This is a genomic window from Microcystis sp. CS-574 (assembly GCF_028329095.1).
GTDB lineage: Bacteria > Cyanobacteriota > Cyanobacteriia > Cyanobacteriales > Microcystaceae > Microcystis > Microcystis ichthyoblabe_A.
Map to the genome: position 1 here is coordinate 1 of NZ_JAQMSY010000196.1, position 51,229 is coordinate 51,229.

A 51,229-nucleotide genomic window follows, 5' to 3' on the forward strand; every position below is an offset into this window, starting at 1 on the left:
GAACAATCGAACATAAATCGATGTTAACGCTTTTTCCCGTCACAGCAGTTCCGGCAAAGTAATTACAAGTTTGAGCCAAAACTATATTCGGTTTTGCCCAGGAAGTACCGACTACCATTGTCAAAGATAGACTAGAAATCAGGCGTTGTCGAATTGAAAGATGATCCGAATCAGATTGGAACTGAAATTACTTTGATAGCAAGGATTGCATTGCATCTTTTCTATTCTGATCTGACAACGTCTGAATTGCTATAGTCTCCCGATGCTAACATTAGCTCGATCGCTTGTTGGTGATCGCTGTTGATCATTATCTTGACTCTCGCTGCTCTCATTCCACAATACCCTCGATCGAGCTTGAGGTAACATCTTAAGCTTATTGAACTTAACTAGCGATAGATTCGAGGATTTATTAGCCCTATCAAAGCAAAAAACCCTGATTTTGCCTTGATTTTGCCCCATCTACCGCCCTAGCCCGACAAGTAATTTCTCATATAGATAAGAATTATTCTCAATAGCTGTACAATAGGAAAAGACAACTTTGCCAAGAATCGAGCAATGAACGATAAAATAACTCGGAGAGTCTTTCTAGGCGCGGGAACAGCCACCTTAGCAGTAGCAGTGGGTCAATTAGGGAAAATAAACGAAGTTTCCGCCCAAACTAAACAATTAAACCTCTATTCCTCCCGTCACTACAACACCGACCGACGATTGTATGACAACTTCACCCGACAAACGGGAATAAAAATTAACCTGGTCGAAGGGGAAGCAGACCCATTAATCGAACGAATCAAAAGCGAAGGCCGCAATAGTCCTGCTGATATACTCCTGACAGTAGATGCCGGGAGATTATGGCGGGCCGACCAACAGGGAATTTTTGCCCCAGTCAATTCCCCCATTCTCACCCAAAGAATTCCCGCTCATTTGCGTCACCCCAAAGGTCACTGGTTCGGGTTTAGTAAACGCTTGCGGGTAATCATGTACAACAAAGACAGAGTTAACCCCAGAGAAATCGATTCCTATGCAGATTTAACCAATCCCAAATGGAAAGGAAAAGTCGTCACTCGGTCGTCTAGTAACATCTATAGTCAATCTTTTACCGCTTGGTTAATCGACATCCAAGGAGAAGCAGCCACAGAAAAATGGTGTCGGGGATTAGTGGCTAATTTTGCCCGTTCACCCCAGGGCAATGATAAGGCACAAATCGAAGCTGTAGCCGCAGGAATTGCCGATTTAGCCCTAGCTAACACCTATTACTTAGCGGGGTATGCCGAAGAAAAAGACCCCGCTAAACGGGCAATTTATGACCAAGTAGGCGTAATTTTCCCCGACCAAACAGGCCGCGGCGCTCACGTTAATATTAGTGGTGGTGGTTTAATTAAAACCGCTCCCAATCGAGAATCGGCCATTAAATTTTTAGAGTATCTTTCTAGCAATGAAGCACAGAACTTTTTTGCTAAGGGTAATCAAGAATATCCCGTGGTTCGAGGGGTTGCTTTAGACCCTTTCCTAGCAAAACTCGGACGCGGTAAAGAAGATACCGTTAGCGTGGCTAATTATGGTCCTAATTTAGCCAAAGCAGTACAGGTAATGAATCGCGCTGGTTGGAAATAAGTTATCAGTTATCAGTTATCAGTTATCAGTTATCAGTTATCAGTGGGAAGTGGGAAGTGGGAAGTGGGAAGTGGGGAGCTTTTTTCAGTGATCAGAACGTAGGTTGGGTTGAAGCATGAAACCCAACGCCCGATTATGTTACGCTACCGCTAACCCATCCTACAAATAATTGTGCCTCCCTACTTAATTGGTTAAGCTAAAAGCTTGGATGTACTTAGTTTATAACCTTCTTTTTAGGTAGGAGAATTGCCAGATTCTTTTTTTTGCCTTTTGCCTTTTGCCTTTTGCCTTTTGCCTTTAGAAGCTAATTACCGATTACTGTTCACTGATAATTGCTATGTTAAGGCAAATAAAACCGAGAGATTATTAGCGGGCATAGGAATTACTTCTAACAATTGTAAACCTCGATCGCTCGCTGCTTGCACCACATCTTCTAAATTCCTAACTCCCCAAGCAGAATTTTGAGAACGGAGAGAAAAATCAAAGCTTTCATTACTAGGAGAAGTATGTTTTCCCTGTCGTTTATAGGGACCATAAAGATAGAGAATTTCCCCCGAACTAAGAATGCGACTCGCTCCTGCCATTAAACCTAAACAAGCGGACCAAGGGGCGATATGAATCATATTAATATTAACAATGGCATTAATAACGATATTTTCCGTCTCTACCGCCCAAACTGACTGATGAACATCGATAAATAGGGGGCGATCTAGATTAGAACTAGGATAATAATCGCACCAACTGCGAATACTATCTAGAGCCAGAGGGTTACAATCCGAGGGAATCCAACGACAAGGAGCAAGACGAGGGGCAAAAAAAACAGCGTGTTCACCCGTGCCGCTAGATATTTCTAGAATATTCCCAGTCTTCGGTAAAAATTGGCTGAGAACTTCCAAAATCGGCTGACGATTGCGTTCTGTTGCCGGGGCATATTGACGTAAATCAGACATAACTAGGGTTTGCGGCAAAAAGTTGGTTGGTGGGGTTAGGCGTCGGTCGTCAGGCGTCAGTCCTGATGAAAAAATTTTCACCACCACAGATGAAAGAGGTTTCCTTCCCTACACCCCACACCCCACACCCTACACCCTCTTTCCAGTCAGGAGGATTATTTTTATTTATTCTCCCTTCTCCCCAACTCCCACTCTGCAATAACTACTGGCAGCCAGAAATACGTTGGGTGCATATCATACTTTGTGCTTTTTGTCAAAAAAACTTTTTTTTTGCAATAAAACTACACACAAAAAAGATCATCGTTGTTGGTGAAATTGACTAATTTATCCGTCCTAATTAGAATAACCTTCTAGGTGTGGCAAGGGTTTCAACCATTGCTGCCTAAAAAAGCACGGAATGTGCCATTATGAAATTCAGTAAAATCGCTGTAACCATTGTAACATCGTTGTTAAATAAAAATCTTTCTCAATTAATTCTTAAGAATTTATAAATATTGCGGAATGTTAATTTAAATATTCTCAAGTTTTTGGCATCAATAAATAAATTTTGCTTATCTTTGGCGAACATTGGGTTAGGAGTCAGTATTCTCCGAGTCAGCTTTTTTCTCCCTTCTCCCCATTACCCCATCTCCCTGCTCCCCTCTTCCTGCTCCAGAAAAATATTAAGTTTTATTAAGAAGTTAGTGACAAAAGACCAGCTTTAATCTCTATTATCGTAGTAAGTGGATTTTGACCCGAATCAAGCCGGTCAAGATAAATAGTAACTTTTGCCCATCATCAAACAAAGATGGTCAGTCTAACTAAAACAGTCGCTGTGGCCATGCCCTCGTGATCAATTCCTATGTCAACCCTGGTTATTGTCGAATCCCCCACCAAAGCTCGGACGATCAGTAATTATCTGCCTAGCGGCTATCGAGTCCAAGCCTCCATGGGCCACATCCGCGATCTGCCCGCCTCTGCCGAAGAAATTCCCCCCGCCCACAAAGACAAATCCTGGGCTAACTTAGGCGTGGATGTGGAGAACGATTTCGATCCTCTCTACGTCGTCCCCAAAACCAAAAGTAAAATCGTCAAAGAATTAAAAGAAGCCCTCAAAGGCGCGAGCGAACTGATCCTCGCCACTGACGAAGATCGGGAAGGAGAAAGCATCAGTTGGCATCTCTTACAGGTACTCAACCCGAAAATACCCACCAAAAGGATGGTATTTCACGAAATCACCAAAGAAGCGATCCAAACCGCCCTGAAAAATTGTCGCTCCATCGACGAAAATTTAGTTCACGCCCAAGAAACCCGCCGCATACTCGATCGCCTCTACGGCTATACCCTCTCCCCCCTACTCTGGAAAAAAATCTCCAAAGGTTTATCCGCCGGCCGGGTACAATCGGTGGCGGTACGTCTGCTCGTACAACGGGAACGGGAACGACGGGCTTTTAAAACCGCCAATTATTGGGATCTGAAGGCGACTTTAGAAAAGGACAAAAATCAATTCGACTCGAAATTAGTCACCTTAAACGGTCAAAAAGTGGCAAATGGGAGCGATTTCGATGCCGACACCGGCAGACTGCTCCCCGGTCGCCAGGTGACACTCTTAGATCAAGCCACCGCCACCGCCTTAAAAGAACAGATCCAAGACAAAATCTGGCGCGTTAGCCACACCGAAGAAAAACCCACCACTCGCAAACCATCCCCCCCCTTCACCACCTCCACCCTACAGCAAGAAGCTAACCGGAAACTAGGCATATCCGCCAGGGACACCATGCGAATCGCCCAAAATCTCTACGAACAGGGCTACATCACCTATATGCGGACCGATTCCGTCCATCTTTCCGATCAGGCCATCAGCGCCGCCCGTCATTGTGTAGAACAAATGTACGGAAAAAACTATCTCAGTCCCCAACCCCGGCAATACACCACCAAAAGCAAAGGCGCGCAGGAAGCCCACGAAGCCATCCGACCTGCCGGCAGTAGCTTTCGCTTGCCCCGGGAAACCGGCCTGAGCGGACTAGAATTCGCCCTCTACGACCTAATCTGGAAACGTACCGTCGCCTCACAGATGGCCGATGCCCGTATTACCCAGATCGCCGTTAATATTCAGGTGGAAAATGCCGGATTTCGCTCCTCCGGCAAAAGAATCGACTTCCCCGGCTTTTTCCGCGCCTATGTGGAAGGTTCCGACGATCCCGAAGCCGCCATCGACGACCAAGAAATAATCCTACCCCCCCTCAGCGTCGGTGATACCCCCAATTGTCGCCAACTAGAAGCCATTAGCCACGATACCCAACCCCCCGCCCGTTATAGCGAAGCCTCTCTCGTAAAAACCCTCGAAAGTGAAGGAATCGGGCGACCCAGCACCTACGCCACTATTCTCGGCACCATTATCGATCGCGGTTATGCCCAAATGCGGAATAAAACCCTCATTCCCACCTTCACCGCCTTCGCCGTCGTCGGTTTATTAGAAAATCATTTCCCCGACCTGGTAGATCCCAAATTTACCTCGAAGATGGAGGAAACCCTCGACGATATCGCCACCGGTTCCGCTCAGTGGTTGCCCTATCTCGATCGCTTCTATCGCGGCGAAAAGGGGCTAGAAAGCCAAGTAAAAGAGCGCGAGGGTCAAATTAACTCTAGCACCGCTAAATCGGTGATTTTAGAGGATTTGCAGGCAACCATCAAGATCGGCAAGTACGGTCCCTATCTAGAAGTCTCCCGAGGCGATGAAATCCTCACCGCTTCCATCCCCGCCGATTTAACCCCCGCCGACCTCAACCCCGAACAGGTAGAAACCCTGCTGCGACAAAAAACCGAAGGTCCGGACAAAATCGGTCTTCATCCCGACACCGGAGAGCCAATTTATCTGCTCGTGGGTAGTTACGGTCCCTACGTCCAGTTAGGAGATATCAGCGATGACAACCCCAAACCGAAACGCGCCTCCCTACCCAAAGGAGTCAAACCAGAGGATGTCACCCTCGAACAAGCGGTGGGTTTATTGGCACTGCCACGACTACTGGGAACCCATCCCCTCACCGGAGGCAAAATTAAAGCCAGTTTAGGGCGTTTTGGTCCCTATGTAGTTCAGGAAGAGGGCAAGGAAAAAGAATATCGTTCCTTGAAAGCTGGCGATGATGTCTTAACTATAACCCTCGATCGAGCCTTAACCTTATTAGCCGAACCCAAAAAAACTCGCGGCACTCGCGGTTCCACCAAACCACCCCTAAAAGAATTGGGTAAACATCCCGACGACGGGGAATTGGTGGGATTGTACGAGGGTCCCTACGGAGTTTATATCAAACACGGCAAAACTAACGCCAAGATTCCTGAAGGAGAAACCGCCGAAACCCTAACTCTAGAACAAGCTTTAGTCGCCCTAGCAGCCAAGACAACCACTGCCAAGAAAACCACTACCAAGAAAACTACTTCTAGCACCACTAAAAAAACTACTTCCCCGGGTAGTAAAACCGGCAAAAGTAAGACGGTTTAGCGGTTAGTGGTGAGGCAATTTTCTACCTGGTCAATTCCTCACCCTGATGCGAGGACAAATCTGGCTGGCTTTTTTGTCCTTGGCACCACTTTGACTAGGCTGATCCTAAGTAGGTAGGCGTTAAAAATTATCAGACACCCCCCTTATCAAGGGGGGCAGGGGGGATCAAACCCCCCTTATCAAGGGGGGCAGGGGGGCAGGGGGGATCAAACCCCCCTTATCAAGGGGGGCAGGGGGGATCAAACCTAAAATCCATTTTTAATTTAATTACAACCAGCTACTTATACCCCAAATTCCCCTACTGTAAAGCAATCGCCATCGCTTCTTGGGGAATTTGCCGGTAAATTGGTTTTAAAAATTGTTCTATGGCATCGGATTCGGGGGCAGCCAGGGGAAAATTGCCTAAAATGTCGAGAATGGTTTGATTTTCATTCCCCGGCGTAATGACAACGAGGGAGGGATCTAGCTCCTCATCGTACTGCCAAAAGCGATCGATAGCACTTTCGGGGGCAGTTTTTTCGACTGCTGCGGGGGGTTCACTGACTGCTAAAGGTTGATTATCAGAGGAATAGGAGCGTTTTTCGCGTAAAGCTTCCAGAATTTGGCTTTTGCTTCGGCCACGCAGTTGCAAAAGCAGGAAGGGATCGACACTAAAACGATCGCCCAATTGATAATATACTGCTCCTATATGTTTGCAGGGGTTGGCTTGATCGGGACAGGTGCAACGGGAGCGAATATCAGCTAGGGAAAAGGGAAATAAATTTACCCCACTATCGATAAAAACACGCTCGATATGATCGGGCATTTGTCCGGTGAGTAATTGAGCGGAATAAATGGCTTTTTTGGAGAGAAGCTTAATAATATAATCCCATTCTTCATCACTAAAAGCCGCTAGGGATAAATCCACTATATAAGGTTCGGATTCACTGCCTTGTACTCTAGCAATAACTTGCGAGTCTTCAAAGTCAATACTTAAAACATTGCCCTCTCTAGCGTAGAGTCTAGCTCGTTCCAAGCGTTTTTTAAAGCGATAGGAATCGAGTAGTTCTAACCATTTTTGTACCCACCAAGTTTGTTCTGTCATTTTTTATTTACCCTACCGCTTATCAGCTTCGTTACTAACAAAAACACCAATTCAAAAAGGAAACACATCAGCCTCGAGGCCTGATTAAGAAAGGCTCATCAGGTATAGTCTGATCAATATAACAACAAATCAGACCCAAAAACAAAGCCCTCAACATTTTAACATAATACCATTTTTCTTTATTCGTGACAGGTATCCTACTCCCCTCTCCCAGAAAGGGGTTGGGGATGAGGGCAATTAACCATCTCTGCCATTACTTGAGAAAAATGGTATTAGTATTAAGATAAAATTATTGTAGTATCAACGGAAAGTGCGTAAAAAAACTTACTCCCAGGGATGTTACCAAAATGTCTAACGAAACCGTTACTTATAGTCTTGAATCTGTCCTCAAGGAAATCAAAGACAGCATCAAGGAAGTTAACCAAAAAATCGATACCTTGCAACAAGATATTAACCAGAAATTTGACAAAATCGACGAACGGTTAACTAAGCTAGAGGTAGGACAGACAAAACTAACTGAGAAAGTCGATGGGATGGATAGAAGACTAGAAAAGGTGGAAGGAACCCAAAAAAATCAAGTTTGGACGTTAATTATCCTTTTAGGAGGAGCGATCGGCACGGCAGCGTGGCGCTCTTTCTTTTCTGGTAATCCTTAGAAATATTGCCATAATACTAAATTCTAGGCAATAGGTAATCAGTTTTTAATAACCAGATTTAGGATTATAATAAAATTATTATACTATCATTACTCCCAAGGATGTTACCAAAATGTCTAACGAAACCGTTACTTATAGTCTTGAATCCGTCCTCAAGGAAATTAAAGACAGCATCAAGGAGGTTAACCAAAAAATCGATACCTTGCAAAGAGATGTCACCCAAAAAATCGATACCTTGCAACAGGATGTTAACCAGAAATTTGACAGCCTACAGAAGGATTTTAACCAGAAATTTGACGGACTACAGAAAGATTTTAACCAAAAAATCGATACCTTGCAACAGGATTTCAACCAGAAATTTGACGGACTACAGAAAGATTTTAACCAGAAATTTGACGGACTACAGAAGGATCTTAACCAGAAATTTGAGAAAATTGACGAACGGCTAACTAAGCTAGAGGTAGGACAAGCAAAACTAACTGAGAAAGTCGATGGGATGGATAGAAGACTAGAAAAGCTGGAAGGAACCCAAAAAAATCAAGTTTGGACGTTAATTATCCTTTTAGGAGGAGCGATCGGAACAGCAGCATGGCGCTCTTTCTTTTCTGGTAATCCTTAGAAATATTACTATAATTTCTCACTTTATGGTAGTTATGAGGGGAAATCAGCAGATGTGAAACTCAGGTTAAAAATAAGGGATATTTAACCCATCCTACCGATAATTATGCTTTCCTCAACCATCTTTTTAACAATCGCCACAATGCCACTATTATCCCCCCAATTAAAACTAAAGGAAACATAACCACCCCCAGAAAGAAAGCAACGATTAAGGGATATTTTCGGGTTTCTAATTGCCGAATTGCCTGATCGCACTTTTGAACATCCGCTGCTAACCCCAATGCTTGAAATAATTCCCGCGCTTGAAGAATTGCTTCTTTCGCTTCCGATATACGTTTGAGTTTATAGTAGGTAAGTCCCAGATTAAACCAAGCATTCGCTTCAACCCCCCGATCACCGATTTCGCGTGTGATTGCTAAGGACTGTTGATAAAACTCGATCGCTTTTTGGTATTCTCCTAGGGAATCGTAAACAATGCCTAAATTAATGTAGGAATCCGCTTCACCCCCCCGATGACCGATTTCCCGTTTGATTGCTAAAGACTGTTGATAAAACTCGATCGCTTTTTGGTATTCTCCTAGGGAACAGTAAACATTGCCTAAACCGATGTAGGAATTCGCTTCACCCCCCCGATCACCGATTTCCCGATCGATTGCTAAGGACTGTTGATAAAACTCGATCGCTTTTTGGTATTCTCCTAGAGAATAGTAAACATTGCCTAAATTATTGTAGTATGCCGCTTCACCCCTCCGATCACCGATTTCCCGAAAGATTGCTAAAGACTGTTGACAAAACTCGATCGCTTTTTGGTATTCTCCTAGGGAATAGTAAACATTGCCTAAATTATTGTAGGATTTCGCTTCACCCTCCCGATCACCGATTTCCCGATCGATTGCTAAGCATTGTTGATGAAACTCGATCGCTTTTTCGTATTCTCCTAGGGAATAGTAAACACTGCCTAAATTATTGTAGGATTTCGCTTCACCCCCCCGATCACCGATTTCCCGTGTGATTGCTAAGGACTGTTGATGAAACTCGATCGCTTTTTGGTATTCTCCTAGGGAATCGTAAACACTGCCTAAATTATTGTAGGAATACGCTTCACCCTCCCGATCACCGATTTCCCGATCGATTGCTAAGCATTGTTGATGAAACTCGATCGCTTTTTGGTATTCTCCTAGAAAATAGTAAGCATTGCCTAAACTGCTGAGGGATGCGGCATAATTCCGGTTGGTTTGCTCCTGCTGTTGTTGGTAAACAGTGACTAATTCAAGGTAATAATCCGCTAGGGTTTGATAATACCCCCGTCGGGTGAGAAAATCATCGATAGCACGGAGAATATCAAAAGCATAGTCGTACTCGGTTAACTGATAGCAATGATAGAAAATTTCTAGGTAAGGTTGCACATCGTTGAGGATTTCCCAGGAGTCGGGTTGAGCAATAGAAAGATAATAGGCGATCGCTTTTTGGTGTAATTCCCTTTGATCGCCGGCTTTGTATTGTGCATATTCCCAAACTAAAGGCTGAAAACTAAAAATTCGCTGGCGATTTTCCTCTTTTTCTTCTAATAATGATCGTCGCTGCAATTCTCGCAGAGCTGCCGTGATCTCGGATAGTGCGATCTCCGGGTAATTATCCATCACCGCTTTGGCTGCCAGAGAATCAAATTCTCGGCGATAAATGCTGGTTTTAGTGAATAATTCTTGCTGTCTTTGGCTAAGTCGCTGAAAACTAGCATCTAAAACCAAAGCAATTCCCACTGTCTCTTGACGATGACTCCCCACCACCTGCGAATCGCTCAAAAGTTGCGATAAATTTCCTAATCCTAAATCCGCTAACCTTTCTAAACTGGGGTTTTGCGGAAATTCTGCTAAGATTAAATCCGCCACCAATCGCAGGAGTAATGGATGACCATCCACCCGTCGAGAAAAGTTCTCTAGATCCCCTGTTATTTGCGATTCTGCTAACAATTTCGCCCCTTCAGGAGGTTTCAAACCTTTTAGCTCAATCCAACGGTTAAAACCCCTAGTTTTTGGCTTTTCTCTGGTGGTGACTATAATTTTGCTGGTGTCACCTTTTTCTATCCAAGCAGTGAAAAACTGCTGATAAAATTCATTATTCCAAGAACCATCTTCCCCTAATAAACTCTCTAGATTATCGATAATAATTAGGTGGCGATGGCGTTGCAATTGTCTGATTAAAGCTTCCTGTAAATCTATTTCTTTTTCGGGGACGGGATAACCAAATTCCGTCAGGAATTGGCGAGCTAAACCACTAAATCCGCCCAGATTTCCCGCTTCCCACCAAAAGCGTTTTGGGAATAAATCTTCATCGTCCCCTAGGTAAGGATCGAGGGTAATTTTCTCCTCAAAAATTTTGCTGGCTAGGGTAGATTTTCCAATTCCTCCAACTCCTTTGATGCCAATCATCGCAACATTTTGATCATTAAACCACTGCTTAATTTGGGTGATTTCCTCCTCCCTTCCCTGCCAATGGACGAGACTTTTTCGAGCATCTCCTCCCTTGAAAATACCCCCCGATGGAGTTTCCAATCGGTTTAAAAGTTCCTCGGAAAGTATTAGATTTTTAGTCTCGATTTTGCCAATTAAATTTACTTTAGATTGAGCCTGGGCCGTTGCCGATAGATTAATCTCGTTGGAATTAGTTTCTGAAGTCATGAGAAAAATTGGGGGTTTTCTTGAGATAAAAATTAGGATGGCTCTCTTGTCTTTCCTGTGATAAGTTTGATTAATCGATCGCTAGTTACTCTTTGTGTCCTTTGTGCCTTTGTGGTTCATCCTTCTCTTCTGGCAAATAGGGAATAATAAAATGTATTCAGTGATACATTTTACCCAACTAACCCAAGAGAGCCATTAGGATTTAGAAACTAACTTTACCTGCCTCGATTTTTCCTACTATTTTAACGGTACTATTATCATAAGCTGTGGCATTCATGGCGATATTTTCTTGATTGCCACTGTTGATAACTTGTTTAATTTGTTGTGCTAGGGTTTGGATTTCTTGGGCAAAATTGGGGTCTTTGAGCATTTCTACCTGTAAAAAAGGAACCACTTGCTGTTCAATCATCGCCTCGGATTTGGTTTGTTCTGCTGCCGCTAAAACCTGAGCGGCGGCGGGTTCCTTTTGTAACTTTTGCTTAATTTTTTGCCACAATTCTACACCTTTATCCATTGCTCCTTCCGTTAATTTACCGATAACAGCTTCAAAGGCGATTTTAGCGATTTCGGCGGCGGCTAACTCTGCTAACATAATTATCAATCGCGAGAATTTTTCGCCATTCTAGCACAACTATTTTGGGATGAAAGCAGGAAAGTCAATCACTCATCTTGTCGGGAATCAGCGTTCCTTTGATCCCCCCTTGATAAGGGGGTGTCGATCCCCCCTGTTCCTAGGTTTGGTTCATAGTAGGGTTGATTCATGAATCAACCCTACCCTTGATAAGGGGGGTGCCGATACCCCCTTATCTTAGAGCCAAAAAAGACAGGCAGAGAGCCTGTCTAGAAAACCAAACAAATCACCTATCAGTTGGCCACAAATAGGGAGTTTTTTGCGTCAAATTTCCAAGCAATACCATCGGGATCTCTGATGCGACTCCAATCGGCGAATTCTGTTTCGGATTTATTTTTCTTGTTTCTACCCAAAACGGCCGGAGTAACTCCTAAACGTTTAGCCAAATCCGCCAAACTCATCGATGAGATGGCTTCAGATACAGAGGTTAGTGATTCTTCCCTAACTTCTGATTCTGACTGGAACAAAGAACTGGCAGAACTGTTTAAACTAGGATTAATTATCTCCTCCGGTTCTTGAATTACCGTTTCTTGAACAGAGATTGCTGCGATATTTTCTTCCTCTTTTTCCTCAAATAATTTACCTAAATTAGTCAGGGGTTGGGAGGAGGAAATAACAGGAACCTCCGGGACAGAATTTTCGCTTTTCTCGGCGACAATCAGGGGGGATTTAGCCTCCTGCGATGGCTCTAAATTGGTCAGGGGAGATCTCGAGGCAGTAATCGCAGGAACTTGTTTTTCCCCTATTTCTTCTAAAGAGGGGTCACTCTCATCAAAAATACTACCCAGGGTACTGGCGGTGATAAAGTAATAGGCCATACCTTTATCGCCTACAGCTTTTTTTTGCGCCCCAAATTCCTCAGCTTTTCTGTCTAAAAATTGTCTGGCTAATTTGGCCGTGAGATTGGCTTTTGCCGATAGGTCAATCGGGGTGAGACAACCTTGATTGTCCTGTAAAAGTTGATTGAAATAGGGGTTAATCACCGTCGATAATTTTGACCAGCGATAGTCTTGCCACACCTTGACTGCCAGAGTTAAGAGGAAGACAAGTAGGATCAATGGCCAAGCGGTAAAAAGAAGGATGATTAACACCGCTAGGGGGATGATGAGGACGAGAAACCCCGCCGTTTGACGATCGATAATTTTTCCAGTCATAATTTCATAAGCTGCCAGAATTAAAATTTTTAATGGCTAGTTTGACTATCTCCTGCCATAAGTGTATATGACCAGTTTAGGCTTTATTGGTCACGCCGGTTAGTTCTAGTCGTTCAAACATGGCAAATCGTGCTTTCAGGGCCAGAGAATCATCAAGTTTTGTTAAAAAAATCGGTTTTTGATACTTTTGTTCTAAAGCTTTTTGGATTAACCAATCGGCTAAAAAGGGATTTTTGGGTAGTAGGGGACCGTGGGCATAGGTAGCGATCGCATTGTGGTAAAATGCTCCTTCATAACCGTCCTCTCCGTTATTTCCGTAACCAGTAATCACCTTTCCCAAGGGAGAAACGGTTTGTAAATAGGTACGACCCCCGTGATTTTCAAAGCCAATTACTAGCGGTTTTTCCCCAGTCATAGCTTTAATTTCCTCCGCTAAGGGAGAGGCCGTAATTTCAAAAACCACGTTACCGATACAGCGTTTTGCATTGGGGCCAGGATGTTTACTTACTAGGTCTAATAATCCTAATCCTTCGATTCTTTGACCGAAAGCTGGTTCGTAATAATGCCCTAATAATTGTGGGGAACCACAGGTAAAAACCCCGGGTATTCCTGCCGATAATTGTTCTTTCATCGCCGCTGCTTTTTTCCCCTGTAAATCGCGCATAACGATCTCCTGTTGCCGATCCTGCGCTCCACCCCCAACAATTATATCTACTTGGTAAAATGTCTCGGCTTCTGTTTGAGCATCTAGGGGAATAATTGTCACAGGAATATCACGCCATTGACATCTTCTTTGAATAGTAATAACATTACCTCGATCGCCGTAGGTACTCATTAAGGTCGGATATAACCAGCCGATTTTTAGTTCTAGTTCTTGCATAATTTTTTAGGGGATTAGGGAATGGGGAAATGGGGAAATGGGGGAATGGGCAAATGGGGAAATGGGGGAATTCAACTAACACCCTAACACCCCAACACCTAACACTAATCTTCACTCTTTTCTAATTTCTACAAAATCTTTCGACCCGTGAGAATCTCTCGTACTTCTAACATAGCAGAATAGGTGGGTAAAATATGTAAAGTTTCCTCATTTTTGGTGTTATTAAGGGCAATTTGGATCGCTTTTTTTAGATCGGATTCAACAATTAAATTAACCGGATAAGCGAGACTATCCTGACTATATTGTAAGCGCAAAGCCATGTCATAAAGTCGATCGCCTGTTACCACTAAAGTTGTTCCCAAACGGGTTAATTTTTCCGTATCCACATCCCAAATCCAAGAAACATCCGTCCCGTCGGGGATGCGATCATTGAGAACTAAGAGAGTAGTAGAAGACTTTTCTTTCTGTAAAATATCAGCCACTGCGCGAATTGTTTCATTCATACCCACGGGATTTTTAGACAGTAAAATCCTAACTTTTTTACCCTCAATTTCTAATTCTTCCGCTCGACCAAAAGCCGCTTTAAAACCCTGAACTGTCTCAAAAATTTCTCGATCTTTAATCCCTAATTCCTGGGCTACTAAACCCGCCGCCAAAGTATTATATTTATTATAAACACCGATTAAAATCTGCGGCCAATCGTGACTATGAAAAGCAGGATTACTCTTTTTAAAGCCACAACTAGGACAACTAAAATCCCCTAAATGGGAGAGATAAACCCCGCGATAATCCAAAGAAGCACCACATTTAGGACAGTAAATAGAATCGACAGCGTGGGGAATTTCTTCTAGATATAATTCTGGCTCACTTAAGCCAAAATATACAACTCTTTGGGGCAGTTGTTGACCCAAATGGGAAAGAGTCGGATCATCAGCATTGAGAATCACTAAAGTATCGGTGGGTAGGGGAGATATGGCCCCTTGCCAACGGCGACTAATTGTATCCACTTCCCCATAGCGATCGAGTTGATCGCGAAACAAATTAAGAGCTAGAATAGCGCGAGGACGACAATCTTTTAAAACCAAAGGGAGAATATTTTCATCCACTTCTAAAATGGCATAATCAGCCTTTAAAGTGCCGAATAAATTAGCATCGGCTAATAAAGCAGTGATTAAACCATTAATTAAATTTGCCCCAGTGGTATTATGGGTGACTTTTGCCCCCTGACGCTCTAGAATAGTTCTTAGCAGTAGGGAAGTGGTAGTTTTTCCATTCGTGCCAACCACCAAAATTACCCCCCGTCGGACTTGCCCACAAAGTAGCGGCAACAAACGGGGATGGAGACGACGGGCAATTTCCCCCGGCAAGACGCTGGCGGCCCCTAAACGGAGTCCTTTAACCACAGCAGTAACGGTTTTAGCCACCGCTACGGCTATCCCTAAACGGATGCGATCAAACAATTGCATGAAGTGAGATTCTTATAGCTGTTTCGTGATTTTACCCCTAAAAGAAGACCAGTAAACGGGGTAAGTTCCCTAATTAGTCTCCCAGTGGGGGTAAATCTCAGTTTATTCTGGCTTTTTTTCTCCCCTAACAAGTTTTTTAATTGTAGTTCTGATCGGAAATTTTCTGCGTAATTCACTATAAGTAATTGTTGATTTTTCCTCAATCATAAACAGGAAAGCTTCTTGTGTAGAATTGTATTTTTGAGGATAGCGAGGACTGCTAGGGTGAATGGCGATTAAATTATAAAAATAAGAACCTTGGTTAAGAGAATGGAGGCGACGTAGATCGCTAGTGAGAAAAGGCGCAGGAGCGAAATAACGAAAGAAATGGTAGCCAATTTCTGCTAAAAATTCTTGCAATTGCTCAATTTTAAATCCATATTTTTCGTAATGGGGTGAACAAACTTCAATATATAACATGGGGTGATACTGTTTTAAAGTCTTCCTGGCTCCCTGAAGAACTTTAATCTCCATTCCTTCCACATCTATTTTAATAAAATCACACTGTTTTAGATGCAAATTATTTTCTATCCAAAAATCTAAGGTTGTGGAAGTAAATAGTTCTCCTTCCACCTCTGATGATTCAATAAAGCGGGTAGCTCCCATGTTTTTAGGGGCTTTTTTTATAGAAAATTTTTTTTGAGTATCACTAATAACATCAGTTTGTACTTGTACTAAATGTGAAACATTATTCAATCGCAGGTTTTCCAAGAGAATTTGATGAATTCCTGGACAAGGCTCAAAGGCAAATACCCGTCCTTCAGGGGATGATAAACGGGCCGCTAAAGTTGAAAAAGTGCCAATATTGGCACCAATATCAAAGCAAACATCCCCCGGATGAATCATTTTATCGTCGATTCCGGGATAAGCACTCGCCAAATCTCGCAGATTTTCCAATAAATTAGATGTCTTCGGGTCGAGACAATAAAATTTATCTTCAGGTGTATTAACCAGCTTTAAATTATCATTCATAAACTCAGGCTTGAAATATTTGAAAACATCATATTACGCTTCGAGAATTTTGTCAATATTTAAAGCCAATAGATTTCCAGAAAATGTAGCATCTGAGTTAAGTTTTAGCCACTTGATTACAGGGAAGTATTCTTACAGCAGTTATCTTAATAGTAGAATACGAAATTTTCTTTTTGGGGAGTCAGCAGACCAGAGCGCGGAGACGATGCCAAATATAGGTTACACTTCACCTTTAGGAGAAACGCTTAATCAACGTGATTGCCACTGCCATCAAATACAAAAAGCCTTTATCTGCCCCAGGGGTTCGTCTTTGAAAAAGACAGCCTATAATATAGGTAAGTTTGGGGCCGATTCTACCGCACACGACATTTTAGGGCTAGAGCTTATGGGTTTATTGACAAGATTGGGGATTTCACTGGGATTACTCGCCCTAGGTGGTACTGTGGGTGTGCTAGGAAATCAGTATTTAAGCAGAAAAGCACCCCTAGAGGTAAATAAACCGCCGGCAATCCTCCCCGCTTCCCTCTCTCTTCCTGTTATTCCCCAAACCGACGGTAATGTTAATTTTATCGCCCAGGCCGTGCAGAAAGTCGGGCCGGCGGTGGTGCGGATTGACTCGGCCCGGGAAGTGGCCGACCAAATTCCCGAAGAATTTAAACAGCCCTTTTTTCGGCGCTTTTTTGGTAATGAAGTGCCGATTCCCAGGGAGCATTTGGAACGGGGAACTGGTTCCGGGTTTATTGTTAGTACAGATGGACTACTTTTGACTAATGCCCATGTGGTGGAAGGGACAACCCAAGTAAAAGTGACTCTGAAAAACGGTCAAACCTATCAGGGTAAAGTCCTGGGAGTTGACAATATGACCGATGTGGCCCTGGTGAAAATTGAGGCGAAAAATTTACCGACGGTGACTTTTGGCAAGGCCGAAACTTTAATCCCCGGGGAGTGGGCGATCGCTATTGGCAATCCCCTAGGCTTAGATAATACTGTTACGGTGGGCATTATTAGTGCCTTGGGCCGGACTAGCAGCGAAGTGGGGGTTCCCGATAAACGGGTTCGTTTTATCCAAACCGATGCCGCTATTAACCCCGGCAATTCCGGCGGCCCGTTGCTGAACGCCAAGGGGGAAGTTATCGGCATTAATACGGCAATTCGGGCCGATGCTCAGGGTTTAGGGTTTGCCATTCCCATCGAAACCGCCCAAAAAGTGGCGGGACAGCTATCTAGCAAGGGTAAAGCGGAACATCCCTACATCGGTATCCAGATGGTGACGCTAAACCCAGAATTACGGCAGCAATTGAATGAAACTAAAGAATTAAGCTTTAATATTGACCAAAATGAAGGGGTAATCGTCCTGCGAGTGGTGGAAAATTCCCCCGCTCAAAAGGCCGGAATGCAACCGGGTGATATCATCGAAACTGTGGCAGGAAACCCCGTTAAAACCGCTTCGGATGTGCAGCAAGGTGTAGAAACCAGTGCGATCGGTGGTAATCTGGAAATCGAGATTAACCGCAGGGGTAAACAACAAACTCTCACCGTTCAACCGGGGGTTTTTCCTAGCAAAAGTAGCGAGTAAACTACTTTCAACCGGTCAAGGGGCGACCCCTTACCCTACACTGGGAGGAGAGAAAATAGCAGCGGAGCAATCGAAATTGAGGCAGCGGTTACAATTAAAACTATCAATTGGGCGCGGGGCTGCCCTTCTAATCGGTTTGCTGGGATTAACAGCCTGTCAACCTCCCGATCCGCCGACAATTTCGCCGACAGAATCGCCTAAAATCGAGGAAACTGGCCGCTTAATTCTCAATAATGCCACCTTAGAACAGGCTAACCCCTCGGGACAACCCCTCTGGAAAATTCAGGTCAAAAAAGCTACCTACACCCAAGACCAAAAAATCGCCCGTCTGGAAAATATCAAGGGTAATATCTATCAAGATGGGAAAGTAGTTTTACAGGTTAGTGCTGACCGCGGTGAAGTTTATAAGGAAGGCCAGGAAATTCTCCTCAAAGATAATATTGTGGCTGTAGATCCCCGCAATAAGGCCATTATTAACGCGCCGGAATTGCGTTGGCTACCCAAGGAAGGTATTTTAATCTCCCCCAAAGGGATCAAAGGTAGTCATCTACAACTAGAAGCCAAGGCCCGCCAAGGACGCTACGATACGCGCCAAGAAAAACTAGAATTACAAGGTCAAGTGGTGGCTACCGCCAAGGAATCTCGTGTCGTCCTGCAAACCGAGCGCCTGTACTGGGAAATTCCGCAACAGGTCATTAGTACCGATCAAAAAGTCGCTTTTGATCGCTATATTGATAAAACTATTATCGATCGCCTTACTGCTATCGGCGGTCGTTGGGAAAGAAAAAATAATCAGGTTATCCTGCAAGAAAACCTCGAATATCGCTCTTTAGAACCACCTTTACAGATTTCTGGTTCTCAGGCAATTTGGAACTATCAAAATCGTACCCTAACGTCCGATCGCCCCACGGAAATTTTTCAATATCAAGATCAAATCACTATTACTGGTAATCGTGTGGTGGTGGAATTAGGCAATCGCATCGCTTATCTCAAGGATGGGGTTAAGGGGATTAATCAGAAAACTGGGGCGCAATTGTATAGTCAGATCTTAACTTGGAAAATGTCGGAAAAAATTGTCGAGGCCGAGGGGAATATTATCTATGAACAACAGGAACCAAAATTTAATCTCACTGGCGATAAAGCGATCGGCACTTTAGAAGATAATAACATTGTTGTTACCAGTAGCTCGCCCGATCGAGTTGTCACCGAGATTTATCCCCGTTAACAGGGAAAATTGGCCAAAAAAAACTCTCCCCAGAAAAGGGAGAGAGGGGGGGTAAATATTTAAAAGCTTACCATTTGAGCAGATTAAACTGTTCCATATCGATGGTGTCGCGGTTACGATAGATAGTCAGGATAATCGCTAAACCCATGGCTGCCTCGGCTGCCGCTACGGTAATCACGAAAATAGTAAAAATTTGGCCTCGGATATTAGCGGGGTCAAGATAGTTGGAAAAACCCATTAAGTTAATGTTAACGGAATTGAGCATCAATTCGATCGACATTAAAACCCGGACAGCATTGCGACTGGTGACTAAACCATAAATTCCGATACAAAATAAAGCCGCCGCTAATAACAAATAATACTCTAACTGAATCTGCATGATACCTCTTTTTTTGGTCTTATTTAGGGGCGGTTAATTCTCTAGGTCGTTCGGGTAATGTTAAAGCTGTGGCCGTAGGTTCTTCAGCTTTCAGGGTGGGGATAAGGTCACGACGAGCTAAAATAATTGCTCCGACCATGGCCATTAATAATAGCACGGAAGCTAATTCAAAGGGTAGCAAGAAATCACTAAAGAAATGCTTACCGATTTCTACTAAAGTGTTAGTCACTACTGCGGGAGAAGTGCTAGAAATTGACCAAGGTGTGATTAAAACCATGGTCGATAACAGTACAAATAAACCCACACAAACTAAAGCAGTAGATGCCTGACGAATCCAACGTTTAGGAATAGCAGAAAAGTCCTCTTGCTTATTAACAAGCATAATAGCAAAGAGAATTAAAACGTTAATTGCACCCACATAAATTAGAATTTGTGCCGCCGCTACAAAATCAGCATTTAGTAAGAGATATAAACCCGAAATGCTGATAAAAACACCGCCCAATAAAAAGGCGGAATAAACGATATTAGATAATAGTACCACGCCTAAAGCTGTCCCGATTACTAGGGCTGCTAAAATGCCAAAAGATACTATTTGAACGCCCTCGGCTAAATTCACAGTAGTTTCATCTCCTTTTATGTTTGAGAGTTATTAATTATTAGTTATCAGCTTCTGAAGGCTGACGGCTGACGGCTGATAGCTAACTGCTAATTAATCGGTAATTTCTTCCGGACGTTTACCGGCGCGTTGACTACCGGCGGGTAAATCGTGGGGTTCGATGACACCTTTAGGCAGATAACCTAATTCCCTCAGAGGTGTTACCATCGGGTCTTGGGTGACTTTGTAGGGTAAACGGCCTAGGGCGACGTTATCATAGTTTAATTCATGACGATCATAGGTCGCTAGTTCGTATTCTTCGGTCATCGATAGGCAATTAGTCGGACAGTATTCCACACAATTACCGCAGAAAATGCAGACCCCAAAATCGATACTGTAGTGTTTGAGTTCTTTCTTTTTAATTTCCTTGTTAAAAGTCCAATCCACTACTGGTAAATTAATCGGACAAACTCGCACACAAACTTCACAAGCGATACATTTATCGAACTCAAAGTGAATTCTACCCCGATAACGTTCCGAGGGAATTAACTTTTCGTAGGGATACTGGACGGTAATCGGACGACGACGCATATGGTCGAAGGTAACGGATAAACCTTCGCCGATGTATTTCGCCGCTTGAATGCTACCTTTGGCGTAATCGCTGACTTGTTTGAGGATGTTAAACATGATGGTCAGAGGTATAGTAGGTTAACAGGGCAAAAACGGGAATTAACCGCCAAAAGCAAAGGGAAAAGCTAGTTTTAGGGCGGCGGTAAGTAGTAGGTTAACTAAAGATACCGGTAGGAGGAATTTCCAGCCTAAATCGAGTAATTGGTCAATGCGAACCCGGGGTACAGTCCAACGCAAGAGAATAGCGATGAAGATGAGAAAATAGGCTTTTAATACCGTCATCGTAATCCCTAGGGAAGCGGTGATAATTTGTAGCCAAGGATTGGTTTCACTAACTCCCAACCAGCCGGCCACAGCATTGACGGGGATAGGAAATTCCCAACCACCAAGATAGAGGACGGCGAAAACTAGGGCCGACAGCACGAGGTTAACGTAGGAACCCACATAAAAGAGAGCGAATTTCATCCCCGCGTATTCGGTTTGATAACCGGCGACTAATTCCTCCTCCGCTTCTGGTAAATCGAAAGGCAGACGTTCACACTCAGCTAAAGCGGCAATCCAGAAAATCAGAAAACCCACCGGTTGGCGCCAGATATTCCAGCCTAAAATGCCATAACCGGATTGTTGTTCGACAATATCAATGGTACTGAGACTATTAGACATCATCACAATCGCTAATACCGATAAAGCCAAGGGAATTTCATAACTAATCGATTGCGCCGCCGCCCGCAGGCCTCCCAGCAAGGAATACTTATTATTCGAGGCATAACCCGCCATTAATAAACCAATGGGGGCAATACTGGACAAGGAAATCCATAAAAAGATACCCACGTTTAGGTCAGTAATCACCAGATTTTGACCGAAGGGGACGATGAGGTAGGAGACAAACACCGGCATCACCACCAAAATCGGCCCAAAGAGGAATAACCAGGGGTCAGCCTTAGCGGGGACGACATCTTCTTTAAAGACTAATTTCAGACCGTCGGCGACCGGTTGTAAAACGCCCAAGGGGCCTGCGTATTCCGGCCCGATACGCTGTTGGACGGCGGCGGAAATTTTCCTTTCTAACCAGACGCAGACTAAAACCCCCACTGTGGCGGCAATAATCATCAGGAACATGGGTAAAGGCATCCAAATCGCTTTAGCCAGTCCTCCACTTAATCCCAAGTCTGTTAGGGATTTAATGAAACTTTCTTGTAAATCTATGCCTTGATTCATATTTGGCGATCGCTGTACTGTCAATAGTTCGGCATGGTCTGAAGATTTTTAAGCAAATCTTATAGCCTAGTATACAGTTAGTCGGTCTGAGGGTTATCAGTAAAGTGACAAAGGCTTCAACTCATTAGCAGCCAAGAGAGTCAAGCAATCTTGATTCCCCGTCCGAGAATAGGTATTAGTCAATAGTTAGACTCTGAATCTATCAATGTTCTCATCTGTTTCTTAGCGCCGACAACCTCAGTTAGTTACCAATTATTCACAGGAAAAAAATACAGCTAAGTTTTACCCACTGTTAAAACCCAGTTATCGAGCGTTTCTCGCCAATCGCGGCTATTTTTTCTGATAAGCCGCCTGTAGATCCCGAATCGAAAACAAAGCTTGAAACTGTATTCCCTGAGATTGGTAAAATTCCGCCCCTCCTTGTTCTCTATCCACCAAAGCAATGATTAAATCTACTTGATAACCCGCATTGCGTAATCTTTCTACCGCTACCATGGCACTTTTCCCCGTTGTCACCACATCTTCGAGGACAACCACCGCGGCACCGGGGTTTAAAGTCGGCCCCTCGATATAAGCCATAGTACCGTGACCTTTTGCCTCTTTACGGACGATTAAAGCTGGAATCGGGCGATTTTCGTAGGCAGATACCACAATAACGGCACTGACAATCGGATCCGCGCCTAGGGTTAATCCTGCCACCGCTTGGGTATCTGGAGGCAGTAGGGACAGCAATAAACGCCCCACGGCTAAAGCTCCCTCAGCATTGAGGGTAACTTGTTTACCGTTGATATAGTAGCTGCTTTTTTGTCCTGAAGACAGGGTGAAATCTCCCTCTCCATAGGCAAGACGGACAAGAGCATCGAGGAGAAATTGACGCAGGGAAGCAGTATCGAGATTCGCCACCGAGGAATTAGCCATATTTTCAGGATTGGGAGCCTGACTGACTCCAAAATTTCAGTTACAATTAAGCCAAAAGTCATTATATATTGACTCGATCGCTAGTATTGATTTCTTTCTCATCCCATTGAAGCAATTTTTTAATTAACCCTATCCCTGTGAGGAGATTTTTACCCATGCGCGCTAAGTTTTTACTTCCTTCCCTGTTTTGTTTAACCGGTTTAGTCTGGTTGAGTTCGCCTATTGCGATCGCCGAAAGTTCACCCGCCACCAATCCTGCACCGGTAAAAACCCAACAATTGCAACTTGTCCCCTCTCCCGATACGGCGGTAGGATTTAATAATATCCCCGGTTTGTTTAACCGCGCTGTTAATAACAATACGGGTCGTTTCTACGACTACACCAACATTTTAGGACAGTTAAACTCTCTTTTTGGTTGGCGTACTTTTCCCCAAGGTTCCTATTTCGATAATCTGATTACTAGGGATGCTAAATTGACCGAAACTTTATACTATGATGTCATGCAGCAGCAACAGTCTGGCCCTTTAATTCGCACCCAAGATTTACCTAATCCCTTCGATACTTCCCTACAGGAAAATCCCAGTTATTTAAGTCCAGGGGGATTTTAATCCCCCTGAGAAGCTAAACTCTCACCCATTTGGCAATATCAAGGGTTTTGTCATAACGATAGCTCATGCCATCATTGGCAACAATTATTTGACCTCGACTGGCTTTATTTTTGATGGTACTTAAGCTATAGTTGGTCAGTTTTTGCATTTCTTGATGGGTAAAATTGTCTTGATTGTTAATTTCAGAGACAATTTCTATCGTTTCATCAACGGTTTGGTCATTGTTAGAATGAGTTGCAATCACTGCTGATGGATGATAGTCTGCCATTCTCATTAAACGCCAAGTAGAATCCTCGGAAAGTTCCAAAACCCTTTGATGATAGTTAAACAAACTTTCTCGATGTCCGACACTAATAAAGGTCTTGCCAGTTTGTTGTAACTGTTTATATAAATGATCTTCATTTTTTAAATCTAAAGCACTGGTGGCTTCATCTAAAATCACAAAATCTGGCTGATTAACGAATAGTCGCGCAAAGGCTAGACGCTGTTGTTCTCCTAAAGATAAAATATTTTCCCAATCCACTTCCTCATCAAAATTTTTGATGCGATTAAGAACATCTTGCAGGTTAACTTCTTGTAAGATTTCTTTTAATTGGGATTCACTCATCTCCGTTGTCGTTTGAGGATAAATTAGCTGTTCGCGCAAGTTTCCTAAAATGATATAAGGACGTTGGGGTAAAAATAATAAATCGTCGAGGGGAGGTCGCATCAAATGACCTGTCCCTGTATTCCATAACCCAGAAATAGCGCGTAAAAGAGAACTTTTTCCTCGACCACTTGGCCCAACAATTAATAAACCTTTCCCTGGTTCAACGGATAGGGATAAATGTTCGACAATCACTTTAGCGGCATCGGGAGTTTGTAAGGTGACATCCTCAAAAGTTAGATTGTTATCTTCAATGACTTGAATGGTATTAACTGGGTTGGTTTGTTCGCTTACACCCTCTAAAGCTTGGGAAAAATCTTCTAAACGTTCAATATAATTAATAAACTCACCGGAGCGTCCAAATTCATCGACTAACACGGATAAGGCTGTGGAAAAGAAATAGCAACAATAGCTGGCTTGGTTAACTTGTCCAAACTCAATTCTACCACTAATATATAATGGGGAGACAATTAAGAAGGGGAAGATTTGAACAATGGATTCATAGCCGCGGTTAAAAAATTCTTGGTTTCTTTCCCAATTAATTTTTTCAATTATAATTTTAATCACCTGATTGAACTTCCTTTGAATAATATTTAACTCTTTTTCTTCCCCTCTAAAAAATGCAATTGATTCGGCGTGAGTCCGAACATGAGTAATGGCGTATTTATAGGTTCCTTCGGTTTCTAATTGTTGTTTACTGACTTTATTTAATTGTTGAGTAATATAGGTAGCAAGAATATTTCCAATAATCGTATAAACCAAAAGCACTATAGAAATGGTTCTAGAAATTGACCAAAGGATGACAATAAAAACCATCATCTCCATGAGTTTTTCGACGCAGGTTGTTAAAAAGTCCATCGTTGTTCTGGCAATGGGTTGAATTTCTTGGGATAAACGTTGATCTGGATTTTCAATATCCCCTTTAAAATTAATTTGATAATAAGCACGATTTTTAAAATATTTTTGCAAGATACTACTATTGATCCATTGATACCAATCCAGCGCAATTAGTTGTTTAAGAAACTTGGACAATCCTCCGAAAAACGTCATGCTGCCTAGGGTAATCCCATAAATAATGACAAGATGAGTTAATTTTTCTACATCCCTAGCTTCTGTGAAGGTAATTAAGTCTCTAAAAACAAAACTATTAAACGCATTAAGACCTACTAATCCCACTAATAATAAAAACAATAAAACGAGCATTCCCCAGGAACGAATAATCTGCGAAAAAGCTCTATCCTGGTGTTCTTTCGGATACCAATAAACTTGAATAAATCTTAAAAATTCTTGAAGAGATTGATTGAAAGTTCGGGTATCTTCTTTGAGATTTATACTATCTGAGGTTTTTTCTGCAACATTCATAGGATTCTCCTTGGGCTAAAATGGTGACATTATAACTTTGAATGTCTATCTCTTGAGTTAGACATTAATTCAGCATACCATAAAAATCTGCATTGTTATCAGAAATTATATTATTACTATTTTCTGGATTTTCTACAGATCAGGAATGAATATTAACCGAATTGAATCAGATTCATAATCGTTTGATAATTTTGGCAGGATTACCTGCAACGATGGTAAAAGGTTCTACATCTTGTGTCACCACAGAACCTGCTCCAATAATTGCTCCTTTCCCAATCCTAACCCTTTTAAGAATCGCAACATTAAATCCAATCCAAACATGATCTTCTATCACCACGGGTGCAGATTGTATATCAACATCCTCAGCATCCTTAATCAGATTATTCAAAATGAGTACTTCCATAAATTCTTTCTGTCTTAAAACATAATTTAATGAATGAGCATCGGTATCATAAATACTGACATCATCGGAAATTATAACTTCGTTTCCAATTTTGATAGAAGTAGCTGATCTAATTCGAGTTCCTTCACCAATATAACAATTTCTCCCTATTTCTATTTTTCCACCATAAGGAAATATAGCTAATTCTCCGATAATTACTGTATTCTCTCCAATTTGAATTAGAGTTTTATCCTCCCTATAGTTTATACACTTTCCGATAAATTTGACGGAACTGTGAAATGTAGCATTGTCGGAAAGTTTTTTATGTTTTTCGATCCGTTCTTGTTCTTCTAAAAATTTTGAAATTAATAAATATAATTTATGTTTTAAGTTAAACATAAGATTGAACTCGTGGAATTCATGATCTGGATTTTTGAATTTAGAGGTGTGATAAAATCGACATTTATTGTGTTAAAAACCCACTTTTAGTAAAATATTCAAAATATTTTTTTAACAATTTGTGATCAATCGGGGGAAAATTAAAGGCCGTACCCTTTAACCCCATTACCGTATTTTGAGCATCAAACTGGGGGGGATAACCTGCGGATAAATTTTCATCTGAAAAATTATCTAACACCGGAGATAAAGCATTATCTGTATTAATTTTACATTGTTCTGTTAAATGTGATCGCCATTTTTCAAAAGAAACCAACTGCAACGGATAACCCATTTCCCGAACACAATCAAATAAGTCACGATTTAAGGTTGGGTGAGAATTCAACAAATGAAATGCTTTCCCTAAAGAGCTTTCTTGACTGGCTAAATGTATAATTGCACCACTCACATAATCCACAGGAGTGAGGTCTTCTGTACTATCGCCAAAATCAGGAATCATTCCTAATTGAATACAGCCTTTAATCATACGACAAAACAAATCTTCTCTATTACAAATTCCAGTTTTACTATGTCCAATAATTCGAGATGCTCTGAAAATTGTCATCGGAAGTCCCCGTTTTCCAGCTTCCATGATTAATTTTTCAGCGACCCATTTACTTTGAGTATAACCGGCATTGAGTCCATGATTTATACCCAGGGGATCAGATTCTTGAATTAAGTTTCCTTGAGCATAACTGGGGGAAAAAACAGAAATCGTCGAGACAAAATGGACAGGTTTGGTTTTAATTAAGCAGGCTAATCTCAAGATTTCTGCTGTTCCTAAAACATTAGTGGGTTTCAGTATTGAATAGGGATAAATTGCATTAACCCAAGCTCCATTATGATAAATCACATCAATTTGATTGGCTAATTCCAGAAAATCAGGTTCACACATTCCTAAACGTTTTTGGGATAAATCACCAATAACAGGAATAATACGAGAGCTTTTCTGTTCATCCCATAATTGAAAGGTTTTTAATTTCTGGTAAATTTTCGCTTGAGCTTGTTCTAAACTTTTGTCTCGAATTAAACAATGAATATTAGCTTCTGTTTTGTCCAACAATTCAGCTAATAAATGAATTCCGAGAAAACCCGTAGCTCCTGTTAGCAAAATATCAGCAGGTTTCTGAGGAAAGAAAGTCAGAATATTCGGCGGTTGAATGGTGGGATCTAGGGCAATTTCGACTTGCCAATCTGGGATTTGATCACTCTCAATTGTATCAGATAAATTCAAGTCTAAATTAGAGGATAATCCTGCTACCGTCGGTTCTGAAAAAAGATAGTTTAAAGGAATATTAATAGCTAATTGTTCTCGCAGTCGAGAAATCACTTGGGCAGCTTTTAAAGAATGACCACCTAAGTCAAAGAAATTATCGAAAATACTAATTTGCTTTAACCCTAAAACATCTTGCCAAATCTCAGCAACAATTTTTTCCGTAGCTGTTCGGGGTGTAATCATCGTTTTTTGATACTGACTTTCGGTGGGTGCGGGTAAAGCGTTACGATCAATTTTCCCACTGCTCATTAAGGGCAATTCTTGAAGCTGTACAAAGAAAGCTGGAATCATATAATCTGGTAATTTCTGTTTAAGAAAACTCCGCAATTTTGCAGGATCAATGGATGGATATTTTGTCACAATATAAGCCACTAATTGTTTATTATTTGTTTGATCTTCTCGAACAATTACCGCCGTCGCTCGGACATCTGGGTATTCAGTTAATACGGCTTCAATTTCGCCAATTTCAATACGAAACCCTCGAATTTTAACTTGATTATCAATGCGTCCTAAAAACTCTATATTTCCATCGGGTAAATAACGAGCTAAATCTCCAGTTTTATAGAAACGTTGATATTCTGATGAATTAAAAGCATGAGTAATAAATTTTTCACGGGTTAAATCATCGCGATTGAGATAACCTTTGGCCAAACCTAAACCTCCAATTAACAGTTCTCCTGGTATTCCAATGGGGACTTGTTGCAAATAGCGATCACAAATATAAACCTGTGTATTTGTAATCGGTTTACCAATGGCAACAGAATGAATTTGAGCAATTTTATGAATGAAATTGGGATTAAAAACTGTGCTGGTTATCGTCGCTTCTGTCGGACCATAAGCATTCAACCAAGTGATATCTTCTCGTTGACTATTTGATAGTATTTTTTGCCATAATATTAATCGCTCTGGTAATACTTCTTCACTTCCTGTAATCACTAAGCGTAGGGTTTCAGGTAAGGTTATTAAAGTTTGAGATAAATCTAATACCCATTCATGCCAATAAGTAGCCGGAAGATTAATGACTGTTAAACACTTTTGCTGAATAAATTGAGTAAAATCAGCTAAAGAAGGGAACATTAATGCAGGACGCATAACTAAAGTTGCACCCGTTAAAAAAGTTGGATAAATTTCTTCAGCAGCTACATCAAAGGTAAAAGAAGCAAATTGTAAAATTCGATCACGACTTGTTAAATCATAGACTTTAATGATTCCTAAACTATGATTAACTAAACTTTGATGTTCAATCATAACCCCTTTAGGAGTGCCTGTTGAACCAGAGGTATAAATAATATAAGCTAAATTATTTGGCTGAATAGGGTTAACTAAATTGTTTTTGCTTTGACTAGCAATTGAGCTTTCTTCAGTATCCAGACAAACCACTTCTGCTTGATGATCACGGAATAAATTAACGAAGGTATTTTGAGTGATTAATACCGAGACTTGAGCATCATTTAAGATATAGTTTAAACGCTCTTGGGGATAATTGGGAGCTAGAACAAGATAAGTACCACCCACTTTAAGAATTGCCAAAAAACTGATAATAATAGATACAGATTGTTCTAAACAAATTCCCACTAACGATTCAACTTTAACCCCCTTAGATTGGAGATAATGAGCTAATTGATTGGCACGATAATTTAAGTCTTGATAGGTGATTTTTTCCCTGCACCATTCTATTGCGATCCCATTTGGATTTTTTAAAACTTGATGTTCAAATAATTCATGAATACAAACCTTTGGATTTTCAGCAATATTAGTCTGATTCCATTGAGCTAATAACTTTTGTTCTGATAAAGGTAAAATAGGTAATAATTCAATCGATTGTTCAGGATTAATGGCAATTCCTTCTAACAAGGTTTGAAAGTGGGTAATCATGCGTTCAATCGTGTCTTGATTAAACAACGCGCAATTATAATCAAAAGAGCCGACTAAACCCTCCGCCGTTTCTTGCATGGCTAAGGTTAAATCAAATTGAGCAATTAAAGCATTCATCGTAACGGGAGTTAATTTTAAATCCGCCATCGAAAAATGATTAATGTGCAGCATATCTTCCCAAGAAAACATCACTTGAAATAAAGGACTATAACTTATATTTCGTTCAGGATTTACCACTTCCACCACCTTTTCTAAGGGTAAATCTTGATGTTCATAAGCTTCTAAAAATGCTTGTTTAACTTGATTTAATAAAGCTTGAAATGAGAGATTTTCTTTAAACTGAGTCCGAATGGGTAAGGTATTAACAAAGCAACCAATTAAGGGTTCAATTTCAGGAAAATGTCGATTGCCACTGGGAATCCCAATCACAATATCTTCTTGACGGCTATAGCGATATAATAAAACATTAAACGCCGTTAACAGCGTCATATTCAAAGTAGCGGTTGACGTTTGGCTAATATTTTTCAGGTGTTGGCTTAATTCTGGACTTAGTTTAAATGTACAATTATTGCCTTTAAACGTTTGTATGGGAGGACGAGGATGATCAGTGGGAATTTCTAATAAGGGTGGAATTCCGGTTAATTGTTGTTGCCAATAATTAACTTCCTGGGTGAGTTTATCTCCTTGTAACTGTTGTCTTTGCCAAACGGCAAAATCACCATATTGAATAGGTAAATCGGGTAAAGGATTAGATTGTTTTTGTAAAAAAGCTTCATATAAATGAGAAAGTTCTTGTAGTAAAACTTTCATTGACCAGCCATCAAAAATAGAATGGTGTAAACTCAAAAATAAAAGATAAGAGTCAGCTTTTAATTTAACCAAAAAAGTCCGCATTAAAGGAGCTTGGGTTAAGTCAAAGGGAGTATAAATTTCTTGTTCAGTTAATCGCTCTAATTCTTGAGTTTGTTCCCTAGAAGATAAGGACTGTAAATCCACTAAAGGCAAATTTAACTGAATTTTCGGTTTAATAATTTGTCGGGGAATTTCGTCAACTTCTTGAAAACAAGTTCGCAACAATTCATGACGTTGCATAATAGTTTCTAAAGCTTTTCTAAAGATATCAATATCCAAATTCCCTTCAATTTGAAAGCGAAACGCCATATTATAGGTATAGCCTTGAGCTTCTAATTGGTACAAAAACCAAAGTCGTTCTTGGGAAAAAGAAAGCGGTACAAGTTGAGACGGATTTCTAGTCGGTATTGTATTCGTTTTTAAACCGATTCCTTTTTTTTGTAGTAATAGCTTCAGTAATTTTTGTTTGTCTTGAGAATTATCGTTCATTTTTGACATGAGTTAATAGGATTTATTTAATTTAGTGATTTTAGGTTGGTTTCATGGATACAAATCAACCTAAAAATTGTTTAATTATTGATGCTAAATAGCAGTATAACCTCCATCTACCATTAAAATTGCTCCAGTTACATAAGAGGAAGCTGCGGACGCTAAAAACACGACAGGGCCAATTAACTCTTCTAAATCTCCGGTTCGTTTCATGGGAATTCTAGTATATAATTCGTCCATTTCATCGGAAGTTGAACGTAAACCTTCTGTTCCTTCCATCATATTATTCATATACCCCGGTGCAAAAGCATTGACTCGAATTTTGTGACTAGCTAATTCGACCGCTAGGGATTTTACTAATTGATTGACACCACCTTTTGCGGCGCTATATGCTCCTGAAGATTTGGGAACAGCAACGAAAGCACAGATAGAAGAATTCATAATAATTGATCCCTTTGTTCCTTGTTTGATCATTTGTTTGGTTGCTAGTTGAGCGCAATTAAAATAACCTTTTAAGTCAACATTAATAACCTGATCCCATTCAAATTCCTCTAATTCATCAGTGTTTTTGAGAATTTCAACTCCTGCATTACAGACCATAATATCGAGTTGACCATAATGAGCAACCGCCTGGTTAATTAAATTCTGACAAGCTTGACGTTGACGAACATCGGTCTCAATTGCCATGGCTTCGCCTCCTGCTTCTTGAATCAGTTGAACCGTTTGTTCAGCACCAACTTGATTAATATCACCAATTACCACCTTAGCTCCAGCTTGTGCTAATCCTTGGGCTAATACCCGACCAATTCCTCGGGCAGCACCCGTGATAATTGCAACTTTACCTGTTAAATCAAAGAGATGATTTGTCATTTTTTTCCTTCAGTTTAAATCAATGTCCACTATAGAAAGTTTAATTCATTTAGGTTCAGCTTTGAGATAATAAAGCTTGAACTTCTTCTGGTGAAAGTCTAGAAATTTCTTGAACCGTTACGGCAATTTCATTTAGTAACCCTTCATTCCCCACTAATTCAACCATGACTTGAGTTAATTGGCTGATGGTTGAGTGATTAAAAAGTTGACGCACAGAAATTTCAATTTCTAAGGTTTGACGGATTTTACTAATCAGTTGAATCGCTTTTAAAGAATGCCCACCTAACAGAAAGAAATCGTCTTCAATCCCAACTCGTTCGACTTCTAAAATTTCTGCCCAAATTACCGCTAAAACTTCTTCAATTGCAGTTCGAGGAGCGACATAATTTTGAGTTAACGATAAGGGGTTTTTATCGGGTATTGGTAAGACTTTTCGATCAACTTTACCGTTAGGACTGAGTTGAAAAGATTCCATCACCACAAAAGCAGAGGGAATCATATAATCGGGTAGCCAGTTTTCAAGGAAATGACGTAATTCAACTTGGTTTACGGTTTCACCTGGACGGGGAATAAAATAAGCGGCTAAATATTTTTCTCTGGCGGTTTCTCCCTGAACTGTAGCAAGGGCTTGGGCAATTTGAGGATGTTGATTTAAAATAGTTTCTACTTCCCCTAATTCAATTCTATAACCTCTAACTTTCACCACATCATCAATTCTTCCTAAATATTCAATGTCTCTATTGGGTAAATAACGAGCTAAATCTCCAGTTTTATACAGCAATGAATTATCGCTAAAGGGATTAGCAATAAATTTTTCTTGGGTTAATTGGGGATTGTTGAAATAACCCCGCGCTAAACCGCCACCCGCAACATATAGCTCCCCAGTCACTCCGATAGGTACGGGTTGAAGATGGGAATTTAAAATATAAACTTGCACATTAATCGCGGGTTTACCAATGGGAATATACTTCGGCCAAAGCTCAGGATTAGGGTCAAAGGTATAACTGGTAACGATATCCGCTTCTGTCGGGCCATAAAAATTGTAAAGCGTACAATGTTCGAGTTTCTTGAATGCAGAAATCATCGCTGGAGTAATTTGTAATTGCTCTCCAGCTGAAATAATTTCACGCAAGTTAGCAAATAAGTAGGTTTCCTCACTATAGGTTTCAATTAATTGTTGTAACAAAGTAACGGGCAAAATCGCTTTATGAATGGGGTTATTTGCCAATAATTGACTTATTTTAGCAAGGTCTAAGCGGGCATCTTCTGGAACAATAAATAAGGTTCCTCCTAAACACCAGGCTGCAAACATTTCGTGATAGCTAACATCGAAATTGAAGGGAGCAAATTGTAAGAAATTTCTCTCCGGTGACATTTTCGCCTGATGATGCTCAATAATATTGGTTAAGGATTGATGCAGGATCATAATCCCTTTGGGCACACCTGTAGAACCAGAACTATAAATAATATAAACTAAATCGTTTAAACCCACTGGGATATTAATATTAGTCTTGGGTTCTAAGGCGATTTCTGACTCGTGTTCATCCAATAAAATCCGTTGAGAAATGGTTTCACTGTTTAACAGGGATTGACACTCTTTTTGAGTTAATAAGAATTTAAGTTGGGTGTCTTGCAGGATGTAAGAAAGTCTTTCTTGAGGATAGGTTGGGTCTAGGGGAACACAAACACCGCCTACTTTTAACACCGCTAAAACGGCAATCACCATATTAAGAGATCGTTCTAAACAAATCCCGACTAAGGATTGAAAACTCACCCCAATTTTTTGTAAATAATGAGCTAATTGATTAGCAGATTCATTCAGTTCTTGGTAGGTTAATTGTTGCTCTTGAAAAACAACGGCAATGGCTGAAGTAGTTTTGAGAGTTTGTTGCTCAAATAATTCATGAACGCACTGTTTTAGGAGTTTTTCGGGTGCAGTTTGATTCCATTCAATTAATAATAATTGACGTTCAGCTTCCGTTAATAAAGGTAAGTCTTGAATCCGACGATGGGGATTAATGGCGATTCCTTCTAATAAGGTTTTAAAATGACCTAATATCCGTTCAATGGTGTCATTTTCAAATCGTTCTTGAGGATAAATAATTTTAATACTTAAGGCTTCTCCTGGGGTGACAATAACCGTTAAGGGATAATCAGCATTGCCATAATCTTGCATTTCACCGACTTGTAAACCGCCTAAATTATCACTATCATTTTCGCTAAAGGGTAAATTTTCAAAGACAACAAAACTTTCAAAAACTGAATGAGGGGAGGGAATTTCACTCCATTTTTGAATATCAATTAGAGAACTATAACTATATTGCTCTCGTTCTAAATGCTCTTGTTGTAATTGTTGAAACCAAGTTAATAATTCAAGTTGAGACTCAATTTGGATGCGAACGGGTAAGGTATTTAAAAACATCCCCACCATCGATTCAATCCCAGTAAAATTGGGCGGTCGTCCCGAAACGGTTGCCCCAAATACAATATCAGATTCACTACTATAATGATGCAATAATAAAGCCCAAGCTCCTTGAATTAGGGTAGAAAGAGTAAGGCGATATTCTTGGGCGAGTAATTTCAGACGACTGGTAATTTCTGGAGAAAGTTTTGATTTTTGATCAAGATAATTTTTACTTTGAGTAACAAGAGGATTTAAGGGTTTATCAACTACTAATGGGGTCGGAGAGGTAAAACCTTGAAGATTTTTTCGCCAAAATCGTTCGGCTTCAGTTTGATCTTGCTGTTGTAGCCAATTAATATAGTCTTGATAAGGGCGGGGTGTGGGTAAATTGACGGGTCGATAGTTGATGAGTCCAGCGTAAAAATAGAAAACTTCTTTCAACAGAATTGCTGTTGACCAACCATCTAATAAAATATGATGCCCAGTATTAATAAATTCATATTTTTGATCTTCGACTTGAATTAAATGACATCGAATTAAGGGTACTTTATCTAATTCAAAATATTGCTCTTTATCAGAGATTAACAATTCCTGAAATTTAGTTTCTTGTTCGGCGGGAGAATGTGATCGCCAATCCTGATTAAACCAAGGCAAAGTGACATTTTTTCTAACCACTTGTAAAGGCTGTTTGGTTTTTTTCCAAGCAAAACAAGTCCGTAAAATACTATGTCTATCTACTACTTTTTGCCAAGCTTGTTGGAACGCACTAATATCTAAATTGCCTTGCAAGGTGATTTGAATTTGTGATAAATACGTCTTTGATTCTGGATTATATAAAGAATGAAATAGCATCCCCTGCTGCATGGGAGAAAGGGGATAAATGGATTCAATATCTTTTTTACTAACCCTAGATTGTTGAGTTGTGACCATTGTTTTTCCCAATAGATTAAATAAAAATGTGCGTGAGTTTCTTCAATCAAGCTTAGAACGAATTACCTTTAAGGCTCTTCTAGGTTCTGTGTGATAAGTTTAACTTACAATATGATTGATCGATCTTTGTGTCCTCTGTGTCTCTGTGGTTCCTTCCACCCCCTCGCTAGTAGGATTAATTTTATCCCAAATTTTGGCAACAATTTCTGGATTTAAATTATGAACATGATACACCGCTTTTTCTGGAAAAGTTTTTTTAATAGCAAGATAAGGATTAGCAGAACCAACTTTACCCATTTGATCAACTAGGATCACCGAAGGTTGTTGAAGCTCCTGTTTAAATTTGCGTTGCAGCCTGCAAATATTAAATTTATTAATAATACTGGAAAAAATGGGAAAGTTACGAGTATCTTTAGTCGGATAATAGGGAACAAATTTGTCTAACATTTGAGATTTACATTGGCTATTCATGACCCTTGTGGTTGTTGATTTTTACTTGATGGATATAAATTTAAAATGCTGATGAGGATAAACCCCCATCGAGGGGAATAGTAATTCCCGTTATATAACTCGCACATTCTGAAGCTAAAAATACAACGAGATTAGCAAATTCTTCAGTCGTACCAATTCGATTCATGGGAATTGTTCTGAGAATTCCTTCTCGGATTAAATCTGGGGTCGTTCCCTCCTTTTTGGCATAAATTTCTAAATATTCTCGATGTCTAGGGGTGTCAATAACGCCGGGGTTAACACTATTAATTAAAACATTATAGGGGGCGGTTTGTCTAGCTACTGATTTGGTAAAATTCATTAAAGCTGCATTGACAACACCCGATTTAACTAAACGAGGAGATGGCTCTTTTCCCGATGTCCCAATGATATTAACAATTCTTCCCCAATGTTGTTTTTTCATAATCGGTAACACTAAATTGGTTAAGCGAATATAACCCATTAATTTTCCTTGAAAAACGTTTAACCAATCTTCATCGGAAAGGTTTTCAATTAAATTATCAGCAAAGTTAGCTCCTTCAGAATTATTGACTAAAATGTCAATTTTGCCATATTGATTTAAAGAGTCCTGTATTAATTGTTCAGAATCTTGAGCTTGATGGACATCAGCCACTAAACGCAGAATTTCTTGGACAGGATAAGCTTGAGCCAGAGATTGATAAGCTTGTTCTAAGCGTTGGGAATTGCGACCACAAATAATTAAGTGACAGCCTTCTTCTGCTAATTTTTCAGCAATGGTAAACCCAATTCCTGCACTACTTCCCGTAATCAAAGCCACTTTATCTTTTAATCCTAAATCCATAAACTTTGTCCTAGCATTTTGAGGTTAAACTTAAAATCATAAAACGAACTAAATTAAAATTTTAATCAAATTAATATCTTGTTTCGATGAATTATATCCCTTTTTTAAAACTTTTGAAGGAGCATAATAAATTTGACCATATTCTAAAAACTGTCCTTCATTTTCTATGGAGATTTCTAATTTTCCATTCAAAATAAATCCGATTTCTTCTTGCTCACCTTGATGTGGGGGAATGGAATAACCAGAAGGGATTTTCATCATGACAATTTCAAACCAAGAACCCTTAACAGATTGACAAGGTAAATGAGTGATTTTATCTTGGTTGTTGGATAGTGTTAATAAAACATCTTCTGACGGTAAAGCAGAGGTAATCCGTTTAAGATCAAATCCAATCATCGGTTCTGATAAAGGATTAAAAGCACCATGAGGAATATTGCCATCAGCTATATAAACATCTTGCAAAGGTCTTAAGGGTTTAATCAAATCTTTAATATACAGTTCTAGTTCTGCTGAGAATACCATGCCAATTTGACTTTCAGGATGTTGGTGGGATTCAAGTTTAGCATTAGGAGCTATAACGTATAATTGAAAAATGGTATCTTGGCATTGAAAAACCTCTAATTCTACATGAGGATTGAGTTTAATAGGCTTGGGAATTGGGAAAAATTTAGACATGATTTTAGGGGACAAGTTCAAAATGAAATTGAAATTTAAACTCTCAATTATTTTTCTGTGATGAAGGCAACTATTTTCATCGGATAGGGAGCTTTTTTAGGTATGCACAGGTAAATAAATACTTTGAATCATGGTGTTTTCCTTTTTGTGAAATAAAGACCAACTCATCTCAATTTTACCATATTGTGAAATAAATTCTAAATCATATTCTCGGAGGGCATTTTCATTGGTAATGGCTAAATCTGCCAACCCTTGTTTAACTTGAATAGCGGCCACACTGGTAGAATTGACAAATTTGATTTTAATCTTATTTTGATTCAGGTCGCCAGGTAATAAATAAGGAAGTAAAGGAAGAGGAGCGGGATGAGTAACCAGGGTACAATTTTCTAAAACGATTTCTTCATTTTTTCGCTTGGCTAATCCGTAAACGGGTGTGGGATAGGTGAAGATAAAACCTAGTTTAAACCTCGGTTCCATATAGAAATCATTAATTTTTTCATAGGCATGGGGGACTAACGCCAAATCTATCTGATTTTCGAGTAAAGATTCCTTTAAATCTGTAAAGCTATCAAATAAATGACTATTAACCGAAATCTGTTGTAATTTCCATTGAGAAATTAGATAATTTAAGGTTTGTTCACTACTGGTTTCTTTTGGACCCAAAGTGCCAACGCTTAAGGTTTTGACATCAAGCTGGGGATAACACAATTCCATTGAAAACTTTAACATGGTTTTAAGGCTCCTGAATTTTTAAGGGTGGATAAATTAGGATTTCCGGTACAAAATAAAACAATTTCAAGTTCAGCAATTAAAAATTTTACCAACTCATCAACGGCGGCTTCTGATTCAATCGCTGCTACGAGAAACGGACGAGCCAACCCTCCTAAATCGGCTCCTAGAGCGATAGATTTGGCAATATCTAAGCCATTTTTTAAGCCCCCAGAAGCAATTAAAGGAATGGTTGAATTCATCGACCGAATGGCGGTAATACATTCAGCCGTAGGTAAACCCCAATCGGCAAAAACTTGTCCGAGATGCCTTTGTCTGTTGTCTTTGGCTCTTTGGCTTTCGACTTTAGCCCAGGACGTGCCTCCGGCTCCCGCCACATCAATCGCGGCGACTCCGGCTTCAATTAATTGTTTGGCCATCACCGCAGAGATGCCATTTCCGACTTCTTTGGCGATGACAGGAACGGGTAATTGAGCGCAAATTTGCTGAATTTTAGCGAGTAACCCTTTAAAATTAGAATCGCCTCCCGATTGCACCCATTCTTGTAAAGGATTGAGATGCAGAATTAAGGCATCAGCTTCTAATAATTCCACCAATTTTAAACAGTCTTCTAAACCGCAGCCGTAATTTAACTGTACAGCCCCTAAATTCGCTAACAGGAGAATATCCGGCGCCAGAGAACGGACTGCAAAGGTCGGCGCTAATTCCGGTTGTTCGAGTGCAATGCGTTGAGAACCCACCCCCATCGCTAAACCATAGCGTTGAGCGACCGTTGCCAATCGAGTATTGACTAAATGGGCTAATTCTGTTCCTCCGGTCATGGAAGAGATGAGAATTGGAGCTTTTAAAGATTTCCCTAAAAAGGTTGTCCCCAGTTCAATATCGCTACGGTCAAGTTCAGGAAGACAACAATGGGTAAAACGATATTTTTCTAAACCGCTTGTAAGTTGTTGAAATTCTACATCTTTTTCGATACAAACTCGCAGATGTTCACTTTTACGATTTTCAATTTCACTGGGAAGATTAGGTGATGGCATAGTTGTTATCAAGCAGGAGGGTTAAACATTAAGTTGAGGTTAAAAATCAAGTTCTGAAAGCAGTTCATCTAATTCTGCCTGATTAAGATCCGCATCGGGAAAATCCGATGGAGTATAGCCTCCTTCTACCGATAAACAATGGTTAATCAGGCTTTCTAAAGAATCTCGATAGGCAGCGGCTAAATTTTTGATCGTTGTTTGATGATGAAAATTTTCACTATATTGCCATTCCATATCAAGTTGCCCATCAACCACAATTCCATGAATCGCAATTAAATGGGAACGTTGTCCCAAAGGACTATGAATGGAACCAGTGGATTCTTGAGATAATTTCCAGCCTATCTCGCCGATTTGATGGCTGGTAAATTGACCTAAATAATTAAAGCTGACTTGAGCTTTAGGGTAATTTTTTAACGGGGATTGAATCGTTAAATCTGAATTCAGATAATATCCAATTCCATAATCAAACCCTCGATTCGGAATTTGTCGTAATTGCTCTTTAATGGACTTGAGACATTCACCCGGATGGTCAAGATTTTCTAAGGTCAAAAAGACGGGAAAAATACTGGTAAACCAACCCACAGTTCTAGATAAATTTACGGATTCAATTACATTCTCTCTTCCATGACCCTCCATGTCAAGCAAAAGTCCATAATTTCCTGTCCAATGACCGAAAGCTTGGACTAAAGCGGTCAATAGAATATCATTAATTTGGGTGTTATAAGCTTGCGGAACCTCCTGTAAGAGTAAGCGGGTTTGTTCTTCGGTTAAGGTGAAAGAGACCGTTTTTGCATGGGCAACAATGTTGGACTGAGCTTCACCTTGACGGTCTAAAGGAAGAGGACAAATTGAGGGAAACTCACGGTTTAGCCAATACTTGAATTGAGCGTAAAACTCTGGGGTTTTAGCATAGTTTTGCAGTTCCTCAGCCCAAGTTTTAAAAGAACTGGTTTTAGGAGGAAGTTGCAGGGGCTTGTGGTTTTCTAATTGCTGGTAAATAGTGACGAAATCTTCGAGGATAATCCGCCAAGAAATTCCATCTACTGCTAAATGATGAATTACAATTAACATTTTTCCACTCTCACCCAAGGCGAAGAAAACCACCGCCATTAAGGGACCTTCCTCTAAGTTGAGTACCCGTTGTTGAACCTCGGAAATTTCTGCCATCTTGGTTAATTGTTCATCGCAAGATAGATGGGATAAATCCACCTTTTCAAAAGCAAAATTATTGCAATCATCGCTGTGATTTTGTTGCCATTGTTCCCCTTTATGAACAAACCGTAACCGCAAAGCATCATGGTGATAGAGTAATTTAGAAATAGTTTTTTTTAATAAATCTGGTTGTAGATTATTGGGAACCTCTAACAAGATAGATTGATTAAAGTGATGACGTTCGGGCCAGTTTTGTTCAAAAAACCATTTTTGAATCGGAGTTAAGGGGACGTGACCGATGACTAAATCCTGTGTGGTTTGATTAACCGAAACTCGCTCCGCTACGGTGGCTAATTGAGCGATAGTTTGATGACTAAATAATTGTTTAGGAGTAATTTGTAATCCCGCTTGATTAGCTTGAGCAATAATTTGAATGGCTAAGATAGAATCTCCTCCCAACTCAAAAAAGTTATCGTTAATACTAATATTTTTAAGTCCTAAAACCCTTTGCCAAATTGCAGCGAGAATGCGTTCTTTTTCTGTACCTGGACTGAGATTGAGGGCAGCTTCATCCTCTAATTCTAGTGTAGGTTGTGGGAGAGCGCAACGATCAATTTTACCATTAGCGGTTAGGGTAAAAGCGTCTAACAAAACGAAGAAAGCAGGAACCATATATTGAGGTAACTTTTCTTGCAAAAATAGACGCAATTGAGAAACAGTTAAGTTTTGAGAGGCAATCACATAAGCACATAAACGTTTAACGCCGGGTTGATCTTCTCTGGCAATAATAATCGCTTCTTTAACTTGGGGATGTTGATTGAGAACGGTTTCAATTTCCCCTAATTCAATTCTAAAACCTCTAATCTTAACTTGATGATCAATGCGACCCACAAATTCAATTTGTCCGTCGTTTCCATAACGAACTAAATCACCGGTTTTGTAAAGGCGATCACTGAGTTTTTGACTAAAAGGATTGGCAATAAATTTAGAATCGGTTAACTCTGGACGGTTGAGATATCCTTTAGCTAATCCTGAACCACCAATGTATAATTCTCCTGGAATTCCAATCGGTACAGGTTGTTGATATTGATCTAAAATATAGACCTGAGTATTGCTAATGGGACGACCAATAGGCGGTGCTTTTTCGGTTAATAAATCTGGGGTTATTTTAACAGATGTTGTAACAACAGTATTTTCAGTCGGACCATAGTTGTTGACTAATGTAAAGGGAATGGAGGTAGGGGGAAAATCATTGAGTTTATCTCCTCCAGTTAACATTAATCTTAATGGACAATTGGGAGACCAATCTAGGGGAATTAGGGTTTCTGCAAGAGGAGTGGGTAAGAAAGAAACGGTGATTTTTTTGGCAATTAACCACTCTTGCAGTTGTTTCGGTGATGTTAGCAAATCTGGGGGAACAATCGCCAGACACGCCCCCGCTGTTAAATAAGGCCAAATTTCCCAAACTGAAGCATCAAAGGCAATTCCAGCTAATTGAGTGACTCGATCAATTGTTGTAATATCAAAGGCGTTTTGATGCCAAGAAACTAGGTTTAATAAACTTTGATGTTGAATTAAAACTCCCTTGGGTTTTCCAGTGGAACCAGAAGTATAAATGACATAAGCTAAATTCTCAGATGTCATCGGATGGAGGAGATTATCTTGCGGATGATGATCAAGAATTTTCCCATCCTGATCTAAACAAAATATTGTTCCTAAATAGTTGGGTAAAGTGTCAACTAAGTTTTCCTGAGTTAATAACACCGATACGGCAGAATCTTCTAACATATAAGCTAGACGTTCTGATGGATAGTTCGGATCTAAAGGAATATAAGCTGCACCCGCTTTAAGAATGCCTAAAAGTCCGATGATCATCAAAACAGAACGCTCGATACAGATTCCTACTAAGTCCTCGGTTTTAACGCCTAAGTTTTGCAAATAATAAGCGAGTTGATTGGCTTTTTGATTTAACTGTTCATAGGTCAAAGATTTTTCTCCATCGATGACCGCTATAGCATCAGGTGTTTTAACAACCTGTTCTTCAAATAACTGATGAATACAGTAATGATCAGGATAAGACGTTTGAGTTTGATTCCATTCTACTAATAATTGTTGTTCTTCCGATTCAGTCAGTAACGGTAATTCCCCGACGGTTTGCTGAGGATTGGCTACAATTCCCTTTAATAAAGTTTGGAAATGACCTACCATGCGGGTAATTCTTTCTGGGGTAAATAGGTCGCTATCATATTCCCAAAAACCTTCTAAATAAGCTCCTTTTTCGGTTTCGATTTCCTCTAAAACTAAGCTGAGATCAAATTTAATTCTCTGGTTTTCAACGGCTAGATATTGAGCTTTTAAATTGGGTAATTCTAAAGCATTGAGGGGGGCATTTTGCAGCGCAAACATTACCTGAAATAAGGGATTATAACTTAAACTTCGTTCGATTTCTAACCCATCAACCACTTGCTCAAAGGGTACATCTTGATTGGCATAAGCTTCTAAAACAACATTGCGAGCTTGCTGTAATAATCCTGAAAAAGTCGGATTTCCTTCTAGGGAATTCCGCAGCACTAAAGTATTGACAAAAAAACCAATCAAAGGTTCAATTTCTTGTCGGTTTCGGTTGGCGGTGGGTGTCCCGATTAAAATATCATCTTGGCCACTATAACGGAAGAGTAAAGTGTTTAAAGCAGCCAGTAAGGTCATAAATAAAGTCACCCCCGACTTTTGGCTCAAAAGTTTCAGTTTTTCGGTGAGTTCTGAGTTAATTTGAAACGAGATACTATGACCTCGAAAATTGGCAGTAGCTGGACGGGGTTTATCGGTTGGAAGTTCTAATAAAGGAGGAGCGCCCGTTAATTGTTTTTTCCAATAATTTAACTGATTTTCTAAGATTTCACCTTGTAACCATTGTCTTTGCCATACCGCAAAATCCGCATATTGTATAGGTAATTCGGGTAAATCTACGGTTGAATTGGATAAAAGTGCTTGATAAAATTTAGATAATTCTTTAAATAAAATGCTTTTTGACCAACCATCGATAATAATATGATGGAAGACGTTGACTAAAATATAATTTTCATATCCCAGATCAAACAGAGTACATCGTAATAGGGGAGATTGAGTTAAATCAAAGGGTTTTTGTAGTTCTTTAATAATCTGTTTGTCAATTTGCTCTTGGGGGATATCTTTTAAATTAACAACTAATAATTTAATCTTCAGAGATGGAGCAATTTTTTGAATAGGTTTTCCTTCAACCATTGGAAAGCTTGTCCGTAAGCTCTCATGGCGTTGAATAATAGCATTAATCGTTTGCTCTAAAATATCAATGTTTAAGCGTCCCGTTAAACGGATGGTTAGGGCTTCATTATAAGCTGGATTTTGCCGATCCATCTGATGGAGAAACCACATTCTCTGTTGAGCAAAAGATAGAGGTAACTCTTCAGTTCGGGCAACGGGATCAATAACCGATTCAAGGGGTTTAGACGGTGTTGTTGCGCTTCTTAAAAAAGTGAGAATTTCTGGTTTTCTTGTCCTGATTTCTTGCTTAATTTCTGGTGTCATTGCTCCTTGGGGAGCTTGATATTTTAACTTTTCTTCCTCAAGCCAAAGCTTGATGTCTAAACTATTTAAGTAAGATAAAAATTCTGCGACTTTCATTAATAGTATCCTTTTCCTTAATTAATGTTCTGGTATTTTTGGAATGGGGGTGATGTTTGGCTGGGTTCAGTAGCCCTAACTTGAGCTACTGTTAGAAATCCAATCAACTTGATTCGTCTATTTTTATCGGTTTATTGCCTCTAAATATTGTTTTTTAATGCTGTGTAAATTACGAGGTTCGTTCTTAGGAGAAAACAGCCCATCAGTCTCCCATTTACTGGCATCCAAACTAATTGCCCAAGCATTTAACCAGGGGTGTTCGTTAATTTTAGTTAACAGTTCGGGACTGGTATCCTCTAAGGCAATTTGAAAAATGACTTGAGCAAATTCTTCTAATAATTTTAAGCTGGCTCGATAAGCTTCTATGATTTCAGCTTCGGTTTTATTAGATTGTAAATTCCGGGTTCGCAGTTCATTCACAAAGGGGATTGCTAAGTAATCAATAAATTCAAAGCTAACCCGACCCAGGGATTGATTTGCCCAATCTCGGAATAGTTGTTGTATTCGATAGGAAAGAGGGAAAAATTCTGCATTAATCTGTTGAACTTTCATCTTAAGTTCCGGGTCAAGGAAGATGGAATTAAACATCATTAAGCAACCAAATGTCCATCCAGCTAACGTATCCCAGATCATTTTTGTTGCCATCACTATCCCATTTCCCATACAGTTGTAGTAATTTTGGATATTAAAGGTTAACCCATCGTGATAGGTTAAATAAAAGTGATTGGCATCGTCAACTCTTTCGGGAGTTAGTTGACCTTTAAGGTCAAGTTCAATCATTTGGGTGGTTAAAGAATTGCCAAAACCAATACTATCTGAACCAGGGGAATAAAAAGGATCGGGAAATAAACCGGCTTCACCAACACAAGTCCAACGATCAAAGGAAAAGACTTGTTTGGAGGAGTAACTATATTTCGGCATCTTTCTAAAGTCTTCAGGGGATTTACCTTCTAAATGAGCCGCTAAAACGGGTTCATTTTCCCTTAACCACTGCAAGGCTAATTCATAGTTATGATAATTTTTTAACGGGTGAATATCTTGACGAGTCACAATGCCAATACTGGTATAACCTGTGGATAAAGGAATTAACCAAACCCAGTATCCTTCACCGCATAAATGATTTGTAGAATAATAACGGTTGTTATTAGGAACACGCCGATGCCATTTTTCTTCACTGGCTGGCACAAAATTGCTGACATCAAAACGACACTCAACTCGGAACCAAACCGCACTGTAATTATTATGATTAGGTTTCGCTAAACCGAGTTTCTTCTGTATAAATCGACGGCGACCCATCGCATCGACAACCCATCGGGATTTAATACAATGAGTTTTTTGATTCGCTCCACTACCTTGAGTATAAATAATTTTATGCTGTTGCTGTAGCCCTTCAGCAAACTCGATGTCTTGAACTGAACAACTTTCCTTAAGATCAATTCCAGCTTCAATATTAAATTGGCGTAAATCATTTTCTAATTTCCCCCGATCAATTTGATAAGATTTAGGATCATGAAACTCTGATAATCCCAGTTCAGGTCTTTTATGAAATTCAGTTTCTTGAGGTTTGAAAAAATAACGTAATCCCAGTTTAGATAAATGTTGATTGTTAAAATAATCGGTTAACTGCAGCGTATTTGCTAAATAAAAAGCACCAACTTCAACGGTTGATTCCCCCACTTTAAAACCAGCTTCGGGTAAAGGACGAGCCATTTTATCAAGAACAACAACGGAAAGATTAGGTTGTTTAAGTTTTAACTGTCTCGCTAAGGTTAAACCCGCTAATCCACCACCACAAATTGCCACATCATAGTCTGTTTCCGAACTAAAATTGTCAGCTTGTTCACGCAATAAAACGATGAGTTCTTCTTTATGCTCTTTCAATTGTTCGAGTAAATCGGGAGTCATAACACCTTGAGGAGAACGATAGCGCAGCTTATCCCCTTCCATCCAAATTGTCACACCTAAATGATTCAGATCCGATAAAAATTCAACTGTTTTCATAAATTTAAGTCCCTCAAAGACTAAATACTATAGACCAAACAAAAATTATCAATGGCGGGGAGTCGGTGGTTATTGTTAAAGTCAGTTACTATGGGAGCAACCGCTTACATACTCCACAAAAAGACTGTTTGGCTACTTGTAGCACATTCTGGATGATAAATTTTAGTGATGGATACAATTTTTTACATTTTTTCCAAAATGGCTCTGAAAAGCTTAAATTTTAGTTAAGCTATTTTCATAATTCTCCTTCTTCATAATTTTCTGAGGCTGTTGTCATAACTTTACCACTTTTGGATAGACTGTGACTATTTTTGGCTACATTAAGCACCTCAATCGTTTGAGTTAAACTGGCAACGGTGGGGTATTCTAATAAACTGTGCAAAGACAATTCTACCGAGAAAACATCCCGTAAACGAGAAATAACTTGACTCGCCAGTAAAGAATGTCCTCCTAGTTCAAAGAAATTGTCATGAATTCCAATTTGAGATAAATTTAACACCTTTTGCCAAATGTTAGCAACTTGACGTTCAGCTTCCGTTCTGGGTGCTATCAATTCGTTATTTTCTTTGCCTTGGAGTTCCTTGAGTAATTGCCGCTTATCAATATCTCCATTATCCTTGATAGGGAGGGATTGCCGCAGCACCAGGGGACATTTATAGGACGTTCCAAATCGATCTTTTAGACTAACATGATTAGGTAGATTGACCGATTGAACTGTAGATTTACGGGTGTAATAAGCCGTTAACTTTTGGCATCCTTCAGACCTAGATGTGAAACGATTAATCTTGCTATTACTCCCATCTAAACCGATTATTAATTGTCTTTGGTTGTGATATAAACTGGTTAGAAATGAGTCTAAACCTTGCCGTACTGTCATATCATAATACCCTTGAGATCGGGTTATGTATTGCATCTGATAACCTTGGCTAATCCCAGTTTCTTGCCAAGTTGTCCAACTGTAACAATAACTGGGGAACAAATTCTTATATTTTTGATAGCTGTTCAAAGACTCAAGGAAACTATTAGCCGCCGCATAGGAACCCAAAGCCGCTCCTCCAAAAAAACTAGCCAAGGAAGAAAAACTAATAAAAACTCCCTGAGATTCTTTGAGGAGTTGATTTAAAACCCAAGTTCCTATTACTTTAGGACGAAGAATTGTCGATAAACCCTCTTGATTTTCGTCCAGAAGTAAACAATCTTTGTAAATTCCAGCCAGATGAATCACCCCATTAAGTTCTCCTTGCCATTGTCTTTTTACCTGTTCTACAGTCTGTTTAACTTGAGGGAAATTAGCCACATCTACCGCTTGATAAATTACTTCTCCCCCAAGGTTTTCTAAAGCTTGGAGACTTTTTATTTTTAAGGATAATTGATCTTCGGTTTTGAGGTACTCACTCCAAAGGTGTTTTTCTGGTAAAGGTGTTTTTCCAATTAACAGTAAACGAGCTTGATAATTTTTGAGCAAATACTGAGCAATTTGTCTGCCAATCCCCCCTAGTCCTCCAGTAATCAGATAAATTCCCCCTGATTTAAAGGGTAATTCCTGTTGGGTGTGTTGAAGTAAATTGACTTTTTCCAAACCTGCGATTAAACGTTTCCCGTTGCGATAGGCAATTTCTCTTTCCTTGGATAAAACCGATAGTTCTTGCAGCAGATAACTGACATTAATTTCGGTTTGATCCAGGGGTAAATCAACATGACGAGTATTTAACCAAGGAAGTTCTTGAGCTAGGGTTTTGATCAGTCCTAAAACTGGAGATTTTTCATAGGCAATTTTATCGGTTTCTATGACCAATTGACTATAACTAGAAACAAATAGCAATTGAATTTTTGAGTTAAAATCATGAGTTTTAGCTAAAGCTTGAACTAGAAATAATAAATCATAGGTTCCTTTTTCTAGTGCTTTTTCTAACTGTTCAATTGTTGAAATTTCTCCCTGATAGTCTTGATAAGTCCCCAGATGAATAATATTGCTAAGGATAATTTTTCGCTCGGATAAAGATGCCATTAACTGTTGATAATGATTGGCTGTCCCGGGTCTGAGGGTATAGCAATTTTGACTGATTTGAGAAAATTCTTCCGCTGCTAAAACCGTGATACAGGGTAAGTTTTGCCCTTGAATTTTTTCTGCTAAAGATGCTCCTAAACCCAAGCAATCCAGAAAAATTAAACTACAATACTTGGAAAGTTCGGGTTTTAAGTTAACTGGAGATCGAGGTTTCCAAACTTTCTGGTAAAACCAATCAGGAATGGTTTGATCGTTTTCTAATAAAATATCTATTTCTTTTAAAATAGAATTAAATTCTCCATTTCCAAACCGTTTTGTTAATTGCGATCGCTGAATTTTACCAATGGAAGTTTTAGGAATTTCAGTTTTATTTAAGGGGATTAAATATTCAGGATTAACGCCAAAACTGTTAATTACTTTTCGTCTAATCTTTTTCAGAAGTTCCGCTAGATGCTGGTGATCAAAGGTTTCTGCACTAAAAAATAAAGCTAATTGATCGGTACTATTCCTAGGATCATAAACAGCACAAGCGGCTGTGTAGGACGCTTGTACTTCTTCAATAGTTTCCACTACAGTTTCAATTTCATGGCTATAATAATTAACTCCATTAATAATAATGGTTTCTTTACTTCTTCCAGTGATAACTAAATGACCGTTACTAATAAATGCTAAATCTCCTGTCTTAAACCAGCCATCTTTTAAGAAAGCGTCTTGATTTGCTTCTGGGTTTTTATAATACCCGGGTGAAACTGCATGACCTTTAACTTGTAAATGACCAATGGTTTCTTCTGGTAATAGGGAATTATCAGCATTAACAATTCTAATCGATATTCCTGGGATGGGTAATCCTAAATCCGTAAAGGTTGCACCATTGGGATGTTCAGGATGGACTCGTTTTAAGGAAGAATTCAAGGAGGATTTATCAACCGTATGAAAGAGTAATGGCTGTTGTTCTGTCGGCTGATAATAGGTAATTCCTGACCCCATTTCTGCCATCCCAAAAGCAGGACGCATCGCCGTTTTTTTCAGATTATATTGAAGATGAAGGGTGTTAATAAATTCTCCAACTGCTTGACCAGAAACGGCTTCACCCGCTGCCAAAAAGAATTTGACACAATCTAAATTCCAATTTTGATCCGGTTCTTTTTTTAAAGCTTCATTGATCAAATTATAAGCAAAATTAGGAGCCCAACTATGGGTAATTCGATATTGAGCAATTAAATCTAACCAATTCAAAGGACGACCTAATATATATTCAGTTTGAACATAAACCATTTGGCATCCTAACTCGACACAGCGAATATTCCAGTCTGAAATACTTCCAATATGATCAAAAGGAAGCCAATTAAGAATAATATCGTCGTTTTGATGTTCACAAATGATGTTTGTTCCTCGCGCACGAGAGATGACATTTTTATGGGTTAATGAGATACATTTCGGTATTCCTGTACTGCCTGATGTTAGATTAAAGAACGCAATATCATCCGGTTGACTAATATGAGTCTGATGGGGAGAATAAGTTTTTAATTCTTCAATAAAACTCAATCTTAAGGTTTGATTAGGCAACCATTGTTTTAAATGTTTTATCTCTTGCTGACGGGATTGATTGGTGATAATAATAGGCTCATCTAACAACTGCCAAACTTGAGAAATTTTATGAATTTCATTATTAAAATCTTTATAGCTGGGTGGCACTGAAATAATAACAGGAATAAATCCTCCTAAAAGACACCCCCAAAATGCGGAAATGATATCATAGTTTTCCGATAGCTGAAGAATTACTTTATCTTGAGCTTGTAAACCCTGCTTTTGTAATCCGGCTTGTATTTGTTGAGCTTCTTCCCATAATTGTTGATAGGATTGAAAAACTTCTGATCCATTAGATTGAATATAAATAATCCCTTTATTTGAATAATTTTCAGCAGCTTTTTGGAGGATTTCTGCCAAGGTTTTAGTTTGAAGTTCAGATTCTTCTAAAAGCTGTCCGTGACTGATTCCAGCTTGAGTGTTAGAAGTGTGAATCACCAGATGAATCGGGGTTTCAGATTTTTGATGATCATTTTTTTTCTCTATTTTTAAGGGCAATAATTCTGATAGATGTAGGGGTAAAATTTTGTTCTTTTTAGAAGTCATGACGACAGCGACTTGATCGACATCTGACAAAGAGCCTAGTTTTTCTTCTGTTTCCTGAACTTGATGATCATCGATAATTTCAATATTCTTTAATGCAGTTTCATCGACATCACCGCTATCGGTTAAGGGTAAACTGGAAATCTGCACATAGATATTAGGTAGAAGATTGTCCGGTAACTGAGACTGTAAATCGGAGGACAATTGTTCAGAATTCCAAGCTCCAGAGGAAACGATATAGGCGACTAATTCCCCCTCCCGTACCATAAAATAGCAATCTTCAATTAAGGGATTTGATAAAAATACTTCTGCTAATTTCTGACAATTTAATTGTGGATTTTTGTGTTCTGTCCTCATACCTAATATCCTCGATTCTGTGTACAGGCCAATTCAACCCTGAATTGCATCACTGTCTGAGCTATCAGAGCATATCTCATTCGGGCTAGGATAGTCAAGATATTTTCGAGGACGATTGTTAAGCTTTTCGTAATTTAAATTGCCTGTTGAGATGAGGTACTTATGCAAGAGGCAAGACTCCCCCCAACTTTCCCACTTCCGGGGGGTGGGGGAGATTCGGCTAATCCAAGAATAAGGGATTTAGATCCGTCTGAGCTTAGTCCATTAGTCGGCTCGTTTAATCCCCTCTCCCAAGAATGATCAGGAGTAGCAAAATAAGGTTCTTCCTTACTTGGTATGGTTCGATAGGGGGGCATAAATCGACTAAATCTTTATCTGGCAAGAGATTTAATTGATTAGTTCGCTCCAGATCGCAAACAATTGACAAAAATTGCGGTAATGTCTGTTTCTATAAGGGTTTCATCCCTTATAACCCCCGTCCATTGCATAACACAAACCGAAGAACCCAAAATAAAAATCTACTCCTAGTTTCTCACTCAACTCTTGATGTCCAATAAATTCTTTGACCTTGTCACAAGGGTCGATTTTTCTTTTGTCAGAGGGAATCTCTTGGAAAAGTTTTTCTGCCACTAGATTGCTTTTACTTTAGCTTAGTTTTGATAGATCATTTGATAAGTAATAGGACAAAATTAACTTCTTGGAACACAATATCTAAAGCTCTGCCTTAAAATAGCATTAGTATTCAGGTAGAACCTAAAGAGAGCGTTCCCCGGTTCTACTTGGGAACTAGATATTACTCGGACTCTATTGGAGGACTTGAGGACGATTTACTTGAATATAGTAAAATGTAGAATTAGAGAGGGAAGTTATCGTTTTTCTAAGATAACTCGACCGACTTCTCTGCAACAGAAAGCGTTATATTTATTAGGGGTTTCCTTAATTTGTAGCCAGTAACGAGCGGCACAAATTCTCTTAATCCCTGTCACAGCACAGGTTATGGCCTTTTGTCAACGGGGAAGTCTAGATCTTTAACAAATCTAATTGCACCGAAAGATTAATTTAACCTTGATCTGTCGGGACTGATTTCTTAACCTTTTAATAAATTGATTTTTCCTCCAGTCAGGCTAGAATCAGTAGGATTAGCATCCAAGATAATCGGGGTAACTTTGGTTAATCTGGGGCAATGTAGCCTAAAAAAACGCCAAAAATAGTCAAATTTAGACTTGAGTGGCTTCTTACTAACTGTTTAATCTATTATTTAGGTATTAGACTCTATGGCTA

General features: G+C 39.8%; 33 protein-coding genes and 2 pseudogenes. 7 read left to right on the forward strand and 28 right to left on the reverse strand.

The window, feature by feature from the left end:
• The first annotated feature begins 555 nt into the window (after positions 1–555).
• Entirely contained in the window at positions 556–1,611 is a 1,056-nt protein-coding gene (locus PN470_RS15705) for a Fe(3+) ABC transporter substrate-binding protein (protein ID WP_272104771.1), read from the forward strand.
• Between the two features lie 335 nt (positions 1,612–1,946).
• On the opposite strand, the gene PN470_RS15710 is transcribed toward PN470_RS15705, so the two are convergent.
• On the reverse strand, positions 1,947–2,561 hold the full coding sequence (locus PN470_RS15710) for a DUF938 domain-containing protein (RefSeq protein ID WP_271935668.1): 615 nt from the start codon (positions 2,559–2,561) through the stop codon (positions 1,947–1,949).
• 841 nt (positions 2,562–3,402) lie between these two features.
• Between PN470_RS15710 and topA the strand changes: the two genes are divergently transcribed.
• A complete protein-coding gene (gene topA, locus PN470_RS15715; protein WP_272104772.1) occupies positions 3,403–6,039 on the forward strand; it encodes a type I DNA topoisomerase in 2,637 nt (878 codons plus the stop codon).
• Positions 6,040–6,337: 298 nt separating this feature from the next.
• Here the strand turns inward: topA and PN470_RS15720 are convergent, their stop codons facing one another.
• The gene (locus PN470_RS15720; RefSeq protein ID WP_002736871.1) at positions 6,338–7,123 is read right to left on the reverse strand and encodes an SWIM zinc finger family protein; all 786 of its coding nucleotides are present in this window, start codon (positions 7,121–7,123) and stop codon (positions 6,338–6,340) included.
• A 347-nt stretch (positions 7,124–7,470) separates the two neighbouring features.
• Here PN470_RS15720 and PN470_RS15725 point away from each other — a divergent pair, with 347 nt between their 5' ends.
• Together PN470_RS15725 and PN470_RS15730 are read left to right on the forward strand one after the other, a co-directional pair.
• Positions 7,471–7,779, forward strand: a complete 309-nt coding sequence (locus tag PN470_RS15725; RefSeq protein ID WP_002736582.1) for a DUF1515 domain-containing protein — start codon at positions 7,471–7,473, stop codon at positions 7,777–7,779.
• A 112-nt stretch (positions 7,780–7,891) separates the two neighbouring features.
• On the forward strand, positions 7,892–8,398 hold the full coding sequence (locus tag PN470_RS15730; protein WP_271935674.1) for a DUF4164 domain-containing protein: 507 nt from the start codon (positions 7,892–7,894) through the stop codon (positions 8,396–8,398).
• 103 nt (positions 8,399–8,501) lie between these two features.
• Here the strand turns inward: PN470_RS15730 and PN470_RS15735 are convergent, their stop codons facing one another.
• The 6 genes from PN470_RS15735 to PN470_RS15760 form a co-directional block, all read right to left on the reverse strand.
• Positions 8,502–11,075, reverse strand: a complete 2,574-nt coding sequence (locus PN470_RS15735; RefSeq protein WP_272104773.1) for a tetratricopeptide repeat protein — start codon at positions 11,073–11,075, stop codon at positions 8,502–8,504.
• 202 nt (positions 11,076–11,277) lie between these two features.
• Entirely contained in the window at positions 11,278–11,667 is a 390-nt protein-coding gene (locus PN470_RS15740) for a hypothetical protein (RefSeq protein ID WP_272104774.1), read from the reverse strand.
• A gap of 272 nt (positions 11,668–11,939) precedes the next feature.
• Positions 11,940–12,860 carry a hypothetical protein gene (locus PN470_RS15745; RefSeq protein ID WP_272104775.1) on the reverse strand — a complete coding sequence of 307 codons (921 nt, stop codon included), beginning with the start codon at positions 12,858–12,860 and terminating at the stop codon, positions 11,940–11,942.
• Positions 12,861–12,936: 76 nt separating this feature from the next.
• The gene (locus PN470_RS15750; protein WP_012267906.1) at positions 12,937–13,740 is read right to left on the reverse strand and encodes a type 1 glutamine amidotransferase; all 804 of its coding nucleotides are present in this window, start codon (positions 13,738–13,740) and stop codon (positions 12,937–12,939) included.
• Between the two features lie 128 nt (positions 13,741–13,868).
• Positions 13,869–15,206, reverse strand: a complete 1,338-nt coding sequence (locus tag PN470_RS15755; RefSeq protein WP_002776995.1) for a Mur ligase family protein — start codon at positions 15,204–15,206, stop codon at positions 13,869–13,871.
• A 102-nt stretch (positions 15,207–15,308) separates the two neighbouring features.
• Complete coding sequence (locus PN470_RS15760; RefSeq protein ID WP_002776996.1) at positions 15,309–16,217, reverse strand: FkbM family methyltransferase; 909 nt, start codon at positions 16,215–16,217, stop codon at positions 15,309–15,311.
• A 385-nt stretch (positions 16,218–16,602) separates the two neighbouring features.
• Between PN470_RS15760 and PN470_RS15765 the strand changes: the two genes are divergently transcribed.
• Both PN470_RS15765 and lptC read left to right on the forward strand, forming a co-directional pair.
• Entirely contained in the window at positions 16,603–17,793 is a 1,191-nt protein-coding gene (locus PN470_RS15765) for an HhoA/HhoB/HtrA family serine endopeptidase (protein WP_272104783.1), read from the forward strand.
• A 76-nt stretch (positions 17,794–17,869) separates the two neighbouring features.
• Entirely contained in the window at positions 17,870–19,018 is a 1,149-nt protein-coding gene (gene lptC, locus PN470_RS15770; protein ID WP_272104776.1) for an LPS export ABC transporter periplasmic protein LptC, read from the forward strand.
• A 67-nt stretch (positions 19,019–19,085) separates the two neighbouring features.
• Here the strand turns inward: lptC and nuoK are convergent, their stop codons facing one another.
• The 5 genes from nuoK to pyrE all read right to left on the reverse strand — a co-directional run bounded on the left by nuoK (position 19,086) and on the right by pyrE (position 22,758).
• Positions 19,086–19,391: an NADH-quinone oxidoreductase subunit NuoK gene (gene nuoK / locus PN470_RS15775; protein WP_272104784.1), complete on the reverse strand. Its 306-nt coding sequence runs from the start codon at positions 19,389–19,391 to the stop codon at positions 19,086–19,088.
• A gap of 25 nt (positions 19,392–19,416) precedes the next feature.
• On the reverse strand, positions 19,417–20,013 hold the full coding sequence (locus PN470_RS15780; RefSeq protein WP_185239303.1) for an NADH-quinone oxidoreductase subunit J: 597 nt from the start codon (positions 20,011–20,013) through the stop codon (positions 19,417–19,419).
• A gap of 93 nt (positions 20,014–20,106) precedes the next feature.
• Positions 20,107–20,679, reverse strand: coding sequence for an NAD(P)H-quinone oxidoreductase subunit I (gene ndhI, locus PN470_RS15785; protein ID WP_002733194.1), 573 nt, complete (start codon positions 20,677–20,679; stop codon positions 20,107–20,109).
• Between the two features lie 42 nt (positions 20,680–20,721).
• Positions 20,722–21,840, reverse strand: a complete 1,119-nt coding sequence (gene nuoH, locus PN470_RS15790) for an NADH-quinone oxidoreductase subunit NuoH (protein ID WP_272104777.1) — start codon at positions 21,838–21,840, stop codon at positions 20,722–20,724.
• Between the two features lie 330 nt (positions 21,841–22,170).
• Positions 22,171–22,758, reverse strand: coding sequence for an orotate phosphoribosyltransferase (gene pyrE, locus PN470_RS15795; RefSeq protein WP_043997247.1), 588 nt, complete (start codon positions 22,756–22,758; stop codon positions 22,171–22,173).
• A 155-nt stretch (positions 22,759–22,913) separates the two neighbouring features.
• Between pyrE and PN470_RS15800 the strand changes: the two genes are divergently transcribed.
• Complete coding sequence (locus tag PN470_RS15800; protein WP_272104778.1) at positions 22,914–23,366, forward strand: porin; 453 nt, start codon at positions 22,914–22,916, stop codon at positions 23,364–23,366.
• Positions 23,367–23,379: 13 nt separating this feature from the next.
• Here PN470_RS15800 and PN470_RS15805 read toward each other — a convergent pair whose 3' ends face one another.
• The 15 genes and pseudogenes from PN470_RS15805 to PN470_RS22390 all read right to left on the reverse strand — a co-directional run.
• Positions 23,380–25,374, reverse strand: a complete 1,995-nt coding sequence (locus PN470_RS15805) for an ABC transporter ATP-binding protein/permease (protein WP_103112945.1) — start codon at positions 25,372–25,374, stop codon at positions 23,380–23,382.
• Between the two features lie 172 nt (positions 25,375–25,546).
• Positions 25,547–26,155: an acyltransferase gene (locus PN470_RS15810; protein WP_052275371.1), complete on the reverse strand. Its 609-nt coding sequence runs from the start codon at positions 26,153–26,155 to the stop codon at positions 25,547–25,549.
• Between the two features lie 64 nt (positions 26,156–26,219).
• Positions 26,220–30,692 (reverse strand): non-ribosomal peptide synthetase family protein, encoded by a 4,473-nt coding sequence (locus PN470_RS15815; protein WP_316577707.1) that lies wholly within the window; start codon positions 30,690–30,692, stop codon positions 26,220–26,222.
• Between the two features lie 84 nt (positions 30,693–30,776).
• On the reverse strand, positions 30,777–31,553 hold the full coding sequence (locus tag PN470_RS15820) for an SDR family NAD(P)-dependent oxidoreductase (protein ID WP_103112943.1): 777 nt from the start codon (positions 31,551–31,553) through the stop codon (positions 30,777–30,779).
• A gap of 55 nt (positions 31,554–31,608) precedes the next feature.
• Positions 31,609–34,887, reverse strand: a complete 3,279-nt coding sequence (locus PN470_RS15825; protein WP_103112942.1) for a non-ribosomal peptide synthetase — start codon at positions 34,885–34,887, stop codon at positions 31,609–31,611.
• A 99-nt stretch (positions 34,888–34,986) separates the two neighbouring features.
• Positions 34,987–35,334, reverse strand: a complete 348-nt coding sequence (locus PN470_RS15830; RefSeq protein WP_180995414.1) for a capsular polysaccharide biosynthesis protein — start codon at positions 35,332–35,334, stop codon at positions 34,987–34,989.
• 64 nt (positions 35,335–35,398) lie between these two features.
• Positions 35,399–36,199 carry an SDR family oxidoreductase gene (locus tag PN470_RS15835; protein ID WP_052275367.1) on the reverse strand — a complete coding sequence of 267 codons (801 nt, stop codon included), beginning with the start codon at positions 36,197–36,199 and terminating at the stop codon, positions 35,399–35,401.
• Between the two features lie 48 nt (positions 36,200–36,247).
• A complete protein-coding gene (locus tag PN470_RS15840) occupies positions 36,248–36,874 on the reverse strand; it encodes a cupin domain-containing protein (RefSeq protein WP_052278347.1) in 627 nt (208 codons plus the stop codon).
• A gap of 96 nt (positions 36,875–36,970) precedes the next feature.
• Positions 36,971–37,603 (reverse strand): LysR family transcriptional regulator, encoded by a 633-nt coding sequence (locus PN470_RS15845; RefSeq protein ID WP_012267922.1) that lies wholly within the window; start codon positions 37,601–37,603, stop codon positions 36,971–36,973.
• Complete coding sequence (gene fni / locus PN470_RS15850; RefSeq protein ID WP_052275366.1) at positions 37,597–38,640, reverse strand: type 2 isopentenyl-diphosphate Delta-isomerase; 1,044 nt, start codon at positions 38,638–38,640, stop codon at positions 37,597–37,599. The genes PN470_RS15845 and fni overlap by 7 nt, the downstream gene beginning before the upstream one ends.
• A 39-nt stretch (positions 38,641–38,679) precedes the next feature.
• On the reverse strand, positions 38,680–43,452 hold the full coding sequence (locus PN470_RS15855; RefSeq protein ID WP_272104780.1) for a non-ribosomal peptide synthetase: 4,773 nt from the start codon (positions 43,450–43,452) through the stop codon (positions 38,680–38,682).
• Between the two features lie 123 nt (positions 43,453–43,575).
• Positions 43,576–45,453 (reverse strand): FAD-dependent monooxygenase, encoded by a 1,878-nt coding sequence (locus PN470_RS15860; RefSeq protein ID WP_272104781.1) that lies wholly within the window; start codon positions 45,451–45,453, stop codon positions 43,576–43,578.
• Between the two features lie 235 nt (positions 45,454–45,688).
• Positions 45,689–49,948 (reverse strand): non-ribosomal peptide synthetase, encoded by a 4,260-nt coding sequence (locus PN470_RS15865; protein ID WP_272104782.1) that lies wholly within the window; start codon positions 49,946–49,948, stop codon positions 45,689–45,691.
• Between the two features lie 277 nt (positions 49,949–50,225).
• Positions 50,226–50,436 (reverse strand): annotated as a pseudogene (locus tag PN470_RS22200) (hypothetical protein).
• Positions 50,437–50,455: 19 nt separating this feature from the next.
• Positions 50,456–50,593 (reverse strand): annotated as a pseudogene (locus tag PN470_RS22390) (IS30 family transposase); the annotation flags it as partial.
• Positions 50,594–51,229: the final 636 nt, after the last annotated feature.

Excerpts from the sequence above, each read along its gene's own strand:
- PN470_RS15705 (WP_272104771.1), top strand. The coding sequence starts at position 556 with ATGAACGATAAAATAACTCGGAGAGTCTTTCTAGGCGCGGGAACAGCC.
- PN470_RS15710 (WP_271935668.1), bottom strand. The coding sequence starts at position 2,561 with ATGTCTGATTTACGTCAATATGCCCCGGCAACAGAACGCAATCGTCAG.
- topA (WP_272104772.1), top strand. The coding sequence starts at position 3,403 with ATGTCAACCCTGGTTATTGTCGAATCCCCCACCAAAGCTCGGACGATC.
- PN470_RS15720 (WP_002736871.1), bottom strand. The coding sequence starts at position 7,123 with ATGACAGAACAAACTTGGTGGGTACAAAAATGGTTAGAACTACTCGAT.
- PN470_RS15725 (WP_002736582.1), top strand. The coding sequence starts at position 7,471 with ATGTCTAACGAAACCGTTACTTATAGTCTTGAATCTGTCCTCAAGGAA.
- PN470_RS15730 (WP_271935674.1), top strand. The coding sequence starts at position 7,892 with ATGTCTAACGAAACCGTTACTTATAGTCTTGAATCCGTCCTCAAGGAA.
- PN470_RS15735 (WP_272104773.1), bottom strand. The coding sequence starts at position 11,075 with ATGACTTCAGAAACTAATTCCAACGAGATTAATCTATCGGCAACGGCC.
- PN470_RS15740 (WP_272104774.1), bottom strand. The coding sequence starts at position 11,667 with ATGTTAGCAGAGTTAGCCGCCGCCGAAATCGCTAAAATCGCCTTTGAA.
- PN470_RS15745 (WP_272104775.1), bottom strand. The coding sequence starts at position 12,860 with ATGACTGGAAAAATTATCGATCGTCAAACGGCGGGGTTTCTCGTCCTC.
- PN470_RS15750 (WP_012267906.1), bottom strand. The coding sequence starts at position 13,740 with ATGCAAGAACTAGAACTAAAAATCGGCTGGTTATATCCGACCTTAATG.
- PN470_RS15755 (WP_002776995.1), bottom strand. The coding sequence starts at position 15,206 with ATGCAATTGTTTGATCGCATCCGTTTAGGGATAGCCGTAGCGGTGGCT.
- PN470_RS15760 (WP_002776996.1), bottom strand. The coding sequence starts at position 16,217 with ATGAATGATAATTTAAAGCTGGTTAATACACCTGAAGATAAATTTTAT.
- PN470_RS15765 (WP_272104783.1), top strand. The coding sequence starts at position 16,603 with ATGGGTTTATTGACAAGATTGGGGATTTCACTGGGATTACTCGCCCTA.
- ndhI (WP_002733194.1), bottom strand. The coding sequence starts at position 20,679 with ATGTTTAACATCCTCAAACAAGTCAGCGATTACGCCAAAGGTAGCATT.
- nuoH (WP_272104777.1), bottom strand. The coding sequence starts at position 21,840 with ATGAATCAAGGCATAGATTTACAAGAAAGTTTCATTAAATCCCTAACA.
- pyrE (WP_043997247.1), bottom strand. The coding sequence starts at position 22,758 with ATGGCTAATTCCTCGGTGGCGAATCTCGATACTGCTTCCCTGCGTCAA.
- PN470_RS15800 (WP_272104778.1), top strand. The coding sequence starts at position 22,914 with ATGCGCGCTAAGTTTTTACTTCCTTCCCTGTTTTGTTTAACCGGTTTA.
- PN470_RS15805 (WP_103112945.1), bottom strand. The coding sequence starts at position 25,374 with ATGAATGTTGCAGAAAAAACCTCAGATAGTATAAATCTCAAAGAAGAT.
- PN470_RS15810 (WP_052275371.1), bottom strand. The coding sequence starts at position 26,155 with ATGTTTAACTTAAAACATAAATTATATTTATTAATTTCAAAATTTTTA.
- PN470_RS15815 (WP_316577707.1), bottom strand. The coding sequence starts at position 30,692 with ATGTCAAAAATGAACGATAATTCTCAAGACAAACAAAAATTACTGAAG.
- PN470_RS15820 (WP_103112943.1), bottom strand. The coding sequence starts at position 31,553 with ATGACAAATCATCTCTTTGATTTAACAGGTAAAGTTGCAATTATCACG.
- PN470_RS15825 (WP_103112942.1), bottom strand. The coding sequence starts at position 34,887 with ATGGTCACAACTCAACAATCTAGGGTTAGTAAAAAAGATATTGAATCC.
- PN470_RS15830 (WP_180995414.1), bottom strand. The coding sequence starts at position 35,334 with ATGTTAGACAAATTTGTTCCCTATTATCCGACTAAAGATACTCGTAAC.
- PN470_RS15835 (WP_052275367.1), bottom strand. The coding sequence starts at position 36,199 with ATGGATTTAGGATTAAAAGATAAAGTGGCTTTGATTACGGGAAGTAGT.
- PN470_RS15840 (WP_052278347.1), bottom strand. The coding sequence starts at position 36,874 with ATGTCTAAATTTTTCCCAATTCCCAAGCCTATTAAACTCAATCCTCAT.
- PN470_RS15845 (WP_012267922.1), bottom strand. The coding sequence starts at position 37,603 with ATGTTAAAGTTTTCAATGGAATTGTGTTATCCCCAGCTTGATGTCAAA.
- fni (WP_052275366.1), bottom strand. The coding sequence starts at position 38,640 with ATGCCATCACCTAATCTTCCCAGTGAAATTGAAAATCGTAAAAGTGAA.
- PN470_RS15855 (WP_272104780.1), bottom strand. The coding sequence starts at position 43,452 with ATGAAAGTCGCAGAATTTTTATCTTACTTAAATAGTTTAGACATCAAG.
- PN470_RS15860 (WP_272104781.1), bottom strand. The coding sequence starts at position 45,453 with ATGAAAACAGTTGAATTTTTATCGGATCTGAATCATTTAGGTGTGACA.
- PN470_RS15865 (WP_272104782.1), bottom strand. The coding sequence starts at position 49,948 with ATGAGGACAGAACACAAAAATCCACAATTAAATTGTCAGAAATTAGCA.